We start from the raw sequence: 55,046 nt of genomic DNA, 5'->3' as shown, positions 1-55,046 counted from the left end.
CCACCGGAAAGCTACGGAGCGGCCGAGGCCCGGGGCCTCTGTCAGGTGACCGGGACCATGACTGGGCCGTGACCGGGTGATGACTGGGGTGGGCCCTGCCGGTCGCCCCAGTCGTACGACAGAGGCGCCGCACGGGCCCCGGTTCCTAGCGTCGACCCCATGACGCACGCGACCCGTGACACCACGCTCCCTTCCGAGACCGACCCCGCCAAGACCCGCTGGACGCCGGTCGCCGTCATGGCGCTCGCCATGCTGATGGTCACCCTGGAGCTGAGCCTCTCCTCCGTGACGCTGCCGGCGATCGGCGCCGACCTCGGTGTCGGGACCTCCGCGACCCAGTGGGTGCTCCTCGCCTACGCCCTGCCGACGGCCGCCCTCGCGATCCCCGCGGGGCGGTGGACCGACCGCGTCGACCTGCGCGCGGTGTTCCTCTTCTCCGTCCCGGCCATCGGGCTGACCAGCGTCCTCGCGGCAGCCGCGCCGAACCTCCCCGTGCTGCTTGCCGCCCGCGTCCTGCAAGGCGTCGCGGGAGCGCTCGCCGTCGCGGTATACCTGCCGGTGGTCGCGGCCGTCGTACGACCGGAGCAGCGGGGCCGCGCGATGGGTTACATCGCCACGATCATGCCGATCGGCTCGATGGGCGGCTCGTCCCTCGGCGGGATCGTCGCCGACGCGTACGGCTGGCGGCCCGTGATGCTGATGAAGGTGCCGGTCCTGCTCCTCGTGATCTGGCTGGGGGCGCGGCACATCCCGTCCACCGGCGGCGGTCTTTCCCGGCCCGACCGGTCCCTGGTGGGAGACGGCCTGGTCCTTGGCGGCTCGGTGACCGCGCTCCTGGTGGCCTTCGACCGGGTGGAGGCCGCACAGCCGGTCGTCGCCGCGCTGTTCGCGGTGGCCGCGGCCGCGCTCGCACTGTGGTGGACGCGGCTGCGCTCGGCGCGCCCGGTGATCGGTCTCCTGCGGCGCAGGGCCGTCGGCCTTCCGGTCCTCTCGCTCCTGCTGACCGGCACGTTCGTGGGGGTCTCCTACTTCCTGCTGCCGTTCTACGTCGCCGACGTCCTGCACGGGAGCGCCGCCATGACCGGCCTCGCGATGGTGTTCTTCATCGGCGCCGTGGCCGTGGTCTCGCCGCTCAGCGGTCAGCTCGCCGACCGGCTGCCCGGCAGAATCCTCGGGGCCGCGGGACTGCTCCTGGTCATCGGCGGCCTGCTGAGCATGCTGACGCTCGGGCCCGGCTCCGGGCTGTTCGACATCGGCTGGCGGCTGGCCGTGATCGGCGTGGGCCAGGCGCTGTTCGGCACCCCGGTGAACGCCTCGATCCTGGCCGCGGCACCCCCTGACCTGGTGGGCACGAGCGGCGGGGTCGGCAACACGTTCCGCACCCTCGGCTTCACCGTCGGACCGGCGGTGGCGGCCCTCGCGTACGGCCTGGGCGGCGGAGGGGCGGACGGCTTCCGGGCCGGGGTCGCCACCCTGGCCCTGCTGCAGGTGGCCGGCCTGGTGGCGTTGCTCGCCTCCGGCGGTGGCTCCCGCAAGGAACGGGTCACGTGAACCGGCCAGGTTCAGATGAGGGCGAACTGGCCGCCCGGACCTTCCTCGTGATGATCGAGGACCGATGCCGGGCGGCGGGCCGCGTCAGGGACGGGGAGCACGCCCGCCTGGTGCAGCATGCCGGCGGAGACGCCGGGACCGGCCGACTCGAGCGAGCGCCCCAACTCCTTCTGGATCGGCCGGAGTTCCGCGAGCAGTGCGAGTGCCGTGATCAGCTCCAGGAGCTCGGACGTCCAGGTCTGCGGCCACTCCTTGGGGCGGATCGCCGCCAGGGAGCCCGCCTCTCCCGACTCCGTGCGCCGTGCGAACCACAGCTCGAGGACGCGTACCCCGCTCACCTCGAAGTCCCACGCCTCCCGGGGCACCGGCGAGATGCGGCCCGCGTCCACGCACAGGGCCTCCTCCTCGGCGTCGTACGAGACCTCGGCGGGGCGCGCGGGCAGGGGCGCCCGGACGTAGGGCCGACGGCCACCCGGAAGCTTCGGTCGCGCGCCGTCACCGCGGGCCTGGAGCGCGAGCATGCGGCGCCCCAGTTCCGTGCCCCGCGTCCATAGCTCCGCGTCGGACGTCAGCGGCACCCGGCACCCGGCGGGTGATGCCCGCGCGACGGCCAGCGTCCAGGCGAGGAGGTCACCGGCGCCGACGTCCGTGCCGAGTGACGTGGAGAGGTGGGCAAGGAGGCCGGGCGCCGCATTGGGTTCGTCGCCGCCGGGGCGGCGGAACAGCGGGCGGATGCGTCCCGGCCGCCCGGCGGGGGAGCGCCCGTCCGGCAGCACGGCGGAGGCAAGGACCGCGGGGCCCGCGGAACCGGTGACGTGCCCCTGCTCGACGAGGTACAGCTGACCTTCGCCCGCCACCCGCCACAGCTCCGGGCGCGCGGCGTCGATGAGCCGGTGGTCCGGGATCAGCCACTGCTCGTCGAAGGGGCCGTGCAGGACCCGCACCGGCTCGGGGCAGGGGCCGGACTCGGCGGCCAGGGGGACCGTGCCACCCGGGTGGCCGGGGAGTTGGGCGACCGCGGTGTGCAGGGTGCGCGAGCGCGAGGGGGACAGGAGCTTCTCGCGCTGTGCCGTGTCCGCCCGCACGAACGCGGCCCAACGGGCTCTGAGGGATGCGGCGTCCGGTCCCATCGGCCACCCGCGGCCCGGCCGGAGCGGTGCGACGGACCACGGCATGAGGTCCGCGAGCAGCGGCGCTTCGTCGTGCGTCACGCCCGGCATCGTACGTCGAGACCCTTACGTCGCGTCGAGGGTGACCGTGAAGGAGAAGCGGTCCCCGCGGTAGTGGATGCGCGCCACGTCCAGGGCGCGGCCGTCCTCGTCGTACGTGATGCCGGTGTAGTGCAGGATCGGGCTCAGCAGCGGCACTTCGAGGAGGCGGGCCGTCTCCGGGTCGGCGAGCGTGGCCTCGACGGTGTCGGTGATGCGGCTGATGCGGACGCCCACGACATCGCGAAGCACCTTGGTCATGGGCCAGCGCGTCAGGTCGTCGAGGTCGACGCGGTCCGCGAGTTCGGGACGTATGTAGTTATGGGCGTGATTGGTCGGTTCACCCGTCTTCTCGTCGCTGCGCAGCCGGTGGTACGTCGCCACCTCGGTCAGGTCGGGGAAGTGCTCGGCGAGTTCGCCGGAGACCGGGGCCGTGCCGTGCTCGAGCAGGTGCGTGCTCATGCCCGACTGCTGGGCCACGATCGCGTCGACCGAGCCGAGCAGCCGGACCGGTGAGCCGCGCTGGGCGCTGGGCTCGATGAACGTGCCGCGCCGCCGGTGCCGGGTGATCAGGCCCTCGTCCTCCAGCTCCTTGAGCGCCTGGCGCATGGTCAGGACGCTCACGCCGTAATGCCCCGCCAGCTGCTCCTCGGTGGGCAGCCGGAGCGGGGCATCGGGAGTACGGCCGAGTATCGAGGCGCGCAGGGACTGTGACACCTGATACCAGAGCGGCAGTTTGCGATTCAGGACGATCGAGTCCGGGGCGAAAGCGGTCACGGTCTCTCCGAATCAGTTGCCGATCAGTTTCGAAAATGGCGCTCCAGACCCTCCCACACATCGTCGTATCCGCGCTGCAGATGGGCGGCCTGAGCTGCCTGTTCGGTCGCCGTCACCGGCCAGCGCGTCTCGAACATGAAGGCAAGACCGTCGTCGATCTTCTGCGGCTTCAGCTCGGCGGCCGAGGCCTTCTCGAAGGTGTCGCGGTCGGGGCCGTGCGCCGACATCATGTTGTGCAGCGAGCCGCCGCCGGGCACGAAGCCTTCCGCTTTCGCGTCGTACGCGCCCTCGATCAGGCCCATGTACTCGCTCATCACGTTCCGGTGGAAGTACGGCGGCCGGAAGGTGTTCTCGCCGACCAGCCAGCGCGGCGCGAAGACCACGAAGTCGACGCCCGCGAGGCCCGGGGTGTCGGACGGCGAGGTGAGCACCGTGAAGATCGACGGGTCCGGGTGGTCGTAGCTGATGGTGCCGATGACGTTGAAGCGACGCAGGTCGTACACGTACGGGACGTGGTTGCCGTGCCAGGCGACGACGTCGAGCGGCGAGTGGTCGTAGGTCGCCTGCCAGAGGTTGCCGCAGAACTTGTTCACGACCTCCACCGGCCGGTCCTCGTCCTCGTACGCCGCGACGGGAGCCCTGAAGTCCCGTGCGTTCGCCAGGCCGTTCGCGCCGATCGGGCCCAGGTCGGGGAGCTGGAAGGCCGCCCCGTAGTTCTCGCAGACGTAACCGCGGGCGGTCCGGTCGAGGAGCTCCACGCGAAAGCGCACCCCGCGCGGGATGAGCGCCACCTCGCCCGGCTCGGCACGCAGCAGGCCGAACTCGGTGCGAAGCAGCAGGCCGCCCTGCTCGGGTACGACGAGGAGTTCGCCGTCCGAGTCGCTGAACACCCGGTCCCGCATGGAGGAGTTGGCGTGGTAGAGGTGCACGGCCATGCCGGTGCGCTGGGCGGCGTCTCCGTTGCCGCCCAGTGTCCACAGGCCCGCGAGGAAGTCCGTGCCGGGGGCGGGCTCGGGGAGAGGGTTCCAGCGCAGGCGGTTGGGGTCGGGCGTCTCGGTGAAGGGCGCCGTCCGCAGCGCGCCGTTGTCGACACGGGTGAAGGCGGGGTGTGCGGCCGAGGGGCGGATGCGGTAGAGCCAGGAGCGGCGGTTGTGCGCGCGGGGCTCGGTGAAGGCGGTGCCGCTCAGCTGCTCCGCGTACAGGCCGAGGGGGGCGCGCTGGGGCGAGTTCTGGCCGTGCGGCAGGGCGCCGGGCACCGCTTCGGAGCTGTGTTCGTTGCCGAAGCCGGAAAGATACGTCAGTGCCTCGGCCGTCTTGCGCGGGTCGTTCCCGTCCCCACGGCTGGCGTCGCTGGTGTGTTCCCGGCTCATCATCGCTCCCTCGTCCACGATTCCTATGGGACACCGTAGGATTCACGTTTTCCTTCCGCAAGGGGATCCATGGATGTGAACATTGCTCTACTCTCCCGGGGATGCCCCACCGTGATCGGCAAAAGCCCCCGCCGCCCCCGAAAAGCCTGCGCCGCGTGCCCGTGCAGGAGCGCAGCGCCGAGCGTCTGACCCGCATCCTCGACGCCTGCGCCGAGCTTCTGGACGAGGTCGGTTACGAGGACCTGAGCACCCGCGCGGTCGCCACCCGGGCGGGCGTCCCGATCGGCTCCGTCTACCGCTTCTTCGGCAACAAGCGCGCCATGGCCGACGCCCTGGCCCACCGCAACCTCGACGCCTACGGGGAGCGCGTGGCGGCGCGCATGGCCGGGGTGGAGCGCGGTGACTGGCGCGGCGCCGTCGACGCGGCCTTCGACGAGTACCTCGCCATGATGCGCAGCGTCCCCGGCTTCGGCCTGGTCGACTTCGGCATCCCCTCGGCCCCCGGCGCGATGCCCGACGCCAACTCGGACGTCGCCGAGCGGGTGGCGGGGCTGCTCGCCGATCACCTCGACCGGCCGCTGGACAAGAAGCTGCGCCGCACGGTGCTCGTCGGCGTCGAGGCGGTGGACGCCGTCCTGCAACTCGCCTTCCGTGCGCACCCGTCGGGCGATCCCGGCCTGATCGACGAGACGCGGACCCTGCTGCACTCCTACTTCGCGGGTTCACTGGACTGAACCCCGCGCGGGGCCTGACGCCATGCATACCGGTCGGTATGGTGAAAGCGCACGTGCGCCGTAGCCGCCGCCCTGGAGGGTCTCCATGCCCAGCACCGCCCTGCGTATCTGCCCCCTCTGCGAAGCCACCTGCGGGCTCACGCTCACCATCGAAGGACCCCCTGACGGCACCGACGCCGCGCGCGTGACCGGAGCGCGCGGGGACCGGGACGATGTGTTCAGCCACGGCTTCATCTGCCCCAAAGGCGCTTCCTTCGGAGAAGCCGACTCGGATCCCGACCGCCTGAAGGGCCCCCTCGTCCGCAAGGACGGTGTACTCCACGAGGCAAGCTGGGCCGAGGCGTTCGACGCCGTCGCCGCCGGGCTTCGCCCCCTGATCGAGCGGTACGGGCCGCAGGCGGTCGGCGTGGTGCTCGGCAACCCGAACGTGCACACCATGGCCGGCGGCCTCTACCCGCCCGTGCTGATCGGCTCGCTCGGCACCCGCAACATCTTCACCGCGAGCACCGTCGACCAGATGCCCAAGCACGTGTCCAGCGGACTCCTCTTCGGCGACGCGTTCGCCATCCCCGTGCCCGACCTGGACCGCACCGACCATCTGCTCCTGCTCGGCGCCAACCCCCTGGACTCAAACGGGAGCCTGTGCACCGCCCCCGACTTCCCGGGCAAACTGAAGGCCCTGCGCGCGCGAGGCGGCACGCTCACCGTCGTCGACCCGCGCCGCACCCGCACCGCCAAGCTCGCCGACCGGCACCTCGCGATCCGGCCCGGCACGGACGCCCTGCTGCTCGCCGCCATGGTCCAGGTCCTCTTCGAGGAGAAACTCACCGATCTCGGGGTGCTCGAAGACCAGGTGGAGGGGGTCGAAGAGGTACGGGAGGCCGTGGGCCACCTCACCCCCGACGCCGTCTCCGCGGCCTGCGACGTGCCCGCCGACACGATCCGCGCCCTAGCCCGCGACCTGGCCGTCGCGCCCACCGCCGCCGTCTACGCCCGCGTCGGCGCGAGCACCGTCGCCTACGGCACGCTCACCAACTGGCTGGTCGACGTCCTGAACGTGCTGACCGGCAACCTCGACCGCCCCGGCGGCGCCCTCTTCCCGCTCTCGGCCACCGACCGCGCACCCCGCCCGGCGGGCCCCGGCAAGGGGTTCGCCCTCGGCCGCTGGCACAGCCGCGTGAGCGGACACCCCGAGGCCAAGGGCGAACTGCCGATCGCCGCGCTCGCCGAGGAGATCGACACCCCCGGCGACGACGCGATCCGCGCGGTCGTCGCCGTCGCGGCCAACCCCGTCCTCTCGGCGCCCGACGGCGACCGGCTCGACAAGGCCCTGGCCTCACTGGACTTCATGGTCAGCGTCGACCCGTACCTCAACGAGACCTCCTGCCACGCCCACGTGGTGCTGCCGCCGCCCCCGCCCTCCCAGAGCCCGCACTTCGACTTCGCCTTCAACGGATTCGCCGTACGCAACCAGGTCCGCTACACCCGCGCCGCACTGCCCCTGGCGGACGGCAGGATGGCGGAGACCGAGATCCTGGCCCGGCTCGTGCTCGCCGCAGGGGGGACGCACGGCGCCGATCCGGCGGCCGTCGACACGATGGTCGTCGACAAGGTCATCGGCAAGGCCGTCACCGAGCCGCACTCCGCCGTGCACGGCCGTGACCCCGGGGAACTGACCGCTCTGCTCACCGGCGAGAGCGGCCCCGAGCGCCGGCTCGACCTGATGCTGCGCCTGGGCCCCTACGGCGACGGATTCGGCGCCCGCGCCGACGGGCTGACCCTGGAACGGCTCCTCGCCCACCCGCACGGCATCGACCTCGGACCCCTGGAGCCCCGCCTCCCGCAGGTCCTCAGGACGCGCAGCGGCCGGGTCGAGCTCTTCCCCGCCCCGATCGCGGACGACCTGCCGCGCCTGATGAACGCGTTGCGCGCCGCCCCGGACGAGCTCGTCCTGGTGGGCCGCCGCCACCTGCGCTCCAACAACAGCTGGATGCACAACGTGCGCAGCCTCACCGGCGGCTCCAACCGCTGCACCCTGCACGTCCACCCCGACGACGCGGCCCGCGTCGGCCTGGAGAACGGCGGCCACGCGCGCGTGGAGGCCGCCGGCGGCTCGCTCACCGTGCCCGTGGAGGTGACCGACGCCGTGCGCCCCGGAGTGGTCAGCCTGCCGCACGGCTGGGGTCACGACCGCCCCGGCACCCGCCTGGCCGTCGCCGCAGAGAACCCGGGGGCCAATGTGAACCAGCTCCTGGACGGCACGCTCCTCGATCCGCTCTCCGGGACGTCCGTGCTCAACGGCTTCCCGGTGTCCGTGACCGCCCTCGCGCCGGAAGCAGTTCCGGCAGCAAGTCGTTGACCTGGAGTTTTGCGCTTATTGCTCACACGTCAACATCTTGTTAACGGATCGAGACGGGTCCTAACGTCAACCGGACCGCCAGACCTGGTGGGAGTTCGATGGTGAACGTTAGGTAGCCCCCATGCTGACAATCCTCGGATTCGTCATGATCGCCACCTTCCTGGTGCTGATCATGATGAAGAAGATGTCGCCGATCGCGGCACTGGTGCTGATCCCCGCGCTCTTCTGCGTGTTCGTAGGAAAGGGAGCCCATCTCGGGGACTACGTCCTCGAAGGCGTCGGGAATCTGGCGCCCACGGCGGCCATGCTCATGTTCGCCATCGTGTACTTCGGCGTCATGATCGACGTCGGCCTGTTCGACCCGATCGTCCGGGGCATCCTGCGCTTCTGCAAGGCGGACCCGGTGCGCATCGTGGTCGGTACCGCGCTGCTCGCCGCGATCGTCTCGCTCGACGGCGACGGCTCGACGACCTTCATGATCACGGTCTCGGCGATGTACCCGCTCTACAAACGCCTCAAGATGAGCCTCGTCGTCATGACGGGTGTCGCGGCCACCGCCAACGGCGTCATGAACACCCTGCCCTGGGGCGGCCCGACGGCCCGCGCCGCGACCGCCCTCAAGGTCGACGCCGCCGACATCTTCGTGCCGATGATCCCGGCGCTCGCCATGGGCCTCGTCTGCGTCTTCCTGCTCGCCTACGCGCTGGGCCTGCGGGAGCGCAAGCGGCTCGGCATGCTCTCCCTCGACGAGGTCCTGGAGAAGGAGACGGCGAGCGAGACGGTCCTGGTGGGCGCGGGTGGCGGCACCACCGGCGGCGGGCGTATGTCGCTCACCAAGGAGACCGCCGGGGGAGCGGGTGCGGGCTTTGGCACGGACGCCTCCGAGGCCTCCGGCGACGCCGACGAGGACGACGGCTTCCAGGGGCTCGACCCGAACCGCTCCACCCTGCGTCCCAAGCTCTACTGGTTCAACGCCGGTCTCACCGTCGTCCTGCTCACCGCCATGATCATGGAGTGGCTGCCGATCCCGGTCCTCTTCCTGCTCGGCGCCGCGCTCGCCCTGACGGTCAACTTCCCGCACATGCCGGACCAGAAGGCCCGTATCGGCGCCCACGCCGAGAACGTCCTCAACGTCACCGGCATGGTCTTCGCGGCCGCCGTCTTCACCGGCGTCCTCCAGGGCACCGGCATGGTCGACAGCATGGCCACATGGCTCGTCGACGCGATCCCGGAGGGCATGGGACCGCAGATGGGCCTGGTCACCGGCCTCCTGTCCTTGCCGCTCACCTACTTCATGTCGAACGACGGCTTCTACTTCGGCGTCCTGCCGGTCCTCGCCGAGGCGGGCCAGGCGCACGGCGTCAGCACCCTGGAGATCGCCCGCGCCTCCATCGCCGGCCAGGCCCTGCACATGTCGAGCCCGCTGGTGCCCGCGGTGTACGTCCTCGTCGGGATGGCCAAGGTCGAGTTCGGCGACCACACCAAGTTCACCGTCAAATGGGCCGTGCTCACCTCGCTCGTGGTGCTCGGCTCCGGCATCCTCTTCGGCATCATCTGATGCCATCGACACCGGTGAGGCCGTCGACACCGGGCCGAACCTGGTTGCTGCGCCTCGTCATCGCCTTCGCCTTCGCGCAGGGGGCGGTGTCGATGGCGCGTCCGGCCGTTTCCTACCGAGCACTCTCCCTTGGCGCCGACGAGCGGGCGATCGGCGTCATCGCGGGTGTGTACGCCCTGCTCCCGCTCTTCGCCGCCGTGCCGCTCGGACGCAGGACGGACCACGGGCGGTGCGCGCCGCTCCTTCCGGTCGGCGTCGTCCTGATCGGCGGAGGGTGCGCGCTCAGCGGTACGGCGGGATCGCTCGGTGCGCTCGCCACCTGGAGCGGTGTGATGGGCCTCGGGCACCTCTGCTTCGTGATCGGCGCCCAGTCGATCGTCGCCCGGCAGTCCGCCCCCGACGAACAGGACCGCAACTTCGGCCACTTCACGATCGGCGCCTCACTCGGGCAGTTGATCGGGCCGATCGCCGCGGGAGCCCTCATCGGCGAAGACATGGGGCGCACGAGTGCGTTCGCCCTGCTGGTCTCGGGTGCGGTCGCAGCCGTCTCGCTCACCTCGCTGTGGCGCATCGAGCACGTCCGCCCGGCCGGCGCCTCGCCGAAGCGCGGCGACAAGGTCCCCGTCCTCGGCATCCTGCGTACCCGCGGTGTGCCCGCGGGGATCTTCATCAGCCTCGCGGTGCTCTCCGCGACGGACATCCTCACCGCGTACCTGCCGGTGGTCGGCGAGCACCGGGGCATCGCGCCCGCGACGGTCGGGGTGCTGCTCTCGCTGCGGGCCGCCGCGACGATCGCCTGCCGGCTCGTGATGACACCGCTGATCGATCTGCTCGGGCGTACGGCGCTGATCGTGGTCACGTGTCTGCTGGCCGCCCTGCTGTGCGCGGGGGTCGCGCTGCCGGTGCCCGTGTGGGGGCTTGCGGTGATGCTGGTGCTGCTGGGGTTCTGTCTCGGGGTCGGGCAGCCGCTGTCGATGACGACTGTGGTGCAGGCTGCTCCCGAGGGGGCGCGGTCCACCGCGCTTGCCCTGCGGCTCACGGGGAATCGGCTCGGGCAGGTGGCCGCGCCCGCGGGGGCGGGGCTGATCGCCGGGGTCGCGGGGGTGGCGGCGCCCTTCGTGATGCTGGGCGGACTGCTGCTCGTGGCGGCAGGGCTTGGGCTGAGACGTAGCCCCGCGGAGCCTTCCCCTGCCCCGCCCGCTCCCGGCACCGAGGGCTCAGCCCCCGGGCCCCCGCTCCTCAAGCGCCGTAGGGGCTGAGGAGCCGGAGCGGCCCAAGGCCTGTCAGGAGTTCGACGGCAGGCGGGGTGGGGAGGCGAGCACGGAGGCGACCATGCGCCGGACGGTCTGCTCGTCGACGCTGTCCCCGAAGAACAGGCTGCGGAACAGCTCGCGGTCGCCTTCATCGCCGTCCACCAGGGCCTGTTCGGCTTCTACCTCGGCTGCGTCTTTCGCCCCCAACCACAAGGGCATGCCGGTGCGCGACGGCGACTCCGAGCCCGACTGGCTGAGCCGGCAGGTACTCACGTCCCGCGGCATCCGCAGCTCGGGGGTGGCGTACGACGAGGTGTCGGCCACCCGTTCGTACGCCCAGGTCCTCGCGCACCTGCGCCAGGTCACGGAGCAGGTGCGCGCGCAGGGCGAACGCTCCGCGTGACCCCCTCCATCAGCAGCCCGATGAGGTCGTGGGTGTACGACTCGGTGACCTCACCCCGGCGTACGAGGATGCGCAGCCAGAGCGCGCCGGCCATGGCGTCCACGAGCGGCGCCGGATCGGCGTCGGGCGGCAGGTCGCCCCGCGCCACCGCACGCTCGAAGACGGGCTGGTGGCGGCCAAGGCGGTCGTCGAGGAACGAGACCACCAGCTCGCGCATCGCCTGGTGGCGCACCGCGCCGACCAGGGCCGCCTCGATGATGGCCCGCCGCTGTTCGTTGTCCAGCAGGGCCATCACCTGCTCGGCGAGCGAGGTCAGGTCGCCGCGCAGGCTTCCGGTGTCGGCGATCTCGAACCGCAGCAGGTGCGAGTGCAGCAACGCGTCGCGCAGCAGCTCGGACTTCGAGGTCCACCAGCGGTAGATGGTGGTCTTGTTCACCCCGGAGCGCTGGGCCACTCCCTCGATCGTCAGGGAGTCGTAACCCAGGTCGCCGAGCAGGTCCAGCGCGGCCGCGAAGATCTCCGCCTTGCGCCGCGGTCCGCCGGTCGCGGCCGTCGCGGCCTCGCCGTCCTGCTTCTCCTTCACTGACCGCACCTCTCGTTCGTGGGCCGCCAGACTACAGCAACGCAACGCAACGTGGCGTTGCGTTCGGCGACGACGGCCTCTAGAGTGCAACGCAACGTTGCGTTTCAAACCTGGTGTCCACCCGCGGGCACCACTTCGCCCGCCAGGGGGATCAATGCGTGTTGATGGACGGGGAGGCCCGGGGGCAGCACTGGCTCCGGTCTCCGGACGGCCCGGGATATGGGCCGCAGGTCCCGGCGATGGCATTCCCCTGGTGCTCGTCCACGGCATCCGGGTCTCCGCCCGGATGTGGGACCCGCACGCCCGACGGCTGACCCGGCGATTCCGGGTCACGGCTCCCGACCTGCCGGCGCACGGGTCGCAACGCGACCGTCCCTTCAGCCTGGAGGAGGCCGTCGAGAGGGTCGCGCTCGCCGTGGACGAGGCGGCTCTGGCCACCGGACGCCGCCCCCTGGTCGCCGGCGGCTCCCTCGGCGGATACGTCGCCCTGGCCTACGGCGCCGCCCACCCGGAACGCACCGCCGCCGTCCTGGTGCAGGGGGCCACCGCCCACCCCGACCGGCTGACCGGCCTCGTCTATCGCAGCATCGCCCGCGCGATCTGGGGGCTGGGTCCGGAGCGCGCGGCCCGTCTCAACGACCGGGCGCTCCGGCGCCGGCTGCCTCCCGACAGCTACCGGGCCGTGATGGCGGGCGGCCTCACCCTGCATGCCTTCGTCGAGGTCGTCGAGGACCTCACCCGGCGCGACTTCCTCAACGTCGCGGGTCGCTGCCGGCTGCCGGTGCTGTTCGTCAACGGCCTGGGCGACCGGCTCTTCCGTGCCCAGGAGCGCGACTTCCTCGGCGCGGTCCGCGCCTCCGGCGGCTACGCCAGGCTGTTCCACGTCCGCGGACCGCACGACATGTCGATCAGTGACCCGGAGGCCTTCGCCCGGATCGTCGAACGCGGCTACGACCTCCTCTCCGCGGCCCGGCCCGACGCCTTCGCCGACGGGCCCGAGGAGGTCTCCCCGTGACCACCTGGCTCCAGCAGTGGTCGCCATCCGTCCCTGGCGGCACGGCGAGCGCGCGTGTCCTGTGCCTGCCCTACGCCGGTGGCGGCGCCGGAAGCTACCGGGAGTGGGGCCCGGCCATGCCCTCCCGCCGCCGGTTCACGGCGCCGCTCGCCGTCTCGACGTATGCCCGCGGTGCCGAGGACATCGCGCGGCTGGAGAAGGTCGTGCGGTACTTCGGGGCCCGCTGACCGGCCCGGCAGATCCCCGTGGCCGCCGCGCCCTGACGGGCCGGCGTTCCCCGGAGGGGCCGGCAGCCTCCGGGGAACAGGGTGGTGCGGGACGTGCCGGAGTGCTACTGGACGATCTTGAGCAGCCTGTTCGGCGAACCGCTGCCCGGGCTCGTGACCTTGCCCGTGGTGGCTCCGTTCACCAGCGCGGACGAGACCTGGGCGGGCGTGGCCGAGGTGTGGCCCGCCAGGTAGACCGCCGCGGCGCCCGCGACGTGCGGGGTGGCCATCGACGTACCGGAAATGGTGTTCGTGGCCGTGTCGCCGGTGTGCCAGCCCGCCTTGATCGAGACGCCGGGCGCGAAGATGTCGAGGACCGAGCCGTAGTTGGACCAGCTTGCCTTGGCGTCCGTGTTGCTGGTGGCGCCCACCGTGATGGCCGCGGGGACCCGCGCCGGGGACGACGAGGAGGCGTTGACGCCCTCGTTGCCCGCGGCGACCGCGTAGCTGACACCATCGGCGATGGACCTCTTCACCGCGTTGTCCAGTGTGGTGGAGGCGCCGCCGCCGAGCGACATGTTGGCCACGGCGGGGGCGCCCGCCGCGTGGTTGCCCGTCACCCAGTCGATGCCCGCGATGACACCGGCGGTCGTGCCGGAACCGTTGTTGTCGAGCACGCGGACGGCCACGATCTTGGCCTTCTTGGCGACGCCGTACGTCTTGCCCGCGATGGTGGTGGCCACGTGCGTGCCGTGGCCGTTGCCGTCCTGGGCGGTGTTGTCGCCGTCGACGGCGTCATAGCCGTTCACCGCGCGCCCGCTGATCTCGGAGTGCGAGATGCGCACGCCGGTGTCGATGACGTACGCGGTGACGCCCGAGCCCGCGGTGTCCGGGTAGGTGTAGGTGCCGGAGAGCGGCAGGCTCGCCTGGTCGATGCGGTCCAGGCCCCAGGGGGCGTTGGTCTGGGTCGCGTCGGCCCGGACGGTGCGGTTCTGCTCCACCGAGGCGACGGCGGGGTCGGCGGCGAGGCGTCTCGCCTCCGCCGCGCTCAGCTCGACGGTGTATCCGTCGAGCGCGGACTTGAAGGTCTTCTTCACCGACCCGCCGTACTCGGATATCAGGCCCTTGCCCTGGGTCGAGGCGGCCTTGAAGCCCGAGTTCTTCTTCAGGGTGACGATGTAGCTGCCCTTGACGGCGTCGGCCGAGCCGGCCCCGATCACGGTGCCCTCGGCGGGAGCGGCCTGGGCCGGAAGGGCGGTGACCGCACCGAACAGGGTGGCGGCGGTGGCGGTCGAGATCGCCGCGGCGATCACAGTCTTCTTGCTGCGCAGCATTGCCATTACGAGGGAGTCCTCCTCATAGGCGGCGCTCGCCCTGGGGTCGGGCGGCGCAACTGTGGGGGCGTGTGCGTGATCGCACACACAGCCGGGAGCGGTGCGTTCCGCTCCCGGCGCGCTCAGCAGAATGTCGGCTCTACAGGCGTAGATCAAGGGAGTTGACGACTTGACATGTGTCTGTCACGTGCACGAAACGGAATGTCGGAGGTACGCCTGGGGGGTAGGTGTGGAACCGGGGTGAATGTCCCAGGCCCCGGCGCCCTTCCGACGCCCCTGGTGCCAAAAAACTATCAGCGCTAGTTTGGGACGCGGACGAGGTGTGGACGACTACTTGAGGAGTGCGATGAAGGCCCACGACGGCATGTACATCGGCGGCGCCTGGCGGCCCGCCGTCGGCACGGACACGATCACGGTCCTGAACCCGGCCGACGAGCAGCCGATCGGTCAGGTCCCGGCAGGCACGGCACAGGACGTCGACGCGGCGGTGCGCGCCGCCCGCGAGGCCTTCCCCGGCTGGGCGGCGACCCCGCCCGCCGAGCGCGGCGCGCTCATCGGCGCGCTCCGCGACCAGCTGGTCGCCCGCAAGGACGAGATCGCCGAGACGGTGACGGCGGAACTCGGCTCGCCGCTCCCGTTCTCGCAGATGGTGCACGCGGGCGTACCGATCCTGGTCTCCGGCTCGTACGCGGAGCTCGCCGCGACGTACGCCTTCGAGGAGAAGATCGGCAACTCCACGGTCTACATGGAGCCGGTCGGCGTGGTCGGCGCGATCACCCCCTGGAACTACCCCCTCCACCAGATCGTCAACAAGGTCGCCCCCGCGCTGGCCGCGGGCTGCACGGTGGTCCTGAAGCCCGCCGAGGACACCCCGCTCACCGCCCAGCTCTTCGCCGAGGCGGCGCACGAGGCGGGCCTCCCCGCCGGTGTCTTCAACCTGGTCACCGGGCTCGGCCCGGTCGCCGGACAGGCGCTCGCCGAGCACGAGGACGTCGACCTCGTCTCCTTCACCGGCTCGACGGCGGTCGGCAAGCAGATCGGCGCGACCGCGGGCGCGGCCGTCAAGCGCGTCGCCCTGGAGCTCGGCGGCAAGTCCGCCAACGTCATCCTGCCGAGCGCCGACCTGGCCAAGGCGGTGAACGTCGGCGTCGCGAACGTCATGTCCAACTCCGGCCAGACGTGCAGCGCGTGGACCCGCATGCTGGTGGACTCCGAGCGGTACGACGAGGCGGTCGCGCTCGCGTCGGCCGCCGCGGTCAAGTACGGCTCGCGCATCGGCCCCGTCGTCAACGCCAAGCAGCAGGCGCGGGTGCGGGGCTACATCGACAAGGGCGTCGAGGAAGGCGCACGCGTGGTGGCCGGCGGCTCCGAAGTTCCGCGCGAGCAGGGCTACTTCGTCCAGCCGACGGTCTTCGCCGACGTCACCCCTCAGATGACGATCGCCCAGGAGGAGATCTTCGGCCCGGTCGTCTCGATCATCCGGTACGAGGACGAGGATGACGCCCTGCGGATCGCCAACGGCACCGTGTACGGGCTCGCGGGCGCGGTCTGGGCGGCCGACGACGCGGAGGCGGTCGCCTTCGCCCGCCGCATGGACACGGGTCAGGTCGACATCAACGGCGGCAGCTTCAACCCCCTCGCCCCCTTCGGCGGTTACAAGCAGTCGGGGGTGGGCCGCGAGCTGGGCCCGCACGGGCTCGCCGAGTACCTCCAGACGAAGTCCCTCCAGTTCTGATCCCTTCCCACCCGCCTCTCAAGGAGTACGTCACCGTGGTCCGCGCCGCCGTTCTGCCCGCCGTCGGTTCTCCGCTGGAGATCACCGAGATCGACCTGCCCGAGCCGGGTCCAGGCCAGGTGCGGGTGCGCCTCGCCGCCGCCGGGGTCTGCCACTCCGACCTGTCCCTGACCAACGGCACGATGCGGGTGCCCGTGCCCGCCGTGCTCGGGCACGAGGGCGCGGGGACGGTCGTGTCCGTGGGAGAGGGGGTCACGCATGTCGCCCCCGGCGACGGTGTCGTCCTCAACTGGGCCCCCTCCTGCGGCAGTTGTCACCCCTGCTCGCTCGGCGAGGTGTGGCTGTGCGTGAACGCCCTTGCCGGTGCCGCCGACGTGTACGCCCGCCGCGCCTCGGACGGCGCGGACCTCCACCCCGGCCTGAACGTCGCCGCGTTCGCCGAGGAGACGGTCGTGGCGGGCAACTGCGTGCTGCCCGCCCCGGACGGCGTCCCGCTGACCGACGCCGCCCTCCTCGGCTGCGCCGTGCTCACCGGCTACGGCGCCGTGCACCACTCCGCGAAGGTGCGCGAGGGCGAGACGGTGGCGGTCTTCGGTGTCGGGGGAGTGGGCCTCGCGACGCTCCAGGCGGCTCGGATCGCCGGTGCCTCGCGGATCATCGCGGTCGATGTGTCCCCGGAGAAGGAGGAGTTGGCGCGGTCGGCCGGAGCGACGGAGTACGTGGTCGCCTCCGAGAAGACGCCCAAGGACATCCGCAGTCTCACCGGCGGCCAGGGCGTGGACGTGGCCGTGGAATGCGTGGGCCGCGCGGCGACGATCCGCACGGCCTGGGAGTCCACGCGGCGCGGCGGGCGTACGACGGTGGTCGGCATCGGCGGCAAGGACCAGCAGGTCACCTTCAACGCCCTGGAGATCTTCCACTGGGGGCGGACGCTTTCCGGGTGCGTGTACGGGAACTCCGACCCGGCGGTGGACCTGCCGGTCCTCGCCGATCACATCCGGGCCGGGCGCTTCGATCTGAGTGGCCTGGTGACGGACCGGATTGCCCTGGACGGCATCCCGGCGGCCTTCGAGAACATGGTCGCGGGGAAGGGCGGGCGGGCGTTGGTGGTGTTTTAGTCCCCGACCCCGCCCCTTCCCGAAAACCGTGCCTCCGCCCCGGACCTGGCTGGGGCTCCGCCCCGGACCCCGTACAAGATGTCCTCAAACGCCGGACGGGCTGAATCTTGCAGCCGTCCGGCGTTTGAGGACCGGGGGTCTGGGGCGGAAAGAAACCCTCTGATCGAACCGTTGACCACATACCCACCGGTCGGTACGGTCCCTGCAACCACACGCCCACCCCCCGTCCCGTCCCCGGACCCACCGGAGTGTGCACCGCATGGACCCCGCACCGTCCGCCCCCACGGCGGCCCCCCACCCCGAATCCGCTCAGCCGGCGACCCCGGCGGATCCCCACCGCCGCAAGGTGGCCACCGCGGCCGCCCTCGCCTCGGCCGTCGAGTGGTACGACTACTTCGTCTTCGGTATCGCGGCCGCCCTCGTCCTGGGCGACCTGTACTTTCCCTCCGGCAGCTCCTCCGCCGGAGTGCTCGCCGCGTTCGCGACCTTCGCCGTCGGCTTCCTGGCCCGCCCCATCGGCGGCATCATCGCCGGGCACCTCGGCGACAAGCGTGGCCGCAAGCCCATGCTGGTCCTCGCCCTGACCCTGATGGGCCTCTCCACCACGGGCATCGGCCTGCTCCCCACGTACGAGACGGTCGGCATCGCCGCGCCGATCCTCCTCGTCACCCTCCGCGTGTTCCAGGGCATCGCGGTCGGCGCGCAGTGGGGCGGCGCGATGCTGATGGCCACCGAGTACGCCCCCGAGGGCAAGCGCGGCCTCTACGGCAGCCTGGTCCAACTCGGCGTGCCCATCGGCGTGGTGACCGCCAACACGGTCTTCCTGATCGCCGGTGCCGTCACCAGCGAGAGCACCTTCGAGTCGTGGGGATGGAGGGTGCCCTTCATGGTCGGGCTCCTCGTCCTGGTGCTCGCCTGGTACATCCACACCCGCGTGGAGGAGACCCCGGAGTTCCGTGAGGCGGAGAAGGCCCTCGCGGAGAAGGAGAAGGCCCAGAAGGGCGCGGGCGGCGAAGGGGGCAACTCGCCCCTGCGCACCATCCTGCGCCACCACCTGGGCACCGTCTTCCTGGCGGGCGGCTCGTTCGCGGTGAACACCGCGACCTTCTACATCATCATCACCGGCGTCCTCGACTACACCACCCGCGAACTCGACATGAAGCGCAGCGCGGTCCTCACCGTCTCGCTCTGCGTCAGCCTCACCCAACTCGCCCTGATCCCGGCGTCAGCCGCGCTCTCCGACCGCATCGGACGACTGAAGATCTACGCTCTGGGCGCCGCGGGGCTCGCGGTCTGGGCGGTGCCGATGTTCCTGCTCATCGACACCGGTTCGCTGCTGTGGCTGGCCGTCGGGACCTTCGTCACCAGTTGTTTCCTCAGCATCATGTACGGGCCGCAGGCCGCCCTGTTCGCGGAGCTGTTCACCGCCGAGATGCGCTACACGGGAGCCTCGCTCGGCTACCAGATCGCGGCCGTGTTCGGCGGCGGGCTCGCGCCCTTCGTGATGGTGCTGCTCCTGGAGGCGACGGGCACCTCGATGGCCGTCTCCGCGTACATCATCGGCCTCGCGGTGATCGCCCTGATCTCCATCAAGGTGCTTGCGGGGCGGGCGAGTTCCCGCTGACGGGGGCGCTCGTGACCGGTTGTGGCACCGTCTTCGCCGACGGAGCCGCAACCGGTTCGCCCAGGCGTGAGAAGGACTTGGCCGCGGCCAGGAAGGCGAGAGTCGTCAGCACGAACGGCCAGGTGAACGCGTGCCCGCCGGACGGCGTGAGGAGCGCCGTCAGCGCTGAACCCGCGAGGGTCGCCGTGGCGGCGCCGACGAGCGCGTAGACGAGCGTCATGCCCCGGAAGGGCAGGAAGACGCCGCACAGCGCGAGCGCCACAAGGACCGCGTTGTATCCCATCGTGCCGTCGGCGATCCGCGCGGTCGGCGCCCCGAGCGCGACCGCCGTGCCGATGCCGGTCAGGCTGCCGAGGCATGCCACGGCCCCCGCGCGACGGCTCGCGACGAAGAGACCCACGAGCAGGATCGCGCCGACGTACCACTGCGGCATGAAGAAGATCTGGGCGAAGCCCGCGAAGAACCCGCGCGCCAGATCGACGAGCTGGAGCGCCGTCGGACCACTCGCCGCCTGTGTCAGCGCCGCCGGGTCGACCCGGTGGTGCCAGACCCGCTCGAAGTCGGGTGCGGCGATCGTCGTCGCGCTCGCGAGCAGGCAGTACGGGAGTGTCAGCGAGGGCAGCCCCCAGACGGCGAGGAGGTTCACGGCCGCCGCCGTCACCACCGTGACCACCACGCAGCCCGCGAGGGCGAGTACGGCCGTGGACAGATACCCGGCTCCGAGGAACACCGCGAAGCACAGTGCGGTGAGGCAGGCGTTGAATCCTTCGAGCCCCGTCGAGACGCGGTCGTGCGCCGCCCCGAGGAGCCGCGCGGTCCCCGTGCCGACGGCCGTGCCCGCGATCCCGTAGAGGCCGTACTGCCATCCCGCCGCGAAGAGCGCCACGCAGAAGACGGCGCCCGCCGCCGCGCTCGGCAGGAAGGTGACCTGCGCCTGACCGCGCAGAACGTGAACGGCGAAGGGCAGGGCCCGAAGTGGCAGGCTCTTGGCATCCGTTGAGTGCCGCACGGCTCACTCCCGTGTTACGTCCATGTTTCCCCCGACAAGGCAGTTGCACCTTACATCTACCTGCCGGATCACATCTACCTGCCGGATGACCTGACCTCTACTGGCCGGAGTGCGGCGACACCGAGGCGCGTTCTGCCGCCACCTGCGCGTACTGCAGCGCCAGCCCGTCGAGCAGTGCCTGCAGGCCGGTCTCGAAGGCGCGCTCGTCGATCTCCTGCTGGCGGTCGGCGAGGAGGTGGGCCTGGCCCAGGTGCGGATAGTCGGCCGGGTCGTAGGCGGTCGCGTCGTCCACGAAGCCGCCGGCGAAGGAGCCGAGCGCCGAACCCATGATGAAGTACCGCATCAGCGCGCCGATCGAGGTGGCCTGCGCGGCGGGCCAGCCCGCGTCGACCATCGCCCCGAACACCGCGTCCGCGAGGCGCAGTCCGGCCGGGCGCCGGCCGGGGCCGCTCGCGAGCACCGGAACGATGTTGGGGTGCAGGGTGAGCGCCGCGCGGTACGAGACGGCCCAGTCGTGCAGCGCCGTCCGCCAGTCACGAGCGTCGGCGGCCTCGAACATCGACAGATCGACCTGGGCGCTCACCGAGTCCGCGACCGCCTCCAGGATCTCGTCCTTCGTGCGGAAGTGGTTGTAGAGCGAGGGTCCGCTGACCCCGAGCTCAGCGGCGAGTCGGCGTGTCGATACGGCGGCGAGGCCCTCGGCGTCCACGAGCGCGCGCGCCGTCTCGACGATGCGTTCTCTGCTGAGGAGGGGCTTGCGCGGTCGGGCCATGCGGCACATAGTAGGGCTGCCGCAGTAAACTAGCAGTGCTAATTTAAATCTGGTCCGAGAACCGTGCCGACGAGTCGACCCGAAGAGGTGCCACGCGATGAACCTGGAGCTCAGCGAGGAGCAGTCCGCCGTCCGGCAGCTGGCGAAGGACTTCGTGGCCCGCGAGATCGCGCCCCACGTCATCGAGTGGGACCGCGCCGAGAGCGTCGACCGCTCGATCGTGAAGAAGCTCGGCGAGGTCGGCTTCCTCGGGCTCACCGTCGACGAGGAGTACGGCGGCTCGGGCGGCGACCACCTCGCCTACTGCCTGGTGACCGAGGAGCTGGGGCGCGGCGACTCGTCCGTGCGCGGCATCGTGTCGGTCTCCCTCGGCCTGGTGGCCAAGACCATCGCGTACTGGGGGAGCGAGGAGCAGAAGCGGCAGTGGCTGCCGGGCCTCACCTCCGGCGAGCTCGTCGGGTGCTTCGGGCTCACCGAGCCGGGCACCGGGTCCGACGCGGGGAACCTCTCGACGAAAGCCGTGCGCGATGGCGGCGACTACGTCGTCAACGGCTCCAAGATGTTCATCACGAACGGCACCTGGGCCGATGTCGTGCTGCTCTTCGCGCGGACGAGCGACGCCCCCGGGCACAAGGGCGTCTCCGCCTTCCTCGTGCCGACGGACACCCCCGGCCTGAGCCGCCGCACCATCCACGGCAAGCTCGGCCTGCGCGGCCAGGCCACCGCCGAGCTGGTTCTGGAGGACGTCCGTGTCCCGGCGTCGGCCATGATGGCGCCCGAGGGCAAGGGCTTCTCGGTGGCCATGTCGGCGCTCGCCAAGGGGCGGATGTCGGTCGCCGCCGGCTGCGTGGGCATCGCCCAGGCCGCCCTGGACGCGGCCGTGACGTACGCGACCGAGCGCGAGCAGTTCGGCAAGGCCATCGCGGGGCACCAGCTGGTGCAGGAGCTGATCAGCGACATCGCGGTGGACGTGGACGCCGCGCGCCTGCTGACCTGGCGGGTCGCCGACCTCATCGACCGCGGGCAGCCCTTCGCCACGGAGTCCTCCAAGGCCAAGCTGTTCGCCTCCGAGGCCGCGGTGCGCGCCGCCAACAACGCCCTCCAGGTCTTCGGCGGCTACGGCTACATCGACGAGTACCCCGCGGGCAAGCTGCTGCGTGACGCGCGCGTGATGACGCTCTACGAAGGCACGAGCCAGATCCAGAAGCTGGTCATCGGACGGGCGCTCACCGGGATCTCGGCCTTCTGAGCACGGCATCCCGCCGTGCGGGCTGAGTACGTGACCTGAGTACGGCAACGGATGTGGCGCGGCCGCTCCCGGGCGAAGCTCTGACCATGAGTGAGACACCGGCACCGGTCAAGCAGCAGAACAGCACCGCCTACTACGGTCAGGCCGTCGCGTCGTTCGCCGTGGCGCTCGCCGCCGTGGCGATCGGCGTCTACAGCCTCGACGTCAGCGGCTGGATCCGCGCCTTCCTCGCCATCTCCGTCCTGTACCTGACGACCTCCGCGTTCACCCTCGCCAAGGTGATCAGGGACCGGCAGGAGGCGGACCAGCTCGTCAGCCGTGTCGACCAGGCCCGCCTGGAGAAGATTCTGGCCGAACACGACCCGTTCAAGCCGGTGGCCTGACCGGCGTCCTAAGCGCTTGCTCACCGTCAGGGGTATGGTGTCCCTCCCGACCGGCGGAAGGAGTGGGCGATGAGCACGGCGGAGCAGACCGAGGGCGATGACCTGCCATGGGGCGAGGTCACGCCTGATGCGGCGCGGCGGCTGCTGATCGCCGCCGTCGAGGCCTTCGCCGAGCGTGGGTACCACGCGACGACGACCCGGGACATCGCCGGCCGCGCCGGCATGAGCCCTGCGGCGCTCTACATCCACTACAAGACCAAGGAAGAGCTGCTCCACCGCATCAGCCGGATCGGCCACGACAAGGCCCTGCGCGTCCTGCGCACCGCGGCCGACGGTCCGGGCGGCGCGGCGGAGCGGCTCGCCGACGCCGTACGGTCCTTCGTGCGCTGGCACGCCGACCATCACACCACCGCCCGCGTGGTCCAGTACGAGCTGGACGCGCTCGGCGAGGAACACCGCACGGAGATCGTCGCGCTGCGCCGGCAGTCGGACGCCGCCGTGCGGGACATGATCAACGACGGGGTGCGGGACGGGGAGTTCGACGTCCCCGACGTGCCGGGCACCACCCTTGCCGTGCTCTCGCTCTGCATCGACGTGGCCCGCTGGTTCAACGTCGCGGGCACCCGGACGCCCGACGAGGTCGGCGCGCTCTACGCCGACCTCGTGCTGCGGATGGTGGGGGCCAAGAAGCAGGACTCCTGAGCCCCCGGGGGCCCGGCTCAGAAGTAGTAGCGGGAGACCGACTCCGCGACGCAGGCGGGCTTCTCGCTGCCCTCGCGCTCGACGGTGACCACGGCGGTGACCTGGACGCCGCCGTCCTTGGTCGGCTCGACCTCCTTGAGCACGGCGGTCGCCCGCACCCGGGAGCCCGAGGGCACCGGCGAGGGGAAGCGGACCTTGTTGGTGCCGTAGTTGACGCCCATCTTCATGCCCTCGACGCGCATGACCTCCGGCACCAGGCTCGGCAGCAGCGACAGCGTCAGATAGCCGTGCGCGATGGTCGTCTTGAAGGGGCCCTGTGCCGCCTTCTCCGCGTCCACATGGATCCACTGGTGGTCGCCCGTGGCGTCGGCGAACAGGTCGATCCGCTTCTGGTCGACCTCCAGCCACTCGCTGTGCCCGAGCTGCTCGCCGACCCCGGCGCGCAGGTCGTCGGCCGACGCGAAGATCCTCGGCTCTGCCATGTCCCTGGCCTCCTCAAAATGTACGAACTAAGCGGTTGCTCAGCATCCTGCGTATGCCGACGTGTGTCAACGGACCGGTCATCGCGGGCGGCGGATCTGCCATTAGGGTTGGAGGGGTGCCCCAGATCCCAGAGAAGATCCACGAGCTCACGGTCGGCCAGCTCTCGGCCCGCAGCGGCGCCGCCGTCTCCGCCCTGCACTTCTACGAGACCAAGGGCCTGATCACCAGCCGCCGCACCTCGGGCAACCAGCGCCGCTATCACCGTGACGCGCTGCGCCGCGTCGCCTTCGTCCGCGCCGCCCAGCGCGTCGGCATCCCGCTCGCCACGATCCGCGAGGCCCTCGACTCGCTTCCCGAGGAGCGCACCCCGACGCGCGAGGACTGGGCGCGCCTCTCGGAGGACTGGCGCTCCGAACTGGACGAGCGGATCAAGCAGTTGGGGCGCCTGCGCGATCACCTCACCGACTGCATCGGCTGTGGCTGCCTCTCCCTGGAGAACTGCGTGCTCTCCAACCCGGACGACGTCTTCGGTGAACGCCTCACCGGCTCCCGTCTGTTGGCGGAGCGCCGGACTCAGTCGTGACGTCGGGCGTGACCTCGGGCATGGACTCAGTCGTGGCCTCGGGCCGGTCGCGCGGCCCCAGGTGGCGGAAGGTGACGCTCAGGATCACCGCGGCGAGCGCTCCCGCGGCCACTCCGCTGCCGAAGACGGTGTGCGCCCAGGGCGGCAGCGGCGCGTACAGGCCCGGGGTCATCACCGGCAGCAGCCCCACGACCAGGGCGAGAGCCACCACGACGCTGTCGGCGCCGTGCGTGAGGTCGACCCGGGACAGCATGCTGAAGCCGAGGACGGCGATCACCGCGTAGATCACCAGGCCCGCCGCGCCGACCACCGGCTCTGGGATGGCCGCGAGAAGGCGCGTCAGCGGGGTCAGCAGACCGCAGACGACGAGCAGCACGCCCGCGCCCGCCGTGACGAACCTGCTGCGTACGCGCGTCAGTTGGACGATGCCGATGTTCTCGGCGCTCGTCACCATCAAGGACGTGCCGAAGACACCGGCGCCCAGCGACACGAGCGCGTCGGCGCGGGCGATGCGCGGCACGTCCCGGCCCGCGTCCGGGGTGCGGCCGACCGCCTCGCTGTTGAGCACGGTCTGGCCGGTGGCCTCGGCGAGCGAGGCGAGCGCGAAGACAAGCAGCGGGATCGCCGCGAGCAGGTCGAAGCGCGGGGCGCCGTAAGGGAAGGGGTCCGGCAGCGCGAACGCGGCGCCGGAGGCGAGATGGATGTCCGTGCCGAGCAGCAGCGCGATGGCGGTGCCGCCCACGAGGCCGAAGAGCACCGCCATCTGCCGCCAGACGCCCCGCAGGACGAGGAAGAGGAGTGCGATGACGCCGAGTGTCGCGAAGCCGGGCCCTGGTCCCGACGCCACCATCGGCGCCGTCACCTTGATCATGTTGATGCCGATCAGGACGACCGTCGTCCCCATCACCAGGGGCGGGAACAGCCGCACCACGCGTCCGTAGAAGGGCAGTACGCAGATCAGGAACACCCCGGCGATCAGCACGGAGCCAGATGCCGTCGCGGCCCCGTACTCCTTCCCGATCTGCAGGAAGATCGCCACCGCCGCCCCGCCCGGCAGCATCAGGAACGGCAGCCGGGCGCCGACCCGCAGCGCCCGCACCCCGAGCGACTGGAGCAGCGCCCCGATGCCGCACAGCACCAGCGTGGCGCTGAGCAGCGAGGCCGTCTGGGCGGTGGTCAGCCGCAGCGTCGTACCGATCAGGATCACCGAGGAGACGGGCGCGGCGATCCCGGCGAGGAGGTGCTGGAGGGCGAGCGGTGCGAGGCGCGGCAGCGGGAGGCGCTCGTCGACGGCGGCCACCACGGGCTCAGCCCTTCGCTGGTGCGGGAGCCGGGGTGAGCCAGGGCAGTTCGGATGCGGCGTAACGATAGGCGCGGAAGACGGCGTTGGGCTCCGACGGGAAGAGTTTGCGGACCTCTTCCTCCTCGTAGCCGCCGAAGAACGGCACGACGTACTCCCAGCAGAGATAGCCGTCCGCGGTGACCTCGAAGAGGCGGCCGGCGGGGGAGTCGGTGATGAGGGTGTTGCCGTTGGGGAGGCGCTGGGCGCTGCCCATGAACGGCGCGAAGAACGACTCGCGGGCCGGGTCGTGGTACTCCCAGACGACCTTGCCGCTGGACCGCTCGATCTCGATGACGCGGCTGAACGGCACGTCCCAGTGCGGCCGGAAGACGCCGTTGTCGAAGACGAGGAAGTTGCCGTTCTCCAGCTCGGTCGGGCAGTGCTGCTGGGAGACGACGCCGGGCTCCGAGCGCCAGATGATGTCGCCCGTCTCACGGGATATGACGACGACGGCGGAGACCGAGCGGAAGCTGGCGAGGATGTTGCCGTCGCTCGTCGGCAGGACGCTGTTGATCAGCGGGTAGTGCTCGCGGGCGTAGTCGGGGTGGAGCGGGAAGTCCGCGCGGCCGAGGTGCTCGGAGACCTTCCACTCCCAGGTGGTGTTCCCCTCGGCGTCCACCTCGACGATGGTGTCGGCCCAGATCGTGCCGCCGTCGGCCTCGGATCCGGGCACACCGCCGCGTACGGCTGCCGCGTCCGCGCCGGTCAGGGGCTCAAGTGCCGTGTAGAGGAGCCGCCCGTCGCCGTAGTGGTGCGCGTCGTGGTGCTGGAAGCGGTCGCGGTGCTCGCGCAGGACCGTGCCGTCCGGGGCGATCTCCTGCATGATCCCGCCGCGGTACTTGTGCCACATGGGGAAGAGCGCGGGCTCGTCGGGGAGTACGCCGCTGTAGGCGAGGTTGCCGTTCGGCAGGATCCGCGCGTGCCGTCCCGGGCGGTGCGGGAGGTTCCACCGGTGGGCGGTCTCGCCGTGGGCGTCGATGAGGTAGACCTCGCCGCTTCCGGTGAGCGGTGCGAAGAGGGTGTAGCCGCCGTAACTGGCTTCTTCGTCCAAGGCCATCAGGCCGGTGCCGCGGCGGCGGCGCTGATTCTGGTCCACGCGGGTCATGGAAGTCCCGTCCTCTCGGTCCGGTTCACTCAGGGTCGTTCGACTGCGCTCACTTAACTTTCTTAAGTGGTGCCGAAGAGATTAACCCGACGGATAGGCTGAGGGACATGGGTAAGAGTGAGGAAAGTGCGGCGGGCGTCCCGCAGGTCGGTCCCGGGATCCGCAGGCTCCGCCGGGCCCTTGACCTGACGCTGGCGGACGTGGCGGCGCGGGCGGGGGTCTCGGCGCCCTTCCTCAGCCAGGTGGAGAACGGCCGCTCCCGGCCGAGCATGGGATCTTTGCAGCGCATCGCCGACGCCCTGGACACCACAGCCGTCCAGCTCCTCGCCTCGGCGGACCCGCCGAAGCCGGTGGACGTGGTGCGCGGAGACTCGGCCTCGGTGGGCGAGGGCAAGGATGACCGGGAGGCCCGGATGCGTCCGCTGGTCCGCGGCCACCAGCGGCTGCACGCACTGGAGTTCACCGGGGATCACGACTGGGGCCGCGAGTACCGCCACCGCAACGACGAGATCCTCTACGTGGCCGACGGCTCGGCCGAGGTGGAGGCGGACGGCTCCGTGTACTGCCTGGACCGCGGGGACACGCTGTACTGCGCGGCGGAACTACCGCACCGCTGGCGTCCGTTGGAGGAGGGGACGCGGGTGCTGGTGGTGGGGATCGCTGACGGGGTACGGGTGACGGACGAGAGGGGCCACTGAGATGGCCGCCTGCCCGTCCGCCCGGTCGGTCGCCCCGGGGGTCACTCGAACTCCGTGCCGCCCTTCCTCGTCAGATAGGCCGCGCTGACCGCCTTGGCGATGGCGCGGCCGCCGGTCACGGGGGAGTACCGCTCGACCGCGGGCCGGATCACGACACCCTCGCGCAGATGCAGGGCGCGCCCCGACACCGTCTCGCGCCCGGAGGCCACCTCCAGGACGTGCTCGGCGTCGTACGGGCCCTCGTACAGACGCGGCACCAGGGGGAGACGGTCCTGGAGCAAGGACACCGGGTCCAGCCACCGGACTTCGCCGTCGATCTCTGCGCTCACGTCGAAGACCGCGTAGCCGAGCGTCTCGCGGCGCCCGTCCGCGCCGTACGTCAGGTCCTGGACCCCGGCTCCGTACACCTCCCCGAAGATCCCGACCCGTCGCGCGCCGAGCCGCTCGGCCAGGGTGGCGGCCGCGGCCGCGACTCCGTGACCGTGGACCGCGCGCCAGTACAGATTGCGCGCATCCTCCTGCAGGGCAAGAGACTTGGCCCCAAAGCCCTTCGACGAGACATAGGTGCGGCCACCCGCGCCCTCACCCTCTCCCGCCACGTAGGTCAGCAGGCAGGCGGAACCGTGCAGCTTCTCCGTGAGGACCACCGGCTCGCCGGGCGCGAAGATGTCCGGGTGGCGCTGGATGTTCTCGATGTCCACCCAGGGCAGCAGATCGGGTGCGGCCTCGACGTCGCCGCTCATGGTGGGCGGTATCGGCGGCACCCACTTCACGACACCGAGCCGGTCCGCGAAGTCCGTGCCCTCCGCCGCGGCCCGCGCCAGATCCACCTGAGCGAGCGCCCGCGGCCGGCACACGATGCCCTGCGACAGCTCGCCCCGCAGCCGTACCGCCTTCACCCGGTCCGCCTTGCCGCCCGCAAGCCGCCCGGTGAGCCCCAGCTCCTCGATCAACTCGGCGGGCAGCACGGCCTGTTCGGGAATGTAGAGCGCTGTGTCCCCGCTTCGATAGACGCCCTTGGCGACGACCGCGCGGTACAGGCCCACCTGGGCCAGTTCGAGGGCGTCGGCGTTGGGATGCTCGTGGATGGTCAGCACTTCGGCGGTGACGCGCAGCGTCGACATGGGACGGACTCCTGGGTTCTACGTGCCGCGTGGACACGGGATCACGACTGTCATCGACGCCAACTCTGCCGACGGCAAAGCACTGGAGCGACCAAATATGCACCTGCTAACGTCACGCTCCCGGGCGCCGGGCCCGCCCTTACCGGGACGGCGTTCCGTACAGCGACAGTGCTGTCGACACCAACTGAGCGTTTGATTCCGCCCGTTCGCCGTCCGGCAGGAGCAGTGTGTCCTCCAGGCCGATGCGGGTGGCCAGGCCCAGGCGGCCCGCGAGGCGCAGTACGGGCCAGGTGCCGGCCTCCTCGCCGTGCAGCAGGACGGGGCGGTCGTGGGCCCGGCCGATCGCGGTGAGGAGGGCGCGGGCCGAGTCGCGGGCCGTGCCGGGGTCGGGGTCCGTCACCTCCGCGAGGACCCGCAGGACGCGCGGGCCGAGCGCCGACGCCATGAAGCGTTCCGTGCCGTCGGTGCCGGACCAGATGCCTGCCTCCACGCCCACGCCCCGGTCCATCAGCGCCTCGGCCACCGCTTCCGCCCCGGGCTCGTGCCAGTTCACCGACGCGTGGTCGGGCAGCACGGTCCACGCGCGGACGTGTGCCACACGCTCCCCGGGGTCGGGGTCGGTCCAGGCGCCCGTGGTCACCCCGACCGGTACGGACGTCACGGAACGGACCGCTTCCAGCGCGGCCGCAACCGCACGAGGCGACAAGGTGTCTTGCCCACAGGGGGACTTGGGGTGAACATGAACGTCCCGCGCGCCCGCCGCGACGGCCGCCGCCGCGGACTCGGCCATCGCCCCGGGAGACAGGGGGATCAACGCACCATCGCCCGCGCCGCGGGCGCCGTTCAGACATACCTGCATCACCACAGGACAGCACAGACGACGACACGAAGACGACACACAGACGACTCACAGGGGGTAGGCCGATGGGAATAGCCATCTGCTCGTTGCTGTGGAGTGCCGAGCGCTCGGGACGGCAGAAGATCACCTACGACAGCGACGGCTACCACCTCGTGCGTTTTCCGTACACGAGCACCGACGAGTCGTACGACCCGTGGCACATGCACGACCCCGGCAAAGGCGCCACCAGCCCGTCAGGTTTCCCGGATGCCCGGTCCGGGCTCATCTGGCCGAGCCACCACGGCTGGGGCACCCTGTCGGCGATGATCTTCTGGGAGCCGGACGGCCGGCCCACCGAGTACCGCGCGCGCTTCGTACGCGATCCACTCGGCCACTCCACCGGCTACGACTCGACGGCCACCACCGACTGGGTGCCCACCAGGGGCGGGCAGTACCGGACGCACATGTGGCAGATGTTCGTCCACCCGCAGACCCCGGTCGGCCTGAAGATGTCGGCGCGCGGCCCCGGCGACGTGAAGATCGCCGCACCGCTCATGTTCGCCGAGTTCAAGCTGGCCATACAGACGGACGTGGCGACGCCCTAGCCGCCGTACGCCCGCGGACGTTCCGGCCGGACGTCATGCCGAGACCAGCGGCCGTGCCCGCCGTGCCCGCGCCCTCGCCATCGCGGCGGGCGTGAGCACCGGGGCCGGCACGACGATGCCGCAGCCCGTGCAGACGGCGCCCGCGGAGGGCTCGTGCGCCAGGCCGTGCGTCCAGACCAGGTCGATGCGGTCACACACCGGGCAGACCGTGCCCGGTTCCCGCTCCAGCGCCGCGATCAGCCGCCGCAGCACCTCGGCGAGCGGTCCCGAGGGGTAAATGCCGGGATCGTCGCACCAGGCGACCCCGAACCCGCCCCAGGTGCACCGGTGCCAGTCGTCCACGCTGCCGGGCCGGCGGAGCCCGTCGTGCTTCTCCTTGCGGCGGCGCTCCGCGAAGTCCCGCTCGTAGGCGAGCCACACCGCACGCGCCGCCTCCAGTTCGTCGAGCGCGGCCACCAGCCGCGCCGGGTCGGGTGAGCGGTCCTCGGGCCCGAAGCCCGCCCGGGAGCACAAATGGTCCCAGGTCGCCCGGTGACCGTAAGGGGCGAACCGCTCCAGGCACTTGCGCAGTGAATACCGCCGCAGTGCCAAATCGCTCAGCGGATCGCGCACCTGTCTCGCGAGACTCCGGAATCCGGCCATCGCCCTGCACCTCCGTCGCACGTTCTCGGACGTTGCCGAGTAGACGTATCGACTTGCGATTCGGCTCCCTCGACTTCCCCTCTGATTTTCGATGGACGACATAAGACGGCGGTGAGCTGGAGCTATGTGCGCATATTGAAAAAGCGACGCATGTTCATCTTCCCGGTTCGGCAACCCGCCAGTAACCTCCGCCTCAACTCCACCCCACAGAAGCACAAGCGGAGCCCAGAGGAGCACACATGCGTCGACGCATCGTCCGGCTCAGAACCCTCACCGCCACTGCGGCGTTCGCCCTCGCCGCGTCCCTCCTCTCACCACAGCCGGGGACGGCAGCCGATGAGCCGCCACCGGTCACCGACTACTGCGAGGGGCAGTGTGCCGACGTGCTGCCGCCCGGCGCCAACGGCAACGCCACGCTCGCCGAAATACTCGCCCATCGCGTCTTCGGAACTCAGCCCAAGCACGCCGATGACCAGTTGGGTCCGTACGACGCCCTCTCCTCCGGCTATCCGTCACTCACCGACGGCAAACTGACGGAATTCTTCAACGACGCGTCCTTCGGCGTACGCGAAGGTCAGGTCGCCTCCGTCACCAGGCCGCGCGACGACGTGACGATCACCCGTGACAAGAAGTACGGCATCCCGCACATCAAGGGCTCCACGCGCTACGGCACCGAGTTCGGCGCGGGGTTCGCGGCCGGGCAGGACCGGCTCTGGCTCATCGACCTGTTCCGGCACATCGGCCGCGGCGAGCTGACCTCCTTCGCGGGCGGCGCGCTCGCCAACCAAGGCCTGGAGCAGCAGTTCTGGCCGCAGGCCCCGTACACGGAGAAGGACCTGGAGAAGCAGGTCGAGTACATCAGGTCGACGCAGGGCGAGCGCGGCAAGCAGGCCATGGAGGACGCCCAGGCCTACATCGACGGCCTCAACGCCTACCGCACGAAGTCGAAGAACGGCCGCTACTTCCCCGGGGAGTACGTCCTCACCGGCAAGATCGACGCGATCACCAACATCGGCGAGATAGAGCCCTTCAAGATCACCGACATGATCGCGCTCGCGTCCGTCGTCGGCGGCCTCTTCGGCAACGGCGGCGGCGGCGAGGTCGACGCGGCCCTCTCCCTCCTCAAGTCCCAGGAGAAGTACGGCGTCGAGAAGGGCACGAAGGTCTGGGAGTCCTTCCGCGCCCGCAACGACCCCGAGGCCGTCCAGACCGTCCACGACGGCACGAGCTTCCCGTACGCGGGCAAGCCGGAAAACGCCCGCGGCACCGCGATGCCCGACGCCGGTTCGGTCGAGCGCGAGCAGCTCGTGTACGACCGCGAGGGCGGCGCCAAGCCCACGTCCGGGGACAAGGCACCCAGGGATCCGGTGAAGGCGCCCAAGAAGCTCAAGCCGCTTCAGGGGATGTACGACGACGGGGTGCTGCCCGCCGACCTGTTCCGCCAGGACGGCCAGAAGAAGGGCATGTCGAACGCTCTCCTCGTCTCCGGGAAACACACCGCCAGCGGAAACCCGGTCGCCGTCTTCGGGCCGCAGACCGGCTACTTCGCCCCGCAGCTCCTGATGCAGCAGGAGCTGCAGGGCCCCGGCATCAGTGCCCGCGGCGTCTCCTTCGCGGGCGTCGGCATGTACGTCCAGCTGGGGCGCGGCCAGGACTACGCCTGGTCGGCCACCTCCGCCGGGCAGGACATCACGGACACGTACGCCGTCGAGCTCTGCGAGCCGGGTGGCGGCGCTCCCACCAAGCAGTCCACCCACTATCTCCACGACGGCACCTGCACCCCCATGGAGAAACTGGAGCGCAAGAACGCCTGGAAGCCGACCCTCGCCGACTCCACGGCCGCGGGCTCCTACCGTATGCAGGTGTTCCGCACGAAGTACGGCGTCGTGACGCACCGCGCGAGCGTCGAGGGCAAGCCCGTCGCATACGTCTCGCTGCGCTCCACCTACCGCCACGAGGCCGACTCGATCATCGGCTTCCAGATGCTGAACGACCCGACGTACGTCAAGGACGCGGCGACCTTCGAGAAGGCAGCCGACAACATCAGCTACGCCTTCAACTGGTTCTACGCCGACGCGCGCGACACCGCGTACTACAACAGCGGCGCCAACCCCGAGCGCGCGAAGGACATCGACCCGGCCCTGCCGGTCAAGGCCCAAAAGACCTACGAATGGCGGGACTTCGACCCGGAGAACAACACATCGGCACGGACCCCGTCGGCCGAGCACCCGCAGTCCGTCAACCAGGACTACTACATCTCCTGGAACAACAAGCAGGCCGAGGACTTCAGCACGGCGGGCTTCGGCGTGAGCGCCGTGCACCGCGGCGACCTGCTCGACGGACGGGTGAAGAAGCTCACCGAGGAAGGCGGCGTCACCCGGGCCAAGCTGACCCAGGCCATGTCCGAGGCGGCGGTCACCGACCTGCGCGGCGAACAAGTACTGCCCGAGCTGCTCAAGGTCGTCCGGAGCAAGCCAATCACCGACCCCCAACAGGCGAAGGCCGTCCAGCAGTTGGAAGCCTGGCACAGGGCCGGTGCGCAGCGTAACCAGACGGCGGCGGGCTCAAAGACCTACGCCCACCCCGACGCCGTACGCATCATGGACGCCTGGTGGCCCCTGCTGATCGAGGCGCAGTTCAAGCCGGGCCTGGGCAAGGAGCTGTACGAGGCGCTGACGGCGCAGCTGAGCACCGACGAGGCACCGTCGGCCGGGCACGGCCCGACCGGGGCGCACGCCGGATCGGCCTTCCAGTACGGCTGGTGGGGTTACGCCGACAAGGATCTGCGGGCCGTGCTCGGGCAGCCCGTGGAAGGCGCGCTCGGGGACACGTACTGCGGCGAGGGGAAGCTGGACGCCTGCCGTGACGCGCTCCTGGCCACCCTGACACAGGCCGTGGCCAAGCCCGCGACCGAGGTCTATCCCGGCGACGACAGCTGCAAGCCGGGCGAGCAGTGGTGCGCGGACTCGATCATCCACCGGGCGCTCGGCGGCATCACGCACGGGCCGGTCCAGTGGCAGAACCGGCCCACCTACCAGCAGGTCGTCGAGTTCCCCAAGCACCGCTAGACAAAAGGGAGTTACGCCAGCGGGATCCGCCCTGCGGCGAACACGACACGCGCCAGCTCCTCGTGGCAGATGTCGCTGTGCGCGCCGGAGGGCGGACCCCCGCGCCGCACCACCGCCGACGCGTCCACGCTCACGCACCCCTTGGCCGGGATCGCCCGGCCCAGCTTGACGCGTCTGGCGCCGTCCACCGCCCGGATGCCGTCGTACCCGATGGCACCCCAGCGCTCCCAGAGGCCGAGGAAGGTCGAGGAGTCACCGGCGATCTTCGACGCCAGGGGATAGATCTTGCCCAGGGCGTCGTCGTGCCGGGAGTAGCAGGACACCAGCGGCCCGTCGATCCGCCGCTGCACGCCGTTGAGCGCGCCGCTGCGCGAGGGCGCGTGCGGCAGCCGCTTGGAGAACGCGTAGTGCGAGAAGGCGCCTTGGAGCAGGGTCGTGGACTTCACGCTGCGCACCGGCGCCGGCATCCCGCGCAGGGCGTACGACACGAGCCGTGCGCCGAAGCTGTGCCCGATGAGGTGCACCCGTACGTTCGGCGCCTCCCGGGCGAGCAGTCCGATCGCGGGGCCGAGCCCCAGCTGCCCCACGGAGCCCGCCCGGCGTTTCATGGCGTAGTAGCTGGCCTGGCGCAGAAGTTCGTGCGCCCCGTTCCAGAGGCGCGTGCGCAGACTGCCGAAGAGCTCCTGCTGGCCGGTGCCCTCCATCGCCGCGGCGAACACCTGGCACACCTCGACCGCGTCGTCGGTCAGCATGGCGGGCAGGCCCGCCCAGGTGTCGTTGGCGAAGCGCCACGCGGCGCTGTTCTGGTGCACGGCCACCAGGTTGCGCACGAGGCGGCTGTACTCGTAGAGGCGCGTGGGCACCTCGGAGCGCTCCTCAAGGAGTGCCCCGATCCGCCGCAGGTCGTCCTCGTGATCGGGGAACGTGCGGGTGAGCAGCAGCCGCGTCGGCTCGTCAAGGAGGGGCCCCGCGCCCGGCACGGGCCCCGGCCCGGCGGCCGTGACCGAGGGCTCGAAGTCCGGGATCGGCTCGTCGGGGAAGCGGATGGCGGGCCAGAGCACGCCCATGTATCCCAGGCGTACGCGCGGTCCCGCGAGGTCCCGGCACGGTGTGAAGAACCGTCGGTAGAGGTCGGTGGCCATGTCTTGGTCGTTGTTCCAGCCGTGCGCGAGGACGAGGAGATCGGTGACGTTCTCGTCGGCCACCTCGGCGAGGAGATGGTCGCGTTGCTCGGTGTCGACATCCCCGTCGGCGTCGAAGGTCAGTTCCCAGTAGGGCTCCACGCGGACCATCGTCCTGCGGCCCCGGTGTACTGACCAGATGTCCCGCAGCACGCATTGGGACAGGCGCCCACCACGGTCACCGGCTCACGCCAGTTCCCGCTCCCTGGTCTCCGGCAGCGCGAGGACGCACACCAGGGACACGACGGCCATCGCGCTCACGTACCAGCCCACCGAGGACGAACCGAACGCGGACTGCAGCCGTGTCGCCACCAGCGGGGAGACCGCGCCGCCCAGCACACCGCCCAGGTTGTAGGCGAGCGAGGCGCCCGAGTAGCGCACCTTCGTGCCGAACAGCTCCGGAAGGTAGGCGCCCATCGGCCCGTAGACGACCCCCATGCAGAACAGCGCGCCGCCGAGCGCAAGCGCCATGAGCACCGGCTGCTCCGTGTCCAGGAGCGGGAAGAGCACCAGGCCCCACACCACGGCGAGCCCGGCGCCCACGAGGACCAGCTTGCGGCGTCCGGCGCCGTCGGAGCGCGTCGCGGCGAGCCATGTACCGGCCGCGAGGAAGAGACAGGCCACCAGCGAGAGGCCCAGCATGGTGTTGCGGGAGACGCCCAGGGTGCCGGTCGAGTAGGCGAGGCAGTACGTCGTCGCCGTGTAGAAGAGGCCGTACGCGACGACCATCCCGCCCGCGCCTAGCAGCAGTTCACGCGGATGGTGCCGCAGCACGTCGAGTGTGGGGACCTTGCTGGCCTCCTGTGCGTCCATGACCTTCGCGAAGACCGGCGTCTCGCTGATCCGCAGACGGACGAAGAGCCCGACACCGACGAGCAGGAAGGAGAGCAGGAACGGCACGCGCCAGCCCCAGGAGCGGAACGCGTCGTCGGACAGGACCGCCGAGAGCAGCCAGAAGACGCCGGTCGCCGCGAAGAACCCGACCGACGGGCCGAGCTGCGGGAAGGCGGCGTACAGGCCGCGCTTCTTCTTCGGCGCGTGTTCCACCGCGAGCAGCGCGGCCCCGCCCCACTCGCCGCCGAGCCCGATGCCCTGGAGGAAGCGCAGCAGGATCAGCAGGACCGGCGCCCAGATGCCCAGGGTGCCGTATCCGGGCAGGAGTCCGACGAGCGCCGTCGACAAGCCCATCAGGAGCAGCGAGGCCACGAGCACCGACTTGCGGCCGACGCGGTCGCCGAAGTGCCCGAAGACCACCGAGCCGATGGGGCGCGCCGCGAACGCCACCGCGTAGGTGGAGAAGGAGGCGAGGGTGGCGTTGACCGGGTCCAGGGTCGGGAAGAACGCCTCGTTCAGGACGAGCGCGGCCGCCGTGCCGTAGATGTAGAAGTCGTAGAACTCGATGGCCGTCCCGATGAACGAGGCCACGGCCACCCGGCGCATGCTCTCGGGGCTGCCGTCCGCGCCCGGGACCTGCTCTTTCTCTGCTGCTGTCGTTTCACTCCGCACGACCGGCACTGTCGCGTTGCATGTAGGGGCCAGTCAATACCCGGGACGGCTTGTCTCGGTCATTGAGACCGCCTCACCGGGCCTGGCGGTGAGCTGCGGTGACGCGGTGCAGATGGATGAGGATGTCGTGCGAGGGCGCGAGCCGGATCTGGTGCGGGCCGTCCGGGAACGCCGTGCCGATGCTCTTGGTCAGGCGGCTCTTGCCGAGCCACTTCCGGGCGGTCGCGGGAGCGGTCCGCATGTCCAGGAAGTAGTCGTCGTGCCGCACCTTGTCGAGCGTGTACTCGTTCATGCCGCGCGTGGCGGCGCCCACGGAGCGCGGCTTCCACACCTCGGACTCCGCGCTCTGCGCCATGAGCGAGCCACGGTCGAAGGTGAACCCGATGCTGACGTAGCGCTCGCCGAGCCGGTCCCGCAGGAAGGCGCCCTGCATCTTCGGGTAGCGGGGGTCGTAACTCTCGTACCCCACATGCGCGTTGTGCGCCGACAGGAGCACCTTGTCGCCGGTCTGCCGCTGCCACCAGGCGGTGTTCTGAGCCATGAGGCGGTCGCGGTAGTGCATGCCGTCCTTGATCCCCTCGGGGGTGTCGAAGGGGAAGGCGTAGATGGTGGACGTCTGTGAGATGGACCGGGCGTGGTGCAGGGCCAGCGTGAACTCGCGGTCCTTGGAGGCGGGTTGCAGCTTCTTCAGCAGGTCGTGCGCCTCCCGTGCCTTCCCGGACAGCTCTTTCCGCTCCTTCAGCGGCCTGCCCATGTACGTGTCGCCGTCCGCGAGTCGGCGGATCGGCGCGTACAGCTCGGTGATCCTGGGCAGCAGATCGGGCTCGTGGGCGCGGACGTAGTCCTCCACGCCGTCGAACAACTCGGCTCCGATCTCCGGGTAGTTGAGGTCGTTGCCCATGAAGCGCACCTGGCGGTGCGGATGCTTGTCGTTGTACGAGCGCATCCACGTCAGGAGCTCGACGTATTCCTCGGTGTCCCAGGGCGTCTTCGCCAGCTCCTTGTGGACCAGCTCGCGCACGTCCCCCTCGCCTCCGCGCACGTACGCGTCGAAACGCAGCCCCGTGGTCCAGCTGACCTCCTGCGCGAAGGTGGTGAACCCCTTCTCCTCCACGAGATAGCGGAAGACCCGGTCCTTCATCGTGAAGAACTCGTGCGAACCATGTGTGGCCTCACCCAGGCCCACCACGGAAGCGTCACCCACCATCCGGCCCATCGGCCGCAGGTCCTTCGTGGAACCGCCGGGATCGGTCGAGCGCAAGGGGTGGGCCGCGCGTTCGATCGCCGGGACCGGATCGGTGGACGCCGGCGCCGCTGTGGCCTGTGGGGCGACGAGCACCCCCAGGCCGAGGGTGCCGGCCACCGCCAGAGGGAGGGTGCGTCGTACGGTCCGTGCCATGCCGGATCTCCTCAACTCGGGTGTACGGAGCTGAAGATCAGGATTCCGGCCCGGCAGGGGCGCCTGCCATCCGGCAGGCACCCTTTCGCCGGTGGGGCCTGCCCTACCGGTAGTGCAAATAGCGCCTGCGCACCCCGCGGAACCGCGCGAGGTCGTCGTGCCAGCCGGCCACCACCTCGTCCGTGTCCGCGCCCGCGTCGATCATGGTGCGGACGCGCGTGGTACCCGTCAGCTTGTCGATCCAGTTGTCGGGGCGCCAGGCGAAGCCGCTCCACGTCTTCTTGGCGGTCACCAGGAGCGCGATACCGGTGCGCACCGGGTCGAACGACTCCCGGTCGTGCACATGGAGCTGCACGCCGCCGATCGTCTTGCCCTGGAACTTGGAGAACACCGGCGCGAAATAGGCCTCCCTGAAGTGCACGCCGCGCAGCCCGGCGTCGTTCGCGGCGGCCGCCCACTTCCGGTCGATGCCGTCGGCACCCAGCAACTCGAAGGGACGGGTTGTGCCGCGCCCCTCGGAGAGGTTCGTGCCCTCGAAGAGGCAGGTGCCGCTGTAGACCAGGGCGGTCTCGGGCGTGGGCATGTTCGGGCTCGGCGGCACCCACGGGAGCCCGGACGCGTCGTAGAAGTCCGAGCGCTTCCACCCGGTCATCCGTACGGTCTCCAGCTCGGCCGGGCGCTCCAGGAACTCGCCGTTGAACAGCAGCGCGAGCTCCGTCACCGTCATCCCGTGCGCCTGCGCTATCGGCTGCCGCCCGACGAACGTCGCGAACTCCTTGTGCAGGACAGGCCCGTACGCGCCGCGTCCCGTCACGGGATTCGGCCGGTCGAGGACGACGAACCGTTTCCCCGCGAGCTCGGCCGACTCCATGCAGTCGAAGAGCGTCCAGATGTACGTGTAGAAGCGCGCCCCCACGTCCTGGATGTCGAAGACGATCGTGTCGACGCCGGACGCCGTGAAGATGTCGGCGAGCGCCTTGCCGCTCTTCTGGTACGTGTCGTAGACCGGAAGCCCGGTGGCCGGGTCGTCGTAGCGGCCCTCGGAACCGCCCGCCTGGGCCGTCCCCCGGAAACCGTGCTCGGGGCCGAAGACCGCGACCAGGTTCACGCGCTCGTCGGCGTGCATGACGTCGACGATGTGGCGGACGTCCTTGGTCACGCCGGTCGGATTGGTGACGACGCCGACCCGCTCGCCGTCCAGGAGCGCGTAGCCGTCGGCGGCCAGACGGTCGAAGCCGGTGCGCAGCTTTCGGCCGCCGCCCGATCCGCCCCCGCCTCCCGCGGCGGCCGCGGGGGCCGCCGAGGTGAGGGCCGTGGCGGTGCCGGCGGCCAGCAGGCCCCGTCTGGAGAAACTGCGGCGGGACAGGTTCATGCAGAGACCTCCGTGTGCGCGGTGGCTGTCATGGCCACGCACGCTAGCGCGCGGACCGCGGCCGGGGAACGAACCTGGCTGCCCGACCCTCTTCCATCCGAACATACCGACTGGTTAGTCTGCGATCACAGCGGAGCCGCAGTCGAAGGAGACTGATCGTGGAGACCCTGCAGGACAAGGGAGTTGTCGTCACCGGTGCCGGAGGCGGGATCGGGGCCGCGCTGGCCCGCCGGTTCGCCGCCGCCGGGGCGCGCGTCGTGGTCAACGACCTGGACGCCGCCAAGGCCAAGGCGGTGGCCGACGAGATCGGTGCCGTCGCCGTCCCGGGCGACGCGTCCACGATCGTGCCGGAGGCCAGAGAAGCCTTGAGCGGCACCGTCGACGTGTACTGCGCCAACGCGGGCCTCGGCTCCGGCGGCTCGGAGGCCGCGCCCGAGGAGGTCTGGGCCACGGCCTGGGACGTGAACGTCATGGCCCACGTGCGCGCGGCCCACGCGCTGCTGCCCGAGTGGCTGGAGCGCGGCAGCGGCCGCTTCGTCTCCACCGTCTCGGCGGCGGGGCTGCTCACCATGATCGGCGCCGCGCCCTACAGCGTCACCAAGCACGGCGCGTACGCCTTCGCCGAGTGGCTCTCGCTGACCTACCGCCACCGCGGGATCGACGTCCACGCGATCTGCCCCCAGGGCGTGCGCACCGACATGCTCGCCGCCACCGGCACCGCGGGCGACCTCGTGCTCACCCCGACCGCGATCGAGCCGGACGACGTCGCGACGGCGCTCTTCGCCGGGATGGAAGAGGGCCGCTTCCTGATCCTGCCGCACCCCGAGGTCGCCGAGTACTACCGCATCCGCGCCGCCGAACCGGACAAATGGCTCACCGGCATGAGCCACATCCAGCAGAAGTGGGAGGCGACCGAGCGGTGAGCGACGCCACCCCGACCAAGTCCGACGCCACCCCGGCCGCCTCCATATACGCAGCCAAGCCCTGGCTCGGCCGCCTCAGCGAGGCCCAGCGCGGCCCGGTCGAGCCCGCCGCGTCCGTCGTGCACGCCTTCCGCGCCGCGGTGCTGAGGGCCCCCGAGCACATGGCCCTCGCCTACTTCGACGGGCGCCTGAGCTACCGCGAGGTGGACGCCCTCACCGACTCCGTCGCCGGGCACCTGGCCGCACGCGGCCTCGCCCGGGGCGACCGGGTCGCGATCCTGCTGCAGAACACCCCGCACTTCGTGATCGCGCTGCTCGGCGCGTGGAAGGCGGGCGCCACGGTCGTGCCGGTGAACCCCATGTACAAGTCGGCGGAGGTCGGGCACGTCCTCGCGGACGCCGACGTGACCGCGCTGATCTGCTCGGACCGCGCGTGGGAGACGTATCTGCGCGAGACGGCCGCCGCCTCGTCCGTACGCATCGTGCTCACCGCCTGCCAGCTCGACCTGCAGACCCGCAACGACACCCGCGTCCTGGACTTCGAGCGGCTCCCGCAGGCCGCCGACGCCGAGGACCTGGTGACCGTCGCCCGGCAGGGGCTCCCGGCCCCCGGCGACCGGCAGCTCGGCCCCGCCGACATCGCGCTGATCAGCTACACCTCGGGCACCAGCGGTCAGCCCAAGGGCGCCATGAACACCCACGGCAACATCACCTACAACGCCGAGCGGCAGCGCACGGGCTCCGGCATCCCCGAAGGCGCCTGTTACTTCGCGATGGCGCCGCTCTTCCACATCACCGGCATGGTCGCGCAGGTCGCCGCCTGTCTGACCAACGCCGGCACCCTCGCGCTCGCCTACCGCTTCGAGGCCGGAGTCGTCCTCGACGCCTTCGCCGAGCACCGGCCCGCGTACACCGTGGGCCCGTCCACGGCCTTCATGGCGCTCGCCGCCCACCCCTCCGTCACGCGGGAGCACTTCGCCTCCTTCGCGATGATCTCCTCGGGTGGCGCGCCGCTGCCGCCCGCCCTGGTGGAGAAGTTCCGCGCGGGTTTCGGGCCCTACATCCACAACGGGTACGGCCTCACCGAGTGCACCGCGCCCTGTGCTTCCGTGCCGCCGGGCCAGGAGGCGCCGGTCGACCCCGTGTCCGGCACCCTCGCCGTCGGCGTCCCCGGCCCCGAGACGGTCGTCAGGATCGTCGACGACCACGGCGCGGACGTCCCCTTCGGGGAACAGGGCGAGATCACCGTGCGCGGCCCGCAGGTCGTGCCCGGCTACTGGAAGCGCCCCGAGGCCACGGATGAGGCGTTCCCCGACGGCGAACTGCGCACCGGCGACATCGGCTTCATGGACGAGCAGGGCTGGCTCTACGTGGTCGACCGCAAGAAGGACATGATCAACGCGTCCGGTTTCAAGGTATGGCCGCGCGAGGTGGAGGACGTCCTCTACAGTCACGCAGCCGTCCGTGAGGCGGCGGTCATCGGCGTCCCGGACAGCTACCGCGGCGAGACGGTCAAGGCCTTCGTCAGCCTGCGCCCGCAGGCCGACGTCGCGCCGGACGACCTGGCGGCGTACTGCAAGGAACGGCTCGCGGCGTACAAGTACCCCCGCGCGGTCGAGATCCTGCCGGAGCTGCCGAAGACCACAAGTGGGAAGATCCTCCGGCGGGAACTGCGTTCCCGCAACGACACGAGCGACAACACGAGCAACGGCACCGGCTCTCGGCACGACGAGAGCTGAATATCTCGAAAGGCAGGTGGCGGCAGTGGCCAGGACGACGGACGGTGACGGCACGCCCGTCCCTCAGCGGCTGCTCGCCGCCGCCACGCGGCTCTTCGCCGACCGCGGCTACGACCGCACATCGGTGCAGGAGATCGTGGAGTCGGCAGGCGTCACCAAGGGCGCGCTCTACCACTACTTCGGCTCGAAGGACGACCTCCTGCACGAGGTGTACGCGCGAGTGCTGCGCGTCCAGCAGGAGCGCCTCGACGCCTACGCGGACGCCGACGCGCCCATCGAGCAGCGGGTGCGGGACGCGGCGGCGGACGTGGTCGTCACGACGATCGACAACCTCGACGACGCCTCGATCTTCTTCCGCTCCATGCACCACCTGAGTCCGGAGAAGAACAAGCAGGTGCGCTCCGAGCGCCGCCGCTACCACGAGCGGTTCCGCGCGCTGATCGAGGAGGGCCAACAGGCCGGCGTCTTTTCCAAGGCGACCCCCGCGGACCTGGTGGTGGACTACCACTTCGGCTCGGTCCACCACCTGTCCACCTGGTACCGCCCGAACGGCCCGCTCACCCCGCAGCAGGTCGCCGACCACTTGGCGGACCTGCTGCTGAGGGCGTTGCGGCCGTGATTTTCAGCCCGTCCGGCGTTTGAGGACGAGCTCGGCGCAGCCGGTGATCGACGGCGCCTGAGGCCCCCGGCCAGCTACAGGTACTTTTTCAGTTCGCGCCGGGCAAGCGACCGCTGGTGCACCTCATCGGGCCCATCAGCCAACCGCAGGGTCCTCGCAGCCGCCCACAGCTCGGCGAGCGGGAAGTCTTGGCTGACGCCGCCCGCGCCGTGCAGCTGGACCGCCTGGTCGAGGATGTCGACGACCGTACGCGGGGTGGCGATCTTGATGGACTGGATCTCCGTGTGCGCGCCCTTGTTGCCCACGGTGTCCATCAGCCACGCGGTCTTCAGGACGAGGAGCCGCAGCTGCTCCACCGCGACCCGGGCGTCCGCGATCCACTCCTGGACGACGCCCTGCTGGGCGAGGGGCTTGCCGAAGGCCGTACGCGCCACCGCACGCTGACACATCAGCTCGATGGCTCGCTCGGCCATGCCGATCAGGCGCATGCAGTGGTGGATGCGGCCCGGACCGAGCCGCGCCTGGGCGATGGCGAAGCCGCCGCCCTCCTCGCCGATCAGGTTGCTCACGGGGACCCGGGCCCCGTCGAAGACGACCTCGGCGTGCCCGCCGTGGGAGTGGTCCTCGTAGCCGTACACCTGCATGGCGCGCCGTACCTCGACACCGGGGGTGTCACGCGGCACGAGGACCATGGACTGCTGGCGGCGGGGGTCGGAGTTCTCGGGGTCCGTCTTGCCCATCAGGATGAAGATCTGGCAGTCCGGGTTCATCGCCCCGGAGATGTACCACTTGCGCCCGGTGATGACGTACTCGTCGCCGTCGCGCTCGATGAGCGTCGTGATGTTGGTGGCGTCGGACGAGGCCACCTCCGGCTCGGTCATCGCGAACGCCGAGCGGATCTCACCGGCGAGCAGGGGCTCCAGCCACTGCTTCTTCTGCTCCTCGTTGCCGAACTGGGCGAGGACCTCCATGTTGCCGGTGTCCGGGGCCGCGCAGTTCAGCGCGGTGGGCGCCAGATGCGGGGAGCGCCCGGTGATCTCGGCGAGCGGGGCGTACTGGAGGTTGGTGAGCCCCGCGCCGTGCTCGGCGTCCGGCAAGAAGAGATTCCACAGGCCCTGCTTGCGGGCCTCGGCCTTCAGCTCACCGACGATCGCCGGAGTGTCCCAGGGCGAGGCGAGCTGAGCGCGCTGCTCCTCGGCGACCTTCTCCGCCGGGTAGACGTGCTCATCCATGAAGGTGAGGAGCCTGTCCCGCAGCTCTTCGGTACGGGCGTCGAATGCGAAGTCCATGGCTGTCTCAGCCTTCCTGTCGTCCTTGGAGGGTGGTGAGGCCGTGCTCGATGAAGACGGGGACCAGCTCCCCGATGCGGTCGAAGCCCGCGCCGACCGTCTGGCCGAGCGTGTACCGGTAGTGGATGCCCTCCAGGATCACGGCGAGCTTGAACCACGCGAACGCCGTGTACCAGGAGACCGCGGAGACGTCGCGCCCCGAGCGCGCCGCGTACCGCTCGATCAGCTCGGCGGCCTCCGGGTGGCCCGGTGCGCCCGCCGTGGTGCTGATGGGGGAGTCCGGCAGCTGGAGCTTCGTGCTGTACATGACCAGCAGGCCCAGGTCGGTGAGCGGATCGCCGAGGGTGGACATCTCCCAGTCGAGGATCGCCTTGATCTGGTCGTCCTCGCCGATCAGGACGTTGTCGAGACGGTAGTCGCCGTGCACGACCGTGGGCGCGGGGGAGTCGGGCAGCTGCCGCCCCAGGGCGGCGTGCAGCTCGTCGATCCCCGCCAGGTCGCGGTTGCGCGAGGCGTCGAGCTGCTTGCCCCAGCGGCGCAGCTGCCGGTCGAGGAAGCCCTCGGGCCGCCCGAAGTCACCGAGGCCGATCGCTTCCGGGGCCACGGAGTGCAGGTCGACGAGAGTGTCGACGAGCCCCAGGACCGCCGCGCGGGTGCGCTCGGCGCCCAGCGGCGCGAGCTCCTCGGCGGTGCGGTACGGCGTGCCGTCCACGAAGTCCATGACGTAGAAGGGCGCCCCGAGCACGTCGACGTCGTCGCAGAGCAGCACCGGCGCCGGCACCGGAACCTCGGTCCCGCGGTGCAGGGCGCTGATCACCCGGTGCTCGCGCTTCATGTCGTGCGCGGTCGCGAGGACGTGCCCGAGCGGTGGCCGCCGTACGACCCAGCGCGTGGCGCCGTCCGTCACGGCGTACGTCAGGTTCGACCGGCCGCCCTCGATCAGCCGGGCGGTGAGCGGGCCGCCCACGAGGCCCGGCCGCTCGCGGTCCAGATGGCCGCGCAACTGGTCGAGGTCGAGGCCTGGTGGATGGTCTGAGCTCATCTTCGCTCCTGGTCGGACGGTCGTCGTCTGGGTGACGCGGCGCTGACGCGCGGCGTCGCGCTGACGTTCATGATGCCGACCAGTCGGTATGTAGTCCAGAGCGTAGTGGGAACGTGATCAGGATCGCGGCGGCGCGAAGGCGCCCGGACAAGCCGATCCCCCGCCACAGACTGCCAGTTGGCGCCCGTGCGGGGGAAGTCGGCGGAGGCGGTTGCCCCCGGGGTGGCGCGGTGGCCTCAGTGATCGTCCCAGTGGCCGTCGTGCGCCGCGTGCCGGTGGCCGTCGTGCACGTAGTCCACGTGGTCGCCGTGCAGCACCGAACTGTGCCCGCAGCCCTCGCCGTGCCGGTGGTCGTGCCCCTCGTGCACGGAGTGCTCGTCCGGCTCGCACTCGTCCCAGTGGCCGGAGTGTAGGCGGTGCATGTGGCCGTCGTGCGCGTAGTCGACGTGGTCGCCGTGCGGCACCTCGGGGTGGCCGCAGGCCGGGCCGTGGACATGCTCGTGGACGGGGTGTTCGTGGTGGAGCGTGGTCATGGCGACTGCACCTTCTGTGGGAGGCGGTGACCCTCTCAGGCTAGTACGCAATGCCCCTTTGATGGGGATATGGAAGCCTCGTTGATGTTTCCATCACCCCATGAAGGCGCTCCCATGAAGCCGACCCCATGAAGGCGATCAGCTACCGCCGTTACGGCGGCCCCGAAGTCCTCGAGTACGGCGATGTGCGCGACCCCAAGGTCGGCCCCGACTCCGTCCTGGTGAAGGTCCGTGCCGCGTCGGTGAACCCCGTCGACTGGAAATGCATGGGCGGGCACCTCGACGGCATCCTCGACCCCGTCTTCCCGGTGATCCCGGGCTGGGACGTCGCGGGCGTCGTGGTGCAGCCGGGCGCCTCCGTCCCGGAGTACGTGGTGGGGGACGAGGTCATCGGCTACGTACGCGAGGACTTCCTCTCCCGCGGCACTTTCGCCGAGTACGTGGCGGCCCCTGTGCGCACCCTGGCCCGCAAGCCGCGCAACCTCACCTTCGAGGAGGCCGCGGGCCTGCCGCTCACCGGGCTCACCGCCTACCAGGTGGTCGTCAAGACGCTCGCGGTGACGGAGGGGGAGGTCGTCCTCGTCCACGCGGCGGCCGGTGGCGTCGGCTCGATCGCCGTCCAGCTTGCCCGGCACGCGGGAGCCCGCGTCATCGGCACCGCGAGCGAGCGCAACCACGACTTCCTCCGGGAACTCGGCGCCGAACCGGTCACCTACGGCGACGGTCTGGCCGACCGCGTGCGCGCCCTCGCCCCGGACGGCGTGGACGCGGCCTTCGACACGATCGGCGGCGACACCCTCAAGCTGTCCGCCGGGCTCCTCGCGCCCGACGGCCGCCTCGCGTCGATCGCGGACGGCGCGGTCATCGGTCTCGGCGGCCACTACTGCTTCGTACGGCCGGACGCCGACGACCTTCAGCGCCTCACGCAGCTCGTGGAGCAGGACGTCGTCACGGTCCATGTCGACGAGACGTTCCCCCTGGAGAAGGCGGCGGACGCGTACCGCCTCAGCGCGGAGGGCCGCACCCGGGGCAAGATCGTCGTCACGGTGGACTGGACCGCGGAGGACGGGCCCTCCCACCACTGAGGGCCGTGAAGCCCGATGGGCCGCTCAGAACACCATGGCCGTCGCGCACACCGCCAGCGCCATCGTGCACAGCGCGGCCGACGCCGCGGCCCGCGCCGGAAGGCGGAGCGGCCTGCTGCTCGCGGCGAGCTCGGTCATCCTGCGGTGCGCCACGACCAGGAAACCGAGCCACAGGAGCAGGCAGAGCGCGCAGGCCACGACGGCCACCGCGGTGGTGCCCTCCTGGAGGGCGGCGCGCCCCGCGAGGACCGCCGCGACGGTGCAGGACAGGGTCGTACGCCGCCACGCGAGCCGGGTGCGCTCCGGCTGAAGCCCCGGATCACGCTCGGGAACAGCCACCTCGCCCTGGTCGGTCACCCCTCCCACCCGAAGAGCACGACGACGACCATGGCGAGCGCCACGACCGCCACGGCCAGGCTCAGGACGGTCGGGAAGCGCGAGACGGGCAGATCCTCGCCTCGCCGCATCGCCCGCTCGCAGCGCACCCAGTGGTTGACCGCACGCAGCGAGCTGAGCACGCCCGCGGCGAGCAGGGCGAGTGCGAGCCCGATGCGCCACCCCCAGCGCAGGTCCGGCAGGAACTGGTCCACCGCGAAACCGCCGCCGATGAGGGCGAGCGCGGTGCGCAGCCAGGCGAGGAAGGTGCGCTCGTTGGCGAGCGAGAAGCGGTAGTCGGGGGTGTCGCCCTCGTCGCGGATCCGCTCGGGCGCGAACCACAGGCGCAGGCTCTGTACAAAATTGCTCACTTGCCGACCCTAGCTGGCGCGATGTTCCCGCAGCTGCTCGTACGCCGCGAGCCCGTCCGGCACCCAGTCCCACTCGCCGAGCCGCTCCTCCAGCTCCGCGTCGCTGATGAAGGCGTGCCAGGCGACCTCTTCGACCTGCGGGTTCACCGGCAGGTCGCAGCGCACCTCGTAGAGGTACGACCACCAGCTGTGCCCCGCGCCGTCCTCGTACAGGAACTTGAACAGCGGTGTGGGCCGTGGCAGTCCGTGGACGCCGAGTTCCTCCTCCGCCTCGCGCAGGGCGGCGTCGTCGTAGGACTCGCCGGCTCCGACGACACCGCCGACGAACATGTCGTACATCGAGGGGAAGACCAGCTTGACCGGCGTGCGGCGGTGCACGAACACGCGGCCCTCGGCGTCCCGTGCCTGAATGAACACGCAGCGGTGGCGCAGGCCGCGCGCGTACACCTCACCGCGCGGGGCCTCGCCGACGACCTCGTCGTTCTCGTCGACGATGGACAGGATCTCTTCGCCGGGATCGGGCACGGTCCCGCTGTTCGTCGTCATGCCGACCATCCAACCCCACCCCGCCGACCGGCCGGCCTCACTGCCCCATGACGTGGTGCACGGTGGGGCCCGCGGTCCAGCCGCCGTCGACGGCGAGCTCGGCACCGGTCACGTACGAGGCGGCGTCGGAGAGCAGGAAGACCATGGCGCCCGCGATCTCGTGCGGCTCGCCGACCCGGCCCATCGGGGTGTTGGGGTACTTGCCCTCGCCCTTCTCGATGCCCACCTGCGCGGTCATCGGGGTGTACGTCATGCCCGGGTGGACGGAGTTGACGCGGATGCGGGCGGTGCCGAGCTCCACGGCGCCGATCTTGGTGAGGCCGCGGACGCCCCACTTGGACGCGCCGTAACCGGCGGTGAGGGCCAGGCCCATGAGCCCGGCCGCCGACGAGATGTTGACGATGGAGCCGCCGCCTGCCTCCTTCATGGCCGGGATGACGCTCTTCATGCCGATGAAGACGCCGGTGAGGTTGATGTCGAGGACCTTGCGAAAGTGCTCGACCGACTCCGACTCCAGGAACTGGCCCGTGGCGATACCGGCGTTGTTGACCAGGCCGTGCACCCCGCCGAACTCGCCGACCGCGAGGGCCACGACGCGCTGCCAGTCCTCCTCCGATGTCACGTCGTGGTGCGCGAAGCGGGCGCGCTCGCCGAGTTCGGCGGCGGTGACCCCGCCCTCCTTGTCGAGCACGTCGGTCAGGACGACGTTCGCACCGGCGGCGACCGCCTGGCGTGCGGCCTCGGCGCCGAGGCCGCGGGCGGCTCCGGTGATGACGACGGTCTTGCCGGTGAGGTCGTGGGCTGCGCTCATGGTTCCCTCCGCGGGACGGGGGCCCGAAGCAGGGCCGTGGTGGTCTCGACGAGATCCGCGAGGAAGAGCGGTTCGTCGGTCAGGGGGGTGGCGCCCGCCAGGTACTGGCCCGCGCGGTCGGCCATGGCGGCGCCGATCAGGGTGAGGGCCAGGTCGAGCCGCTCCAGCCGCAGCGGCTCGGTGAGATCGGCGAGGTCGGTGAGGCAGTTCTCGACGCGGCCGATCAGGTCCCAGTAGACGGTGCCGTCCAGCGTCGGGTGCGGGGCGCGGCCGCGGACGCCGCTCTCGTGGCTGAGCTGGGCCGAGAGGCGCAGGCAGCGACGGCCCCGTGCCGTGCGGAGCTCGGTGGCCTCCGCGCGCACCAGGGCCGTGAGCAGCCCGCGCAGTCCGTCCGCCGCCTGCTTCAGCTCGGCGGCCAGCATCTTCTCCGTACGGGTCTGGCGCTCGGCCATGACGGCGTCCAGGAGGCCCGCGCGGCTGCCGAAGTGGTACTGCACGGCGGACGGGTTGCTCTGTCCCGCGAGCCGCACGATGTCCCGCAGCTGCGCGCCGTGCACGCCTTGCGCGGCGAAGACTTCCTCGCCGGCGCGGATCAGCTTCTCGCGGGTCTCGGGTCCTGAGGTCCTGGCCATGGGGACATCGTAATGCTGGCCATTATTAAAAGCGAGACGCTGTTCCAGGGGTCAGACGGTTGACGCCGCTCCCGCGGTTACTCAGGATCTGACTCACCAGTAAGCCCCTGCTTAGGAGGAACCCCCGGATGGCCTACGACGCAGACGTCATCGTGATCGGCGCGGGCCTCGCCGGCCTCGCCGCCACCGCGGAACTCGTCGACGCGGGCCGCCGGGTCATCCTCGTCGACCAGGAGCCCGAGCAGTCGCTCGGCGGTCAGGCGCACTGGTCCTTCGGCGGGCTCTTCTTCGTCGACTCCCCGGAGCAGCGCAGGCTCCGCATCAAGGACTCCCACGCCCTGGCCCTCCAGGACTGGATGGGCACGGCCGCCTTCGACCGCCCCGAGGACCACTGGCCCCGCAAATGGGCCGAGGCGTACGTCGACTTCGCCGCGGGCGAGAAGCGGCCCTGGCTGCACGGGCAGGGCGTGCGGTTCTTCCCCGTGGTGGGCTGGGCCGAGCGCGGCGGCTATGACGCGCAGGGGCACGGCAACTCGGTGCCGCGCTTCCACATCACCTGGGGCACGGGTCCCGGCCTCGTCGCCCCCTTCGAGCGGCGCGTGCGCGAAGGCGTCGCCCGTGGCCTCGTCCAGCTCAAGTTCCGCCACCGCGTCTCGGGCCTGTCCCGCAGCGCGGGCAGCGTCGACACCGTGAGCGGTGAGGTCCTCGAAGCCTCCGACGCCGAGCGCGGCACGGCCAGCAGCCGTGAGGTCACCGGCTCCTTCGAGTTCAGGGCCCAGGCGGTGATCGTCACCTCCGGAGGCATCGGCGGCAACCACGACCTCGTGCGCGCCAACTGGCCCGAGCGTCTCGGTACCCCGCCTGAGCGGATGGTTGCCGGGGTGCCCGCGCACGTCGACGGGCGGATGCTCGGCATCACCGAGGACGCGGGCGCGCGGCTCATCAACCGCGACCGCATGTGGCACTACACCGAGGGCATCCAGAACTGGAACCCCATCTGGGACAACCACGGCATCCGCATCCTGCCGGGCCCCTCCTCGCTCTGGCTCGACGCGCGCGGCGACCGCCTTCCCGTGCCGCTCTTCCCCGGCTTCGACACCCTCGGCACGCTCGAACACATCATGAGGTCCGGGTACGAGTACACCTGGTTCGTGCTCAACCAGCGCATCATCGGCAAGGAGTTCACGCTCAGCGGTTCCGAACAGAACCCCGACCTCACCGGCAAGTCCGTGCGCGGCGTCATCGACCGGGCGCGTGCGGATGTGGCCGCTCCGGTGAAGGCGTTCATGGACAACGGCGCCGACTTCGTCGTGGAGAAGGACCTCTCCTCCCTGGTGCGCGGCATGAACGCGCTCACCAAGGAACCCCTCATCGACGAGGCCGCGCTGCGCCGCACCATCACCGCGCGCGACCGCGAGATCGCCAACCCCTTCACCAAGGACCTCCAGGTCACCGCGATCCACGGCGCCCGCAAGTTCCTCGGCGACCGGCTCATCAGGGCCGCCGCCCCGCACCGCATCCTCGACCCCAAGGCGGGCCCGCTCGTCGCGGTGCGGCTCAACATCCTCACCCGCAAGACCCTCGGCGGCCTGGAGACCGACCTGTCCTCGCGCGTCCTGGCCCAGGGCGGCGAACCGCTCCCCGGTGTGTACGCGGCGGGGGAGGCGGCCGGTTTCGGCGGCGGGGGAGTGCACGGCTACCGCTCGCTCGAAGGCACCTTCCTCGGCGGCTGCCTCTTCTCGGGGCGCACGGCGGGCCGGGCGGCGGCCAAGTCGGTGAGTTGACAGGCGCGTTCGTCGCGCCGTGGCGTGATCGTCGCCGCTTGTCCGAATCGTGTCCTGTCGGTCAAGTCCGCAGGTCGGGGGTGAAGTCTTAAGGTTCTGAAACGAGTTGGTGAAGGGGCCCAGGTAAGGCAGACCTTGACTGGAGGGCTGCCTACCGGTTTGCTGTGCGTGATCATCCGTACGCGAGCCGCGCCGGGGAGGAAGTCCCGCGGTGTCACCACCCCCACCCCCCTTGGGCCGTTCCCGCAAGCGGGCGGCCTACGCCTTCGACCCCGCACTCGACGACACCGAACTCGTGGACGCCCGTACCGCCTTGGCCCAGGGCCGCTGGACCGAGGTCCGCGCGCTGCTCGCCGCCACCGGCGACGACTGGGACCGCAGGGGTCACCGGTTCGACGTACTCGGGCAGGAGCCCACCACCACCGCCTGGGCCCGTGACTGGCGGCTCGCCGAGCCGGAGAGCACCGATGTCCGCGTGCTGCTCGCCTATGCGTCCGTGCACCTCGCGCTGCGCGGCAAGGGGCGTTCCGAGAAGGCGCGGGACGCCTGCCGTGAGGTTGCCGCGCTGCTGCCTGCCGACCCCACGCCATGGCTCGCGCTGCTCACCCTGGAGCGTTCGCTGGGTCGCGAGGAGGACGTCGTCCGGCTCTTCGACGAGGTCCGCCACCGGCACCCCGAGCACCACCACGCCCACCACCTGATGGTGGCGAGGCTCGCCGAGCGGCGCCCCGCCGCGGGCCAGGACCCGCTGCACGAGGTGTACGACTTCGCCGCCTGGGCGGCCGAACAGGCCCCTGCGGACTCGCCGTTGGCGGTCCTGCCCGTCATCGCGCACGCCGAGCGCTACCGCGTGCTCGCCGCCGCGGGCAGCGAGCCCGTGAACCCGGCGGCCTCCGAGCACTGGACGGGACGCCGAGCCCGGCAGGTCATGAAGGCCGCCTTCGACTGGTGGCTGGAGTGGCAGATGCCCACGAGCCCCGAGAGCACAGCCCACCCACGCGGCCTCGTCGACCTCAACTTCCTCGCCCACGCCAAGTTCTGCGAGGGCCGGGCGGCCGAGGCCGCCGCCCTCTTCCACCGCATCGGGCGGCACGCGACCCGAGCCCCCTGGTCGTACCCGGACCGGGACCCCTACAAGGCGTTCACCGCCGCGCGCGGGGCCGCGCTCGGCTCCGCCTGACCCACCCCACCAACCGGCCGATTCGAGAGGACAACCGCGCCATGGCGACGGGCAGTTCGAGCAGCACGAGACCCGCAGGCGAAGCCGCCGACGGCAGCGGGATCAGCACGTACAAGGGTCAGGAGACGGCACTGCGCGCCGGCCGGCTCGGCACGGCGGGCCTCCTCCTGTCCGTGCTCGCGGCCACCGGACCGCTCATGGTCGTCGCCGGTGTCATGCCCACCACATACGGCGTGATGGGCGTGGTCGGACAGCCGCTGCTCTTCCTCATCCTCGGCGTGGTCCTCGGCCTGTTCAGCTTCGGCTACGCCGAGATGAGCCGCCACGTCCACAACGCGGGCGCCTTCTACGCGTACATATCGAGGGGCCTGGGCGGTACCGCCGGCGCGGGTGCCTCGCTGGTCGCGCTCGTCGCCTACAGCGTCCTCCAGGCGGGGCTCTACGGACTCCTCGGCTTCGAGGTGTCCGGGCTGCTCCACACCTACTTCGACGTCGAAGTCGCCTGGTGGATACCGGCACTCGTCACCGTCGCCGTCGTCGCGGTGCTCGCCTGGCTGAAGATCGACCTGAACGCGCGCGTCCTCGGCGTGCTGCTGCTCATCGAGGTGGCGCTCGTCGTCATCTTCGACATCGCGGCCATCGCGGACCCGGCCAAGGAAGGCCTGTCCCTGCACGCGTTCAACCCCGACACCCTCACGGGCGCGGGCGTCGCCACCTCGCTCTGCTTCTGCATCGCCGCCTTCACCGGCTTCGAGCAGGCCCCCGTGTACGCGGAGGAGACCGACCGTCCGCAGGTCGTCGTCGCCCGCGTGATGTTCTTCGCGGTGGGCTTCGTCGCGATCTTCTTCGCGATCAGCTCCTGGGCGCTCTCGGTCGCCGCGGGCCCCTCCGGCATCGTCCCCGCAGCGCAGGAACAGAGCGCCGGGCTGCTCTTCGGGCTCACGGAGTCCCGGCTCGGCGGCACCTTCACCGACGTACTCCATGTCCTGTTCGTGACGGGCATGTTCGCGGCGATCCTCTCCTTCCACAACGTGGTCGCGCGGTACGCCTTCGCCATGGGCCGCGAGGGTCTGCTGCCCGCCGCGTTCGGCAGGACCAACACCTCCACCGGCGCCCCCGGCACCGGCTCCCTGCTCCAGACGGTCATCTCCGTGCTGGTCGTCGTGGCCTTCGCGGTCACCGACGACGGCCCGTTCGGCGACCCGACCGCCCCCGTCCTGCACCTGTTCACCTGGGGCGGCAACATCGGCGCCCTCGGCGTCATCCTCCTGATGGCCACGGCGTCCGTAGCGGTCATCGTCTTCTTCGTGCGACGCGGTGCCGCGCGCGCCCAGGCCTGGCGCATCACCGCCTCCGCGCTCGCCGCGGTCGGCCTGCTCGTCATCGCCGGGTACACCGTCAAGGACTTCGACGTCCTGGTCGGCGCGGACTCCGGCTCGGCGCTCAGCTGGGTGCTGCCCGGCATCATCCTGCTCGCCGCCCTCATCGGCGTGCTCTACGGCCTGTTCCTGCGCTCGACCAAGCCCGAGGCGCACGCACGGATCGGTCTCGGCAACGAGGCGTTCCAGCTGGAGAAGGCGGCGAAGACGCCGGGCGTCTAGGGGACGGCCGAATGTGACGGAACGCTGACGGACACCCGCGGACCCTGTACCCCGGGGGCCGCGGGTGCTCGAATCGAGGGGTGACAACTCCCCTTCCGCACCCACCCGAAGAGGAGGGCGGCGCCGGGGCACCGGTCGGCCGCCGTCTTGTCCTCGGCATGCTCGGCCTGGGTGTCGCGGGCGTGGCCGCCGCGCCACAGCTCCAGCGGGGCCTGGAATCCTTCCTGGGCGCCGCCTCCGACAAGGACCCCACGGGCCTGACGGACCTGCTCCCGAACGGCGGCGGCTTCCGCTACTACTCGGTGGCCGCGTCCGTCCCGCACAAGAGCGCGTCGACGTACCGCCTGAAGATCGACGGTCTGGTGGACCGCGAGGCCGACTACACGCTGGCCGAGCTGCGCGCCCTGCCGCAGACCCGCATGGTGCGTGACGTCCAGTGCGTGACGGGCTGGCGTGTGCCGGGCACGCCGTTCGAGGGCGTACGCCTCTCCCGCCTCCTGGACGCGGCGGGGGTACGCCCCGACGCCCGAGCCGTCCGCTTCACGTGCTTCGACGGGACGTACAGCGAGAGCCTGACGCTGAAGCAGGCGCGGCGGGCGGACGTCATGGTTGCGCTGCGCATGCAGGACAAGGACCTGGGCCACACCCACGGCGGCCCGGCCCGCCTCTACGTCGCCCCGATGTACTTCTACAAGTCGGCGAAGTGGCTCTCCGGGATCACGCTCACCGACGAGGTGAAGCCGGGTTACTGGGAGAAGCGGGGTTACGACGTCGACGCGTGGGTGGGTGACTCGAATGGCAGGGACGACGAGCCCACGGCCTGAAGTGACGGCGCGGGTACGGAGGTTCAGCCCGGCACAGCGCTGGGTGCACCGCGTGACGGCACTGCTCATGGGGGTCTGCGTCGCGACCGCGGCGTGCCTGTACCTTCCGCAGCTCGCCGAGCTGGTGGGGCGCCGCGCGCTGGTGGTGACCGTCCACGAATGGTCGGGCCTGCTGCTCCCGGCCCCCTTCCTGGCGGGCCTCGCCTCCCGCGCCTTCCGCGGCGACCTGCGCCTTCTGAACCGCTTCGGGCCGCACGACAGGGCGTGGCTGCGGCGCCGGAATCCGCACCGCAGGGCGGGGAAGTACAACGCGGGCCAGAAGCTGTACGCGGGCTGGCTGGCGGGGGCGGTCCTGGTGATGCTGGGCACGGGCCTGCTGATGTGGTTCACGGACCTCGCCCCGCTGGCCTGGCGCACGGGAAGCACGTTCGTCCACGACTGGCTGGCGCTGGCGCTCGGCGTGGTGATCGCCGGGCACGTGGGGATGGCGTGGGCGGACCCGGAGGCACGACGGGGGATGCGGACCGGGTCCGTGGACCCGGGGTGGGCGGAGAGGGAGCATCCGCTGTGGCTTCCAGCCCGTCCGGCGTTTGAGGACGAACTCGGCGGAGCCGGTGGTGACGGCGACCAGGGCCCCCGCGTCGAGCGTGTTTTCGGGAAGGGGCGGGGTTGGGGAAAAGAACCCCGCCCCGGCCCCGCTAAATCACCAGGGACAGCAGAAGAACAAACCCGCCCGCGACCACGGAGATGATCGTCTCCATGACCGACCACGTCTTGATCGTCTGCCCGACACTCATCCCGAA

At 71.0% G+C, this 55,046-nt stretch carries 53 protein-coding genes and 1 pseudogene (1 of these 54 only partly in view); 27 read left to right on the top strand and 27 right to left on the bottom strand.

What is annotated here, in order from left to right; genetic code table 11:
* Positions 1–159 precede the first annotated feature (159 nt).
* Complete coding sequence (locus tag ACZ5U5_RS25800; protein WP_469025864.1) at positions 160–1,551, top strand: MFS transporter; 1,392 nt, start codon at positions 160–162, stop codon at positions 1,549–1,551.
* An 11-nt stretch (positions 1,552–1,562) separates the two neighbouring features.
* Here ACZ5U5_RS25800 and ACZ5U5_RS25795 read toward each other — a convergent pair whose 3' ends face one another.
* Genes ACZ5U5_RS25795 through hmgA form a run of 3 tightly spaced genes read right to left on the bottom strand, consistent with a single transcriptional unit; the run spans position 1,563 to position 4,906 of the window.
* Positions 1,563–2,771 (bottom strand): type ISP restriction/modification enzyme, encoded by a 1,209-nt coding sequence (locus tag ACZ5U5_RS25795; RefSeq protein ID WP_469025861.1) that lies wholly within the window; start codon positions 2,769–2,771, stop codon positions 1,563–1,565.
* 15 nt (positions 2,772–2,786) lie between these two features.
* Complete coding sequence (locus ACZ5U5_RS25790) at positions 2,787–3,536, bottom strand: GntR family transcriptional regulator (protein ID WP_469025859.1); 750 nt, start codon at positions 3,534–3,536, stop codon at positions 2,787–2,789.
* A gap of 23 nt (positions 3,537–3,559) precedes the next feature.
* Positions 3,560–4,906, bottom strand: coding sequence for a homogentisate 1,2-dioxygenase (gene hmgA / locus ACZ5U5_RS25785; RefSeq protein ID WP_469025856.1), 1,347 nt, complete (start codon positions 4,904–4,906; stop codon positions 3,560–3,562).
* Positions 4,907–5,007: 101 nt separating this feature from the next.
* Between hmgA and ACZ5U5_RS25780 the strand changes: the two genes are divergently transcribed.
* The 4 genes from ACZ5U5_RS25780 to ACZ5U5_RS25765 all read left to right on the top strand — a co-directional run bounded on the left by ACZ5U5_RS25780 (position 5,008) and on the right by ACZ5U5_RS25765 (position 10,816).
* On the top strand, positions 5,008–5,640 hold the full coding sequence (locus tag ACZ5U5_RS25780; RefSeq protein ID WP_469025854.1) for a TetR/AcrR family transcriptional regulator: 633 nt from the start codon (positions 5,008–5,010) through the stop codon (positions 5,638–5,640).
* An 85-nt stretch (positions 5,641–5,725) separates the two neighbouring features.
* Complete coding sequence (locus ACZ5U5_RS25775) at positions 5,726–7,999, top strand: molybdopterin-dependent oxidoreductase (protein ID WP_469025851.1); 2,274 nt, start codon at positions 5,726–5,728, stop codon at positions 7,997–7,999.
* 121 nt (positions 8,000–8,120) lie between these two features.
* Positions 8,121–9,557, top strand: coding sequence for a CitMHS family transporter (locus tag ACZ5U5_RS25770; protein WP_469025849.1), 1,437 nt, complete (start codon positions 8,121–8,123; stop codon positions 9,555–9,557).
* Positions 9,557–10,816 carry an MFS transporter gene (locus tag ACZ5U5_RS25765; protein WP_469025846.1) on the top strand — a complete coding sequence of 420 codons (1,260 nt, stop codon included), beginning with the start codon at positions 9,557–9,559 and terminating at the stop codon, positions 10,814–10,816. The genes ACZ5U5_RS25770 and ACZ5U5_RS25765 overlap by 1 nt, the downstream gene beginning before the upstream one ends.
* Before the next feature lie 24 nt (positions 10,817–10,840).
* Here the strand turns inward: ACZ5U5_RS25765 and ACZ5U5_RS25760 are convergent, their stop codons facing one another.
* On the bottom strand, positions 10,841–11,017 hold the full coding sequence (locus ACZ5U5_RS25760) for a hypothetical protein (RefSeq protein WP_469025844.1): 177 nt from the start codon (positions 11,015–11,017) through the stop codon (positions 10,841–10,843).
* Between the two features lie 10 nt (positions 11,018–11,027).
* On the opposite strand from ACZ5U5_RS25760, the gene ACZ5U5_RS25755 reads away from it, so the two are divergent.
* Positions 11,028–11,213, top strand: a complete 186-nt coding sequence (locus ACZ5U5_RS25755) for a hypothetical protein (RefSeq protein ID WP_469025842.1) — start codon at positions 11,028–11,030, stop codon at positions 11,211–11,213.
* On the opposite strand, the gene ACZ5U5_RS25750 is transcribed toward ACZ5U5_RS25755, so the two are convergent.
* Positions 11,173–11,796, bottom strand: a complete 624-nt coding sequence (locus tag ACZ5U5_RS25750; protein ID WP_469025839.1) for a TetR/AcrR family transcriptional regulator — start codon at positions 11,794–11,796, stop codon at positions 11,173–11,175. The two genes, ACZ5U5_RS25755 and ACZ5U5_RS25750, sit on opposite strands and share 41 nt — an antisense overlap.
* A 253-nt stretch (positions 11,797–12,049) precedes the next feature.
* Between ACZ5U5_RS25750 and ACZ5U5_RS25745 the strand changes: the two genes are divergently transcribed.
* Both ACZ5U5_RS25745 and ACZ5U5_RS25740 read left to right on the top strand, forming a co-directional pair.
* Complete coding sequence (locus tag ACZ5U5_RS25745; protein ID WP_469025836.1) at positions 12,050–12,811, top strand: alpha/beta fold hydrolase; 762 nt, start codon at positions 12,050–12,052, stop codon at positions 12,809–12,811.
* On the top strand, positions 12,808–13,038 hold the full coding sequence (locus ACZ5U5_RS25740) for a hypothetical protein (protein WP_469025834.1): 231 nt from the start codon (positions 12,808–12,810) through the stop codon (positions 13,036–13,038). The genes ACZ5U5_RS25745 and ACZ5U5_RS25740 overlap by 4 nt, the downstream gene beginning before the upstream one ends.
* Positions 13,039–13,142: 104 nt before the next feature.
* Here ACZ5U5_RS25740 and ACZ5U5_RS25735 read toward each other — a convergent pair whose 3' ends face one another.
* Positions 13,143–14,357 (bottom strand): S8 family peptidase, encoded by a 1,215-nt coding sequence (locus ACZ5U5_RS25735; RefSeq protein ID WP_469025832.1) that lies wholly within the window; start codon positions 14,355–14,357, stop codon positions 13,143–13,145.
* A gap of 340 nt (positions 14,358–14,697) precedes the next feature.
* Here ACZ5U5_RS25735 and ACZ5U5_RS25730 point away from each other — a divergent pair, with 340 nt between their 5' ends.
* The 3 genes from ACZ5U5_RS25730 to ACZ5U5_RS25720 all read left to right on the top strand — a co-directional run bounded on the left by ACZ5U5_RS25730 (position 14,698) and on the right by ACZ5U5_RS25720 (position 18,828).
* A complete protein-coding gene (locus tag ACZ5U5_RS25730) occupies positions 14,698–16,086 on the top strand; it encodes an aldehyde dehydrogenase family protein (RefSeq protein ID WP_469025830.1) in 1,389 nt (462 codons plus the stop codon).
* A gap of 35 nt (positions 16,087–16,121) precedes the next feature.
* Positions 16,122–17,204, top strand: coding sequence for a Zn-dependent alcohol dehydrogenase (locus tag ACZ5U5_RS25725; protein ID WP_469025827.1), 1,083 nt, complete (start codon positions 16,122–16,124; stop codon positions 17,202–17,204).
* 259 nt (positions 17,205–17,463) lie between these two features.
* Positions 17,464–18,828: an MFS transporter gene (locus tag ACZ5U5_RS25720; protein ID WP_469025825.1), complete on the top strand. Its 1,365-nt coding sequence runs from the start codon at positions 17,464–17,466 to the stop codon at positions 18,826–18,828.
* On the opposite strand, the gene ACZ5U5_RS25715 is transcribed toward ACZ5U5_RS25720, so the two are convergent.
* Positions 18,794–19,837, bottom strand: a complete 1,044-nt coding sequence (locus tag ACZ5U5_RS25715) for an urea transporter (protein ID WP_469025822.1) — start codon at positions 19,835–19,837, stop codon at positions 18,794–18,796. The genes ACZ5U5_RS25720 and ACZ5U5_RS25715 overlap by 35 nt on opposite strands.
* Before the next feature lie 97 nt (positions 19,838–19,934).
* The gene (locus ACZ5U5_RS25710; protein ID WP_469025820.1) at positions 19,935–20,609 is read right to left on the bottom strand and encodes a TetR/AcrR family transcriptional regulator; all 675 of its coding nucleotides are present in this window, start codon (positions 20,607–20,609) and stop codon (positions 19,935–19,937) included.
* Between the two features lie 97 nt (positions 20,610–20,706).
* Between ACZ5U5_RS25710 and ACZ5U5_RS25705 the strand changes: the two genes are divergently transcribed.
* From ACZ5U5_RS25705 to ACZ5U5_RS25695, 3 genes are all read left to right on the top strand, one after another.
* Positions 20,707–21,858 (top strand): acyl-CoA dehydrogenase family protein, encoded by a 1,152-nt coding sequence (locus ACZ5U5_RS25705; RefSeq protein WP_469025817.1) that lies wholly within the window; start codon positions 20,707–20,709, stop codon positions 21,856–21,858.
* A gap of 86 nt (positions 21,859–21,944) precedes the next feature.
* Complete coding sequence (locus tag ACZ5U5_RS25700; protein WP_469025815.1) at positions 21,945–22,241, top strand: YiaA/YiaB family inner membrane protein; 297 nt, start codon at positions 21,945–21,947, stop codon at positions 22,239–22,241.
* 69 nt (positions 22,242–22,310) lie between these two features.
* The gene (locus tag ACZ5U5_RS25695; protein WP_363210803.1) at positions 22,311–22,943 is read left to right on the top strand and encodes a TetR/AcrR family transcriptional regulator; all 633 of its coding nucleotides are present in this window, start codon (positions 22,311–22,313) and stop codon (positions 22,941–22,943) included.
* A gap of 17 nt (positions 22,944–22,960) precedes the next feature.
* Here the strand turns inward: ACZ5U5_RS25695 and ACZ5U5_RS25690 are convergent, their stop codons facing one another.
* Positions 22,961–23,425 (bottom strand): MaoC family dehydratase, encoded by a 465-nt coding sequence (locus ACZ5U5_RS25690; RefSeq protein WP_363210804.1) that lies wholly within the window; start codon positions 23,423–23,425, stop codon positions 22,961–22,963.
* A 116-nt stretch (positions 23,426–23,541) separates the two neighbouring features.
* Between ACZ5U5_RS25690 and soxR the strand changes: the two genes are divergently transcribed.
* Positions 23,542–24,009, top strand: coding sequence for a redox-sensitive transcriptional activator SoxR (gene soxR / locus ACZ5U5_RS25685; RefSeq protein WP_469025812.1), 468 nt, complete (start codon positions 23,542–23,544; stop codon positions 24,007–24,009).
* On the opposite strand, the gene ACZ5U5_RS25680 is transcribed toward soxR, so the two are convergent.
* Together ACZ5U5_RS25680 and ACZ5U5_RS25675 are read right to left on the bottom strand one after the other, a co-directional pair.
* Positions 23,966–25,312 (bottom strand): uracil-xanthine permease family protein, encoded by a 1,347-nt coding sequence (locus tag ACZ5U5_RS25680; RefSeq protein ID WP_469025809.1) that lies wholly within the window; start codon positions 25,310–25,312, stop codon positions 23,966–23,968. The two genes, soxR and ACZ5U5_RS25680, sit on opposite strands and share 44 nt — an antisense overlap.
* Positions 25,313–25,316: 4 nt before the next feature.
* Positions 25,317–26,456 (bottom strand): aryl-sulfate sulfotransferase, encoded by a 1,140-nt coding sequence (locus ACZ5U5_RS25675; protein WP_469025807.1) that lies wholly within the window; start codon positions 26,454–26,456, stop codon positions 25,317–25,319.
* Positions 26,457–26,563: 107 nt separating this feature from the next.
* Between ACZ5U5_RS25675 and ACZ5U5_RS25670 the strand changes: the two genes are divergently transcribed.
* Complete coding sequence (locus ACZ5U5_RS25670; protein WP_469025805.1) at positions 26,564–27,154, top strand: helix-turn-helix domain-containing protein; 591 nt, start codon at positions 26,564–26,566, stop codon at positions 27,152–27,154.
* Positions 27,155–27,195: 41 nt separating this feature from the next.
* Here ACZ5U5_RS25670 and ACZ5U5_RS25665 read toward each other — a convergent pair whose 3' ends face one another.
* Together ACZ5U5_RS25665 and ACZ5U5_RS25660 are read right to left on the bottom strand one after the other, a co-directional pair.
* On the bottom strand, positions 27,196–28,278 hold the full coding sequence (locus ACZ5U5_RS25665) for an RNA ligase (ATP) (RefSeq protein ID WP_469025803.1): 1,083 nt from the start codon (positions 28,276–28,278) through the stop codon (positions 27,196–27,198).
* Between the two features lie 139 nt (positions 28,279–28,417).
* Positions 28,418–29,140: a 3-keto-5-aminohexanoate cleavage protein gene (locus ACZ5U5_RS25660; protein WP_469025800.1), complete on the bottom strand. Its 723-nt coding sequence runs from the start codon at positions 29,138–29,140 to the stop codon at positions 28,418–28,420.
* 62 nt (positions 29,141–29,202) lie between these two features.
* On the opposite strand from ACZ5U5_RS25660, the gene ACZ5U5_RS25655 reads away from it, so the two are divergent.
* Positions 29,203–29,721, top strand: coding sequence for a hypothetical protein (locus tag ACZ5U5_RS25655; protein ID WP_469025797.1), 519 nt, complete (start codon positions 29,203–29,205; stop codon positions 29,719–29,721).
* Between the two features lie 33 nt (positions 29,722–29,754).
* Here ACZ5U5_RS25655 and ACZ5U5_RS25650 read toward each other — a convergent pair whose 3' ends face one another.
* Complete coding sequence (locus ACZ5U5_RS25650; RefSeq protein WP_469025794.1) at positions 29,755–30,363, bottom strand: hypothetical protein; 609 nt, start codon at positions 30,361–30,363, stop codon at positions 29,755–29,757.
* 239 nt (positions 30,364–30,602) lie between these two features.
* On the opposite strand from ACZ5U5_RS25650, the gene ACZ5U5_RS25645 reads away from it, so the two are divergent.
* Positions 30,603–33,431 carry a penicillin acylase family protein gene (locus tag ACZ5U5_RS25645; RefSeq protein WP_469025791.1) on the top strand — a complete coding sequence of 943 codons (2,829 nt, stop codon included), beginning with the start codon at positions 30,603–30,605 and terminating at the stop codon, positions 33,429–33,431.
* Between the two features lie 11 nt (positions 33,432–33,442).
* Here ACZ5U5_RS25645 and ACZ5U5_RS25640 read toward each other — a convergent pair whose 3' ends face one another.
* From ACZ5U5_RS25640 to ACZ5U5_RS25625, 4 genes are all read right to left on the bottom strand, one after another.
* The gene (locus ACZ5U5_RS25640) at positions 33,443–34,723 is read right to left on the bottom strand and encodes a serine-threonine protein kinase (protein WP_469025788.1); all 1,281 of its coding nucleotides are present in this window, start codon (positions 34,721–34,723) and stop codon (positions 33,443–33,445) included.
* 75 nt (positions 34,724–34,798) lie between these two features.
* On the bottom strand, positions 34,799–36,052 hold the full coding sequence (locus tag ACZ5U5_RS25635) for an MFS transporter (protein WP_469026131.1): 1,254 nt from the start codon (positions 36,050–36,052) through the stop codon (positions 34,799–34,801).
* A gap of 139 nt (positions 36,053–36,191) precedes the next feature.
* Positions 36,192–37,517 (bottom strand): erythromycin esterase family protein, encoded by a 1,326-nt coding sequence (locus ACZ5U5_RS25630; protein WP_469025786.1) that lies wholly within the window; start codon positions 37,515–37,517, stop codon positions 36,192–36,194.
* A 103-nt stretch (positions 37,518–37,620) separates the two neighbouring features.
* Positions 37,621–38,889, bottom strand: a complete 1,269-nt coding sequence (locus tag ACZ5U5_RS25625) for an exo-beta-N-acetylmuramidase NamZ family protein (RefSeq protein ID WP_469025784.1) — start codon at positions 38,887–38,889, stop codon at positions 37,621–37,623.
* A gap of 155 nt (positions 38,890–39,044) precedes the next feature.
* On the opposite strand from ACZ5U5_RS25625, the gene ACZ5U5_RS25620 reads away from it, so the two are divergent.
* Genes ACZ5U5_RS25620 through ACZ5U5_RS25610 form a run of 3 tightly spaced genes read left to right on the top strand, consistent with a single transcriptional unit; the run spans position 39,045 to position 42,170 of the window.
* Complete coding sequence (locus ACZ5U5_RS25620; RefSeq protein ID WP_469026128.1) at positions 39,045–39,812, top strand: SDR family NAD(P)-dependent oxidoreductase; 768 nt, start codon at positions 39,045–39,047, stop codon at positions 39,810–39,812.
* The gene (locus ACZ5U5_RS25615; protein ID WP_469025782.1) at positions 39,791–41,551 is read left to right on the top strand and encodes a class I adenylate-forming enzyme family protein; all 1,761 of its coding nucleotides are present in this window, start codon (positions 39,791–39,793) and stop codon (positions 41,549–41,551) included. The genes ACZ5U5_RS25620 and ACZ5U5_RS25615 overlap by 22 nt, the downstream gene beginning before the upstream one ends.
* 25 nt (positions 41,552–41,576) lie before the next feature.
* Positions 41,577–42,170 carry a TetR/AcrR family transcriptional regulator gene (locus tag ACZ5U5_RS25610; protein WP_469025779.1) on the top strand — a complete coding sequence of 198 codons (594 nt, stop codon included), beginning with the start codon at positions 41,577–41,579 and terminating at the stop codon, positions 42,168–42,170.
* Between the two features lie 74 nt (positions 42,171–42,244).
* Here ACZ5U5_RS25610 and ACZ5U5_RS25605 read toward each other — a convergent pair whose 3' ends face one another.
* The 3 genes from ACZ5U5_RS25605 to ACZ5U5_RS25595 all read right to left on the bottom strand — a co-directional run bounded on the left by ACZ5U5_RS25605 (position 42,245) and on the right by ACZ5U5_RS25595 (position 45,034).
* A complete protein-coding gene (locus ACZ5U5_RS25605) occupies positions 42,245–43,459 on the bottom strand; it encodes an acyl-CoA dehydrogenase family protein (protein ID WP_469025777.1) in 1,215 nt (404 codons plus the stop codon).
* A 7-nt stretch (positions 43,460–43,466) separates the two neighbouring features.
* Positions 43,467–44,501, bottom strand: coding sequence for a phosphotransferase family protein (locus tag ACZ5U5_RS25600; RefSeq protein WP_469025774.1), 1,035 nt, complete (start codon positions 44,499–44,501; stop codon positions 43,467–43,469).
* Positions 44,502–44,737: 236 nt separating this feature from the next.
* Positions 44,738–45,034, bottom strand: a complete 297-nt coding sequence (locus tag ACZ5U5_RS25595) for a hypothetical protein (RefSeq protein WP_363312015.1) — start codon at positions 45,032–45,034, stop codon at positions 44,738–44,740.
* A gap of 128 nt (positions 45,035–45,162) precedes the next feature.
* Here ACZ5U5_RS25595 and ACZ5U5_RS25590 point away from each other — a divergent pair, with 128 nt between their 5' ends.
* Positions 45,163–46,119 (top strand): NADP-dependent oxidoreductase, encoded by a 957-nt coding sequence (locus tag ACZ5U5_RS25590; RefSeq protein ID WP_469025773.1) that lies wholly within the window; start codon positions 45,163–45,165, stop codon positions 46,117–46,119.
* A 24-nt stretch (positions 46,120–46,143) separates the two neighbouring features.
* On the opposite strand, the gene ACZ5U5_RS25585 is transcribed toward ACZ5U5_RS25590, so the two are convergent.
* From ACZ5U5_RS25585 to ACZ5U5_RS25565, 5 genes are read right to left on the bottom strand one after another with little or no spacing between them, the layout of a single operon-like run.
* Complete coding sequence (locus ACZ5U5_RS25585; protein WP_469025770.1) at positions 46,144–46,485, bottom strand: DUF202 domain-containing protein; 342 nt, start codon at positions 46,483–46,485, stop codon at positions 46,144–46,146.
* Complete coding sequence (locus ACZ5U5_RS25580) at positions 46,473–46,865, bottom strand: YidH family protein (protein ID WP_190082673.1); 393 nt, start codon at positions 46,863–46,865, stop codon at positions 46,473–46,475. Before ACZ5U5_RS25580 ends, ACZ5U5_RS25585 begins: the two co-directional genes overlap by 13 nt.
* Before the next feature lie 9 nt (positions 46,866–46,874).
* On the bottom strand, positions 46,875–47,411 hold the full coding sequence (locus tag ACZ5U5_RS25575; protein WP_469025766.1) for an NUDIX hydrolase: 537 nt from the start codon (positions 47,409–47,411) through the stop codon (positions 46,875–46,877).
* A 37-nt stretch (positions 47,412–47,448) separates the two neighbouring features.
* The gene (locus ACZ5U5_RS25570) at positions 47,449–48,222 is read right to left on the bottom strand and encodes a glucose 1-dehydrogenase (RefSeq protein ID WP_469025763.1); all 774 of its coding nucleotides are present in this window, start codon (positions 48,220–48,222) and stop codon (positions 47,449–47,451) included.
* Positions 48,219–48,854 (bottom strand): TetR/AcrR family transcriptional regulator, encoded by a 636-nt coding sequence (locus tag ACZ5U5_RS25565; RefSeq protein ID WP_469025760.1) that lies wholly within the window; start codon positions 48,852–48,854, stop codon positions 48,219–48,221. Before ACZ5U5_RS25565 ends, ACZ5U5_RS25570 begins: the two co-directional genes overlap by 4 nt.
* A gap of 128 nt (positions 48,855–48,982) precedes the next feature.
* On the opposite strand from ACZ5U5_RS25565, the gene ACZ5U5_RS25560 reads away from it, so the two are divergent.
* The 5 genes and pseudogenes from ACZ5U5_RS25560 to ACZ5U5_RS25540 form a co-directional block, all read left to right on the top strand.
* Entirely contained in the window at positions 48,983–50,638 is a 1,656-nt protein-coding gene (locus tag ACZ5U5_RS25560; RefSeq protein WP_469025758.1) for an FAD-binding dehydrogenase, read from the top strand.
* A 211-nt stretch (positions 50,639–50,849) separates the two neighbouring features.
* Positions 50,850–51,818 (top strand): hypothetical protein, encoded by a 969-nt coding sequence (locus ACZ5U5_RS25555; protein ID WP_469025756.1) that lies wholly within the window; start codon positions 50,850–50,852, stop codon positions 51,816–51,818.
* 41 nt (positions 51,819–51,859) lie between these two features.
* On the top strand, positions 51,860–53,419 hold the full coding sequence (locus ACZ5U5_RS25550) for an APC family permease (RefSeq protein ID WP_469025754.1): 1,560 nt from the start codon (positions 51,860–51,862) through the stop codon (positions 53,417–53,419).
* Positions 53,420–53,577: 158 nt separating this feature from the next.
* Complete coding sequence (locus ACZ5U5_RS25545; protein WP_469026126.1) at positions 53,578–54,243, top strand: molybdopterin-dependent oxidoreductase; 666 nt, start codon at positions 53,578–53,580, stop codon at positions 54,241–54,243.
* Positions 54,215–54,820, top strand: a pseudogene (locus ACZ5U5_RS25540) (cytochrome b/b6 domain-containing protein); the annotation flags it as partial. The gene ACZ5U5_RS25545 and the pseudogene ACZ5U5_RS25540, both read left to right, overlap by 29 nt.
* 121 nt (positions 54,821–54,941) lie before the next feature.
* On the opposite strand, the gene ACZ5U5_RS25535 reads toward ACZ5U5_RS25540, so the two are convergent.
* Positions 54,942–55,046 carry the 3' end of a GntT/GntP/DsdX family permease gene (locus ACZ5U5_RS25535; RefSeq protein ID WP_363210831.1) on the bottom strand. Its footprint extends 1,293 nt past the window's final position, so 105 of the gene's 1,398 nt are visible here — the last part of the coding sequence; its start codon lies off the right edge, out of view; the stop codon is at positions 54,942–54,944.

It is taken from the genome of Streptomyces sp. NPDC033177 (genome assembly GCF_055577715.1).
This window is presented reverse-complemented; position numbering and strand designations above follow the sequence as displayed.

Bases quoted from the DNA above. Each gene is read 5' to 3' on its own strand.
- ACZ5U5_RS25630 (WP_469025786.1), bottom strand. From the start codon at position 37,517: ATGGCACGGACCGTACGACGCACCCTCCCTCTGGCGGTGGCCGGCACC.
- ACZ5U5_RS25755 (WP_469025842.1), top strand. From the start codon at position 11,028: ATGCCGGTGCGCGACGGCGACTCCGAGCCCGACTGGCTGAGCCGGCAG.
- ACZ5U5_RS25590 (WP_469025773.1), top strand. From the start codon at position 45,163: ATGAAGGCGATCAGCTACCGCCGTTACGGCGGCCCCGAAGTCCTCGAG.
- ACZ5U5_RS25550 (WP_469025754.1), top strand. From the start codon at position 51,860: ATGGCGACGGGCAGTTCGAGCAGCACGAGACCCGCAGGCGAAGCCGCC.
- ACZ5U5_RS25650 (WP_469025794.1), bottom strand. From the start codon at position 30,363: ATGGCCGGATTCCGGAGTCTCGCGAGACAGGTGCGCGATCCGCTGAGC.
- ACZ5U5_RS25710 (WP_469025820.1), bottom strand. From the start codon at position 20,609: ATGGCCCGACCGCGCAAGCCCCTCCTCAGCAGAGAACGCATCGTCGAG.
- ACZ5U5_RS25575 (WP_469025766.1), bottom strand. From the start codon at position 47,411: ATGACGACGAACAGCGGGACCGTGCCCGATCCCGGCGAAGAGATCCTG.
- ACZ5U5_RS25665 (WP_469025803.1), bottom strand. From the start codon at position 28,278: ATGTCGACGCTGCGCGTCACCGCCGAAGTGCTGACCATCCACGAGCAT.
- ACZ5U5_RS25655 (WP_469025797.1), top strand. From the start codon at position 29,203: ATGGGAATAGCCATCTGCTCGTTGCTGTGGAGTGCCGAGCGCTCGGGA.
- ACZ5U5_RS25780 (WP_469025854.1), top strand. From the start codon at position 5,008: ATGCCCCACCGTGATCGGCAAAAGCCCCCGCCGCCCCCGAAAAGCCTG.
- ACZ5U5_RS25625 (WP_469025784.1), bottom strand. From the start codon at position 38,889: ATGAACCTGTCCCGCCGCAGTTTCTCCAGACGGGGCCTGCTGGCCGCC.
- ACZ5U5_RS25545 (WP_469026126.1), top strand. From the start codon at position 53,578: ATGCTCGGCCTGGGTGTCGCGGGCGTGGCCGCCGCGCCACAGCTCCAG.
- ACZ5U5_RS25775 (WP_469025851.1), top strand. From the start codon at position 5,726: ATGCCCAGCACCGCCCTGCGTATCTGCCCCCTCTGCGAAGCCACCTGC.
- ACZ5U5_RS25645 (WP_469025791.1), top strand. From the start codon at position 30,603: ATGCGTCGACGCATCGTCCGGCTCAGAACCCTCACCGCCACTGCGGCG.
- ACZ5U5_RS25675 (WP_469025807.1), bottom strand. From the start codon at position 26,456: ATGACCCGCGTGGACCAGAATCAGCGCCGCCGCCGCGGCACCGGCCTG.
- ACZ5U5_RS25635 (WP_469026131.1), bottom strand. From the start codon at position 36,052: ATGCGCCGGGTGGCCGTGGCCTCGTTCATCGGGACGGCCATCGAGTTC.
- ACZ5U5_RS25600 (WP_469025774.1), bottom strand. From the start codon at position 44,501: ATGAGCTCAGACCATCCACCAGGCCTCGACCTCGACCAGTTGCGCGGC.
- ACZ5U5_RS25765 (WP_469025846.1), top strand. From the start codon at position 9,557: ATGCCATCGACACCGGTGAGGCCGTCGACACCGGGCCGAACCTGGTTG.
- ACZ5U5_RS25770 (WP_469025849.1), top strand. From the start codon at position 8,121: ATGCTGACAATCCTCGGATTCGTCATGATCGCCACCTTCCTGGTGCTG.
- ACZ5U5_RS25670 (WP_469025805.1), top strand. From the start codon at position 26,564: ATGGGTAAGAGTGAGGAAAGTGCGGCGGGCGTCCCGCAGGTCGGTCCC.
- hmgA (WP_469025856.1), bottom strand. From the start codon at position 4,906: ATGAGCCGGGAACACACCAGCGACGCCAGCCGTGGGGACGGGAACGAC.
- ACZ5U5_RS25695 (WP_363210803.1), top strand. From the start codon at position 22,311: ATGAGCACGGCGGAGCAGACCGAGGGCGATGACCTGCCATGGGGCGAG.
- ACZ5U5_RS25565 (WP_469025760.1), bottom strand. From the start codon at position 48,854: ATGGCCAGGACCTCAGGACCCGAGACCCGCGAGAAGCTGATCCGCGCC.
- ACZ5U5_RS25800 (WP_469025864.1), top strand. From the start codon at position 160: ATGACGCACGCGACCCGTGACACCACGCTCCCTTCCGAGACCGACCCC.
- ACZ5U5_RS25730 (WP_469025830.1), top strand. From the start codon at position 14,698: ATGAAGGCCCACGACGGCATGTACATCGGCGGCGCCTGGCGGCCCGCC.
- ACZ5U5_RS25560 (WP_469025758.1), top strand. From the start codon at position 48,983: ATGGCCTACGACGCAGACGTCATCGTGATCGGCGCGGGCCTCGCCGGC.
- ACZ5U5_RS25595 (WP_363312015.1), bottom strand. From the start codon at position 45,034: ATGACCACGCTCCACCACGAACACCCCGTCCACGAGCATGTCCACGGC.
- ACZ5U5_RS25570 (WP_469025763.1), bottom strand. From the start codon at position 48,222: ATGAGCGCAGCCCACGACCTCACCGGCAAGACCGTCGTCATCACCGGA.
- ACZ5U5_RS25700 (WP_469025815.1), top strand. From the start codon at position 21,945: ATGAGTGAGACACCGGCACCGGTCAAGCAGCAGAACAGCACCGCCTAC.
- ACZ5U5_RS25690 (WP_363210804.1), bottom strand. From the start codon at position 23,425: ATGGCAGAGCCGAGGATCTTCGCGTCGGCCGACGACCTGCGCGCCGGG.
- ACZ5U5_RS25735 (WP_469025832.1), bottom strand. From the start codon at position 14,357: ATGGCAATGCTGCGCAGCAAGAAGACTGTGATCGCCGCGGCGATCTCG.
- ACZ5U5_RS25640 (WP_469025788.1), bottom strand. From the start codon at position 34,723: ATGGTCCGCGTGGAGCCCTACTGGGAACTGACCTTCGACGCCGACGGG.
- ACZ5U5_RS25795 (WP_469025861.1), bottom strand. From the start codon at position 2,771: ATGCCGGGCGTGACGCACGACGAAGCGCCGCTGCTCGCGGACCTCATG.
- ACZ5U5_RS25720 (WP_469025825.1), top strand. From the start codon at position 17,464: ATGGACCCCGCACCGTCCGCCCCCACGGCGGCCCCCCACCCCGAATCC.
- ACZ5U5_RS25605 (WP_469025777.1), bottom strand. From the start codon at position 43,459: ATGGACTTCGCATTCGACGCCCGTACCGAAGAGCTGCGGGACAGGCTC.
- ACZ5U5_RS25705 (WP_469025817.1), top strand. From the start codon at position 20,707: ATGAACCTGGAGCTCAGCGAGGAGCAGTCCGCCGTCCGGCAGCTGGCG.